Consider the following 55728-nt stretch of genomic DNA (forward strand, 5'->3'; position numbering starts at 1 on the left):
GCGGCGATGCTGCCCCGCGCGGCACAGCGACCGCCGCCCCGGCACCGCAAACCCTCGCCTACGGGCCCGACAGCCTCCAGGGGCTCGACCTGTGGGTGCCTTCCGGGGCGGCAAAGGCGCCGCTCGTCCTGTTCGTCCACGGCGGGGGATGGAAGCGCGGCTCCAAGGATAATGCGGTGAGCCGCGCGCTCCCGGCGCACCTCGTCGCGCAGGGCTACGCCTTCGCTTCGATCGACTATCGGCTGGTGCCGAAGAATACCGTCGAGGAGCAGGCTGCCGATGTCGCTGCCGCGCTCGCCTACGTGTTGAAACGCGCCGACGCACTCGGCATCGACAGGAGCCGCGTGGTGCTGACCGGGCACTCGGCCGGCGCCCACCTCGTCGCGCTGGTCGGGACCGACGAGCGTTACCTCAAGGGGGCGGGCCTCTCCTTCGCGGACCTTCGCGGGGTCATGCCCAACGACGGCGCGGCCTACGACGTGCCGCGGCAGGTCGAGATCGGCGCGCCGCTGATGGGCGAAACCTACGCCCAGGCCTTCGGCACCGATCCGGCGCGGCAGAAGGCGCTTTCGCCTACCCATCACGCCGCCGCGCCCAATGCGCCCGCCTTCCTCCTCCTCCACGTCCAGCGCCCCGATGGCACCGCACAGGCCAAGGCCCTCGCCGAGGCACTGAAGCGCGGCGGGACGCAGGTCGAGATCGCGGGCTTCCCGGGCGAGGGGCTGAGGGGCCATGCCGAGATCAACCGCAAGCTGGGCGAGCCCGATTACCCCGCCACCCCCGTCATGGACGCGTGGCTGCGCAAGGTGTTCGGCACGTCCTGAGCCGCCGGCGACAGCGCCAGACGCGTCCGACGGCCCCAGACCCGTCGCTTGACATGGCCTCCCGGTTTTGCACGATCCCAGCCCACAGAGGCCGTAATTTGCCGCGCGAAAGGATGCCGATGCCGCACGACAAGGACCCCGCCCCGGATGCCGCGATCACCGCGCGCGACCTGATGATCGGCTCGCTGATCGTCGCCATCGGCCTTGCGGCCTTCCGGATCGGGTATTGGGGCGGCAGGGACATCGGCGCAGCGCTGTTCGCCTGAGGCGCCGCGTCGCAGGTCAGAGCGCGACCGGCTCCGCGCCTGTCAGCACATAGCCGCAGCCGAGCGTCCTCGGGTCCTCGTCCGGCGACAACTGCGCGAGCGTGCGCCAGCCCTCGAAGCGCAGCGCAGCGGCCGCCGCGCGGTCGTGGCCCGCGGGCAGGTACACCATCCGCACCGGCTCGGGCTGAGGCGCGGCATCGGCGAGGCGGTCGAGATAGAGGGTGAAGCCGGTCGCGGGCTCCTCGCTCCCGGCGATCCGGTAGGTCCCGCCCCGCCCCGCCGCCCGGCGCAGGCCCTCGGCATAGAGCGTGAAGCCGAACCACGACTGGTATTCGAAGCCATGGCGTTCGGTCGGGTCGAGGGTGATCGTTGCCGCATCGCCGATCTGCGCAGCGATCGCTTCGAGGGCATCGAGCCGCGACTTGAGCGCCCCGCCCGCATCCACCTCCCGAAGCTTGCGCAGAGCCCCCTCGAGCGGCCCGGTGGCATAGAGCAGCGGCAGATAGGCCGCCCCACCCGCCGCCTTGAGGCCGCCCGCGTCCTTGGTGTCGAGCTCGCGCCGGACACCCTCGATCTGTTCGGGGGCAAGAGGGAATGGCCCAAGACCATCGACTCCGGCCAGCGTGTCGACGAGGTCCGGAAGGGTGAAATCGACCGCGATGCCGGTCAGCCCCGCGGCCTTCAGCGCCTCGATCGCGAGCATCACCGCCTCGCTCGCCGCCGCGACCGAATCCGCGCCGATCAGCTCGGCGCCCAGTTGCAGCCGCTCGCGCGCGGGATCGAGCTGGCTTGCCTTGATGACCACCGTATCGCCGCAATAGGCAAGGCGCAGCGGGCGCGGCGCGGCGGCAAGGCTCGTGGAGGCGATACGCCCCACCTGCGGGGTCATGTCGCTGCGCAGCGCGAGGGTGCGCAGGGACGCCGGATCGACGAGCCGGAACATGGTGCTGCTCTCGCCAACCGTCACCCCGGCCATCCGCCCCACCAGCGCGGCCTCGAATTCGAGCAGCGGCGGGCGCACCCGGTCGTAGCCGTGGGCGAAGAGCACGTCGAGCGCGGCGCGCATCGCCGCCGTGATCCGCGCAGCTTCCAGCGGCAGGCGATCCTCGAGGCCTTCGGGGAGGAGATCGTTGGGCTTGGTCATCGGGGCTGCGCTTAGCGGGGTATGGGCGCGGGGTGAAGGGGCTTGCCTTGCGGGGCCCACCCCTCATCGGAGTCACGTGCCTCCGATCACCCCCTCCCGCAAGCGGGAGGGGGGCTTCAGGCGCTGGCTACCCCTCCCGCTTGCGGGAGAGGAGCGAGACTTGCCGAGCCGCCGGCGAGGCTCGTCGCAGCAGGGTGGGCCTGCGCCGATCTCAGAACGCCAGCGCCTTGACCAGCTTCACGCCTTCCAGCTTCTCGGCCTCGGCGATCACCTCGGGGGTCAGCGCCTCGTCGAGGCTCAGCAGCAGCACCGCCTCCCCGCCCGCCGCGCGGCGGCCGAGGTTGAAGGTGCCGATGTTGATGCCATGGCTGCCCAGCAGCGTCCCGATGCGGCCGATGAAGCCCGGTTTGTCGTCGTTGACGATGTAGAGCATGTGGCCCGCAAGGTCCGCTTCGATGCCGATGCCGAAGATCTCGACCAGCCGCGGCGCTTCCGTGCCGAACAGCGTGCCCGCAACCGAGCGCGGCCCCTGTGCGGTCTCGACGGTGACGCGCACGAGGGTGTTGAAGGCGCCCTCGCGCTGGTGGCGGACTTCTGCGACCTCGAGCCCGCGCTCCTTGGCGAGGAAGGGCGCGTTGACCATGTTCACCGTGTCCGAATAGCGGCGCATGAAGCCCGCGAGGACGGCGGCGGTGATCGGCTTGCCGTTGAGGTCTGCCGCGGCGCCCTCGCGTTCGATGCCGATTTGCGTCAGGTTGCCGTGGGCGAGCTGGCCGACGAGGCTGCCGAGCTTTTCGGCGAGCGCCATGTAGGGCTTGAGCTTGGGGGCTTCCTCCGCCGACAGGCTCGGCACGTTGAGGGCGTTGGTCACCCCGCCGTTGACGAGGTAATCGGCCATCTGCTCGGCGACCTGGAACGCGACATTGACCTGCGCTTCATTGGTGCTGGCGCCAAGGTGCGGGGTGCAGATGAAGTTGGGCGCGCCGAACAGCGGGTGATCGGCGGCCGGCGGCTCGGTCTCGAACACGTCCAGGGCCGCGCCCGCGACCTGGCCGCTCTCGAGACAGTCTTTCAAGGCCGCCTCGTCGATCAGTCCGCCGCGGGCGCAGTTGATGATGCGGATGCCCTTCTTGGCGTTCTCGAGCCGCTCGCGGCTCAAGATGTTGCGGGTCTCCTCGGTCAGCGGGGTGTGGAGCGTGACGAAATCGGCGCGGGTCAGCAGGGTGTCGAGATCGACCTTCTCGATGCCCAGTTCGATCGCGCGGTCCTCGGTGAGGAAGGGATCATAAGCGATGACTTTCATCCTGAGGCCGAGCGCGCGGCTCGCCACGATCGAGCCGATGTTGCCCGCGCCGATCAGGCCGAGGGTCTTGGCGGTGAGTTCCACCCCCATGAACCCGCTCTTGGGCCACTGGCCCGCCTGGGTCTGGGCATTGGCTTCCGGGATCTGCCTGGCGAGCGCGAACATCAGAGCGATGGCGTGCTCGGCGGTGGTGATCGAATTGCCGAAGGGGGTGTTCATCACCACCACGCCCTTCGAGGAGGCGTAGGGGATGTCGACATTGTCCACCCCGATGCCGGCGCGGCCGATGACCTTGAGGCGGGGGGCGGCATCGAGGATCGCCTTGGTCACCTTGGTCGAAGACCGGATCGCGAGGCCGTCATATTCATGGATGCGCGCGGCGAGCTGTTCCGGGGTTTCGCCGGTGATGACATCGACATCGCAACCGCGCTCCTCGAAGATCCGGGCGGCGTTGGGGTCCATCTTGTCGCTGATGAGAACTTTGGGACGGGTCATTTCAAATACCTTCCACTCGTCTCCCCGGACTTGATCCGGGGCCCCGCTTCGCTGGCGGGCATGGGAAAAGGAAAGCGTGGCCCCGGCTCTGCGGCCGGGGAGGCGCTGAACTCAGGCGGACGGCCTCAGCCGTTCTTGACCTTCTCGTAGGCCCATTCGATCCACGGCAGCAGGCGCTTCAGATCCTCCTGCTCGACGGTCGAGCCGCACCAGATGCGTAAAGAAGGCGGCGCATCGCGGTAGCCGTTGAAGTCGAAGCCGACGTTGCGTTCTTCCAGAAGCTTGACGATCTTCTTGGGAACGCCCGCCTTGTCCTCGTCCGAGAGGCTCTCGTACCAGTCGCCCTGGAAGACCATGCACACGCCGGTGTTGGTCTGGAGCGCCGGGTCGCTGGCCATGTTGCGCAGCCACGGGGTCGCCTCGATCCAGTCCTTGACGATCTTCGCGTTGGCGTTCGCCCGCTCGATCAGCGCCTTGCGGCCGCCGATCGCCTTGCCCCATTCGAGCGCCGCGATGTAATCCTCGGTGGCGAGCATCGAGGGGGTGTTGATCGTCTCGCCCTCGAAAATCCCGCGGTTGAGCTTGGCGCCCTTCTTCATGCGGAACAGCTTGGGCAGCGGCCATGCCGGATCGTAGCTTTCGATCCGCTCGACCGCCTTGGGGCTCAAAATCAGCATCCCGTGCTGGGCTTCGCTGCCCATCACCTTCTGCCACGAATAGGTCGTGGCATCGAGCTTGGCCCAGTCCATCTCCATCGCGAAGATCGCGCTGGTGGCGTCATTGATGGTCACGCCCTCGCGACCGGCTTCGAGCCAGTCGGTGTTGGGGATCTTCGCGCCGCTCGTCGTGCCGTTCCAGGTGAACACCACGTCGTTGCGCTGCGGGATGGTGGTGAGATCGGGGATCTGGCCGTAGTCCGCGGTCAGCACCTGGAGGTTCGGCAGCTTCAGCTGCTTGACCGCATCCTGGATCCAGACATTGCCGAAGCTTTCCCACGCCGCGACCGTCACCGGCCTCGCGGGATCGAGCATCGACCACATGGCAGCCTCGATCGCGCCGGTGTCCGAGGCGGGCATGATGCCGATCAGGTAGTCGTCGGGAATGCCGAGCAGTTCGCGGGAGAGGTCGAGCGCATACTTCAACCGCGCCTTGCCGAGGCTCGAACGGTGCGAGCGGCCAAGCGATTCGGTTTTCAGCTTATCCAGCGACCAGCCGGGGAATTTTGCCGTGGGGCCCGAGGAAAAGAAGGGGCGCTCAGGCTTCAGCGAAGGCTCGTGCGCGAGCCCGCGAACATAGTCAGTCATGTATTCTCTCCTTGCAGAGAGCACGCGCGGCGTTGGGACCGCGTGGCCCGTCGGCCGCTGTAGTGAGGCTGGATGACAAGTCAATGAAGAAACCCGGCCCTCATCCCTCGGGTCGGGCACAAGGGTCTCGCAAAACTTGCAGGTCTCGCCTAAACGGGCGGCCTCATGGACATCTCTGATCTTCGCATCGCCCTGTTCAGCGGCAATTACAACTACGTCCGCGACGGGGCGAACCAGGCGCTTAACCGGCTGGTCGGATCGCTGCTCGCGCGCGGCGCGACGGTGCGCGTCTATTCGCCGACCATCCCCGAGCCCGCCTTTCCGCCCACCGGCGATCTCGTCAGCCTGCCGAGCTTCGCCTTCCCCATCAAGGGGCGCGGCGAATACCGCATCGCGCGGGGCCTCGGCCCCGAGGTCGAGCGCGACCTTGCCGCCTTCGCCCCCGATATCCTCCACCTCTCCTCGCCCGATCCGGGCGGCCACGCGGCACTCAAATGGGCGCGCGCGCGCGGGCTGCCGGTGCTCGCCAGCGTCCATACCCGCTTCGAGACCTACCCGCGCTACTACGGGGCGGGCTTCCTCGAGCCGCTGATCGTCAAGCTGCTGAAGCGCTACTACAACCGCTGCGACGCGCTGGTCGCGCCGTCGCAATCGACCATTGACGAGCTGCGCGCGACGGGGATGCACACCCGCATCGGGCTGTGGAGCCGGGGCGTGGACCGCACGATCTTCTCCTCCGCCCGGCGCGATGGCGAATGGCGGCGCGAACACGGCATCGCGGACGATGACGTGGCGATCGTGTTCCTCGGGCGGCTGGTGATGGAAAAGGGGCTCGACGTCTTCGCCGGGACCATCGCCGAACTGACCCGGCGCGGCATCGCCCACAAGGTGCTGGTGATCGGCGACGGCCCGGCGCGCGAATGGTTCGAGGGCCAGTTACCGGGTGCGATCTTCGCCGGCTTCCGCACCGGCGAGGCGTTGGGCCAGGCGCTCGCCAGCGGCGACGTGTTCTTCAACCCGTCCGTCACCGAAGCTTTCGGTAACGTCACCCTCGAGGCAATGGCGAGCGGCCTGCCGGTGGTTGCCGCACGCGCGACGGGCAGCGCCAGCATCGTCGCCGACGGGGTGACCGGGCGGCTGGTGCCGGCCACCGGCAAGCCGGGCGATGCGGCCGCCTATGCCGACGCGCTGGCCGCCTATTGCACCGACCCGGCGCTGCGCGCGGCCCACGGCGCGGCAGGCGAGACGCGCGCCTGCGACTATGGCTGGGACGCGATCAATGCGGCGGTCGCGGATATCTACGTCGATCTGGTCGCGGAACGGCGCGGCCTCAAGCCCGCCCCGGCGCGCTGATCTAGCGCAGCACGCCCGTGCCAGCCATGCGCCGGGTGTAGGCGAGCAGGTACAGCGTCACCAGCCAGATCGTCGCCTTAAGCGGCAGCGGGGTGCGCATCGCGCTCGGCACGTCCAGCACGAAGCTTTCGGCGACCGTCACGCCGACCAGCCCGATCAGGGCCGCGACCATCGCCGCAACCGCAATCCGGGAGCGAAACAGCAGCAGCACCGACCCGGCAAAGGCGCCCCACACCCCCAGCGCCCAGAACGCGGTCGCCCAGGCGGGATAGCTTTCCATGAAGGCGATCTGTTCGGCCGTCATGGCGGTCTGATCGAGCATATCGAGCTTGGTCATCAGGTAGCTGGTGATGCCGAGCAGGTTGAACAGCAGCGTCACCGCGCCGACCACCCACAGGTGCCAGGGTGTCTGCGGCTGGCCGAGCCTTGGTCCCGTCATGCGCGTGCCTCCCCGCCCGGACCGCGCCGGACGGGGAGGAACATAGCGAAAGTTGCGCCGCGTGCAATGCGGGCGTTCAGAGCCGCTCGATGCGCTTGGCCATCTCGTCGATCATGTCGACGATCTCATTGATGGTGCGCTCGTCGAGCTTGCCCGCCCGCGCACGGTTCCTGAGCACCGAGCCGAGGTTGCCCATCGCCCGGAACACGTCGTGCGAGCGCACGGTGGTGGTCCGCTCCCCGTGGCGGCCGAGGCGGCGCATCAGGCCCGCGACCTCGCTTTCGCGCTCCTCCAGCTCCTCGCGGCCCTTGTCGGTGACGGCGAAGGGCTTCTTGGCGCCCTCGGCCTCGGCCTCCTCGATCGCGCCCTCGTCTTCGAGCAGCTGGAGCGTGGGATAGACCGCGCCCGGGCTCGGGGCATAGGCGCCGCCGGTCATCTCCTCGATCGCCTTGATGAGCTCGTAGCCGTGCGAGGGGTTCTCCGCGATCAGCGCCAGCAGCGCGAGGCGCAGCTCGCCCTGGCCGAACATCCGCCCGCGGCGCCCGCGCCGCCCGGGCTCGCCGCGCCCTTCCTCGGCGCCTTCACCCTCCTCGCTGTCATAGCGCCAGCGCATCTTCATGCCCGGCCCGGGACCGGGGCCGACGTTGAAGTTTCCGTTCATCGCCATCATCGCCATCGTCTCGGCGAATTTCTCCCAGCCGCTGCCGCGGCCATACCGGTTCCAGGTCATCGTCAGTCTTCCTTGAATATGTCTGCGATACGCCAAAGATATATCGCAGACCTATCGTTTCAAGTGCGACACCGCGCGGCGGTTCCCTTTTCCGCCCGATGTCCTATCTGGACCGATGAATGGCTGACCTGTTCGGACAAGACGCCCCCGAGGCCGCGCGCGCGGTGACGCCCCAGGACGCACCGCTCGCCGACCGGCTGCGGCCGGGGACGCTCGCCGAGGTGGTGGGGCAGGAGCACCTCACCGGACCCGAAGGCGCGATCGGGCGGATGGTGGCGGCCGGGCGCCTCGCCAGCATGATCCTGTGGGGCCCGCCGGGCACCGGCAAGACGAGCATCGCCCGCCTGCTCGCCGATGCCGTGGGGATGCGCTATGCCGCGATCAGCGCGGTCTTTTCGGGCGTGGCGGACTTGAAGCAGGCCTTCGCCGAGGCCGAGAGGATGGCGAAGGCCGGCAAGCGCACGCTCCTGTTCGTGGACGAAATCCACCGCTTCAACCGCGCGCAGCAGGACGGATTCCTGCCCTTCGTCGAGCGCGGGGTGGTGACGCTGGTGGGGGCGACCACCGAGAACCCGAGCTTTGCCTTGAACGCCGCGCTCCTCAGCCGCGCGCAGGTGCTGGTGCTGAACCGGCTGGACGAGGCCGCGCTAGGGGCGCTGCTGGCGAAGGCGGAAGGGCTGGAGGGCCCCCTCCCCCTCACCGCAGAGGCGCGCGCCGCGCTGATCGCGCAGGCCGACGGAGACGGGCGCTTCCTGCTGGGGCAGGCCGAGACATTGTATGCGGCAGAGCTGAAGGAGGCCCTCGACCCTGCGGGTCTCGGGAGCTTCTTGCAGCGCCGGGTCGCGGTCTACGACAAGGACCGCGATGGGCACTACAATCTCATCAGCGCGCTCCACAAATCCGTGCGCGGGAGCGACCCGCAGGCGGCGCTCTACTGGCTGGCGCGGATGCTGGTGGCGGGGGAGGAACCGCTGTTCCTCGCGCGGCGGCTGGTGCGCATGGCGGTGGAGGATATCGGCATGGCCGATCCTCAGGCGCTCCCGCAATGCATGGCGGCGATGGAGGCCTACCGCTTCTTGGGCAGTCCCGAGGGGGATCTGGCGCTGGTGCAGGCCTGCCTCTACCTCGCCACCGCGCCCAAATCGAACGCCGCCTACATGGCACAGAAGGCCGCGTGGAAGGCGGCCAAGGAGACCGGCAGCCTCGCCCCGCCGGCCAACATATTGAACGCGCCGACCAAGCTCATGAAGACCCTCGGCTATGGCGAAGGCTACACCTACGATCATGACGCGGTCGAAGGCTTTTCGGGCGATAACTACTGGCCGGACGGGATGGCACCGGCGCAGTTCTACGTGCCCGTGGAACGCGGCTTCGAGCGCGAGGTGAGGAAGCGGCTCGACTATTGGGACAAATTGAGGAGCGAGCGGGGATGAGCGCAGCGCTGGACAGCTGGGAGGCGGCGCGCGACTTCGCGCTGACCCTTCCGGGCACCGAGCTTTCGACGAGCTACGGCAAGCCCGCCGTGAAGCTGGCGGCGAACGGCCGCGCGATCCTCGGCACGGGCCGCGAGCCGGGCAACTCCTTCGTGCTCCACATCGACATCGCCACCGCCGAAATGCTGATGGCGAGCGCGCCGGAGACCTTCTGGCAGACCCCGCATTACGAAGGGTATCCGGCGGTGCTGGTGCGCTTCGACAGCCCCGATCCCGAACGGGTGCGCGCGATGATCGCCCAGGCGCACGAACAGGCCGCCGCGCTGCCGCCGCCGGGAAAGCGCCGGCGATGACGGGGCGCTTCACGCATTTCCTCGCCGTCGACTGGTCGGGCGCGAGGGGGCCGCGCCAGAAGGGCATCGCGCTTGCGGTGGCGCTTGCCGAAGGGGGGCCGCCGGTGCTGGTCGCCCCGCCCCACCCGGCAGGCTGGGCGCGCGCCGAAGTGCTGGCGCTGCTGTGCGATCTGCCCGGAGCGACGCTGGTCGGGCTCGACCTCGGCATCGGCCTGCCGCACGCCGATGCCGGCGCCTTCTTCCCCGGCTGGGACGCCTCGCCCGCCGACGCGCGCGGGCTGTGGGCGCTGATCGACCGCCTGTGCGCCGCCGATCCGCATGGCGAGGCCGGCGGCTTCGTCACCCACCCCGAGGCCTCGCGCTATTTCCGCCACGGCGCGGGCGCGACCGGCGACCGCTTCCTCCTCCCCGGCGCCGTCACCCGCGAGGGACGCTTCCGCGTCGCCGAAGCCGCCCAGCGCGCGCAGGGCGTGCGGCCGGTGAGCAACTTCAACCTCGTGGGCGCGGCACAGGTCGGCAAGTCGAGCCTGACGGGGATGCGGATGCTCCACCGCCTCGCCGGCCGCGTGCCGGTATGGCCGGTCGACCCGCTGCCGGCCGAAGGCTCGGTCGTGACCGAGATCTACACCGCCATGGCGGCACGGCTCGGCGGCGTGCGCGGCGGGGCGACCAAGCTGCGCAGCTTCGAGGCGCTGAACGATGCCCTCGCCGCGCTCGGCTCGCCCCCCGTCCCCGGCACCGGCCCGATCGACGATCATGCGTCCGATGCGCTGCTCACCGCCGCGTGGCTGCGCCGCGTGCATGGCGAGCGCGACCTGTGGCACCCGCCCACCCTCACCCCAGAGGTGGCGCGCACCGAGGGCTGGACCTTCGGCGCCTTGTAGTCGCCCTACCGCTCCGCCACTTGAGGGCGGGCACGTTTGAGGTTAGGGCGCAAGCCGGATAGCCGGCTTAGCTCAGATGGTAGAGCACCTGATTTGTAATCAGGGGGCCGCGGGTTCGATCCCTGCAGCCGGCACCATCCCCTTCTCCGATGCGCTCCGATCAATGCCGCGATAGAGGCCGCGCGCCGTCGCGCGGGGGGCCATCGCATCGCCGGCGCGGGCCGCCTCAGGGCTCGGCGGCGAGGATCAGGAAGGCCGCGAAGATCACGAGGTGAACGCCGCCCTGGAGCACCGTCGTCCGCCCGGTGGCGAGGGTGATCGAGCTCATGAACAGCGTCAGCACCAGCAGCACCGTGAGCTCCGCGTCGAGGCCGAGCACCAGCTTCTGCCCCAGCGCCAGCGAGACGATGGCGACCGTGGGAATGGTGAGGCACAGGCTTGCAAGCGCCGATCCCAGCGCAAGGTTGAGGCTCGTCTGAAGCCGGTTCGCCCGTGCGGCCCGCAGCGCGGCGATGCCCTCCGGCATCAGCACGACGAGCGCGATGGCGATCCCGACCAGCGCCTCGGGCAGCCCCGCCTGCGCGATGCCGCGCTCGACCGCCGTCGCCAGGGTCTCGGCGAGCAGCACCACGCCGAGCAGCGCGACCGGCAGCGCAAGGCACGCGGCACGCATCGCCGCCGACCCGACCACCTGCGCGTCCGCGGCGGGGATGTCGCCGTGCAGCGGGACGTCGAGAAAATCATCGCTGTGGCGCGCCAGCTGGACGTAGAGGAAAATCCCGTAGAGCATCAACGAAACCGTCGCCACAAAGGTCAGCTGCACCGGGCTGTAGACCGGGCCGGGCACAGCGACGGTGTAGTTGGGCAACACCAGGCACAGCACCGCGAGGGTCCCGAGCACCCCGAGCGCCGCCCCCGCGCTGGCCGGCTGGAAGTTCTGCCGGTGATGGCGCAACCCGCCGACCAGCAGGCTGAGGCCGACGATGCCGTTGAGCACGATCATGATCGCCGCGAACACCGTGTCGCGCGCGACCGCGCTTTCTCCGCCCGGGGAGGCTAGCAGCACCGAGACGATCAGCGACACCTCGATGATCGTCACCGCGAGGGCCAGGATGATGGAGCCGAACGGCTGCCCGATGCGGTGCGCGATGGTCTCGGCATGGTGAACGGTCGCGAAGACCGCGGCGAAAAGCACGGGGATGGCGGCGATCAGCAGGACCGGCGGGACATCGCCATGCCAGGCAAATTCGCCCGCAAGGCCCATGGCGAGGGCCAGCACCGGCGCAATCAGCGTCCACAGCGGTGTCGCGATGGCCACACCTGCCACGGGGCGCCCCTCCGCCGCGTCCGCTTCGCGTTCAGAAACGATGGGTGACACCGATGATCGGGCCGGTCTGGCTTCCCTCGAAGCGGGTGCCGCCGCGCGCATAGTCGAGATGCAGGTGGCGCCACCCGCCCGAAAGGACGAAGCGATCGGAGGCGCGGTAGTTGAGCGTGCCGGTGAGCTGATAGGTGAGGTCCGAGCCCACCCCGAAGCCGCCGAGGTCGGCCTGGAGCAGCGCCGACAGGCGCGGCGCGATCGGTGCGCCCAGACGGGCGGCGATCACCGGGTCGACGAAGGTCCTGCCCGGAGCCACGGCGACGCCCGCGAGCGGCACGGCGATGCGTCCGTCGAGGTTCCACAGCCGCGCGCCGGCGAGGAGGTCCACCGTCAGCGCCTCGCTGTCTTCCGCCCGGACCCCGGCGAGCGCGGTGATCGCGAGCTGCGAGATCTTGCCTTCGGCTGGAATGCCCGGCGGCACCCGGCCCTCGCGCGACAGGGCAGCATAGGAGATGTCGGCCGTGGCCACGAAGCGGTCGCGGCGCACCAGCGCGTTGGCGAAGAAGGCTGCGTCGAGATCGCCCAGCACTTCCCCGAAGGAATCGTCGAAGCCGATCGTCGGCGCGCCCGCGAAGGGCCGGAACGCGCCGGTCGCCCCGGCGAGCCAGCCGTAGACGGTGATCTGCGCGGCGTTGGTCGGCTCGCGCTCTGCCGTGTCCTGTGCGGCGACGGGCGCGGCAGCCCACAGCAGCGCACCGGCCGATGCGATGAGCGGGCGGCTCATGGCTTGCCTCCCTTGACGATCACCCCGTCCTTCACGATCACCGCGAAGTTCCTGGCCGGATCGCCGATCAGGTCGATATTCGCGAGCGGATCGCCCTCGACGAGGATGAGATCGGCCAGCGCCCCTTCCGCAACCACGCCAAGCTTGCCCTGATAGGGCGTGCGCGGGCCCGAAAGGGCCAGAAGCTCGGCGTTCTGCGAGGTCACCAGCCTGAGCAGCTCGGCCGGGGTGAAGAACGGCTTCAGCCTGAGGATGTAGGCGTTCTGCTGGGCGTTCAGGTCGGGCTCGAACAGGAAGTCCGTGCCCCAGGCGAGCTTCACGCCGAGGCGCTTTGCAATCGGCCAGACGATCTTCTGTCCTTCGATCACGGGCTTCCTTTTCTCGCGCCGCTTGGGGTCCATCGCCTCGGTGGATTCGACCAGCATCTGGCCGGACAGCCAGATGCCCTTGTCGGCCATCAGCTTCAGCGTCGGCTCGTCGAGGAGGTTGCCGTGCTCGATCACCTTGACCCCGGCCTCGATCGCGCGACGCACCGACTTGGGGTGATAGGCATGGACCGTGACGTAGGTGTTCCAGTCGCCGGCCGCGTCAACCGCCGCCTTCATCTCGTCGAGCGTGTATTGCGTTACGTCAAGCGGGTCGTATTCGGAGCTCGTGCCCCCGCCTGCGGCGATCTTGATCTGGCTCGCACCCATCCTGAGGTTCTCGCGCACCGCGGTCAGCACCTCGTCGCGCCCGTCGGCGATGACGCTCGCCCAGACTTCCTCGGCCTTGCTCATCTTGCCCGAGAAGCGGCGCGAGGGCTCGGTCGGGCCGCGCAGGTCGGCATGGCCCGAGGTCTGCGAGATCATCGGACCCGAGGGCCAGATCCGCGGCCCCCTGATCTTCCCGCTGTCGATCAAGCGCTTCAATTCGAAGGACGGCCCGCCCACGTCGCGCACCGCCGTGAAGCCGCGCAGCAGCATCGCCTGCGCCTGCCCTGCCGAGAGCTGCATGATCTTTTCGAGCCCCATGTCGGGCGCGGCCATCTGCGCAGGGCTGAGGCTGTTGAACATCATGTGCACGTGGTTGTCGATCATGCCGGGCATCAGCGTGCGCCCGCGCCCCTCGATGATGACGGGGTCCTCGCCCTGCGGCCCGGCCTCCGCTCCGATCGCGGCGATGGTGTTGCCGCGCACCACCACCGTGGTGGCGCCGGAGAGCTTGTCGGAGGTGCCATCGAACACCCGCACGTCGCGGAACACGATCTCGCGCGGGCCCTCCTGCGCGTGCAGCGATGCTCCCGCGGGGTGGAGCACAGCCCCGATCAGCGCGGCGACGGCGCCTGCAAGCGATTTGAGCCCCATGGATTTCCCCTTTTGCTTTCAGAACCCTCCATGCGCCGGAAGGCAGCTTGGGGCAAACACATAGATTAGAATAGGCACGGACGAACGCGCGATCCCGGCGTGATCTGCACGCGCTCGGCGATGTGCCACCTGGTGGATGTGATCGGCCCCGCCACCCGGCATTTGCCCCAAGCCCCCGCGGCGCAGGGGCTTGGGGCGCCAGGTCGATCGTTCAGGACCTGGCCTTGCCGGTGGCCTGCACGGCTGAAGGTGTGCCGGCCCGCCCGCGCAGGCGGCGCTTGAGGTCCATCCTGAGGCCCAGGCCAGCCATGAAACCGATGAGCGCGATCGCGAAGATGCCGACCACCACGTTGAGGCCGATGCGGCCGATGGGGAACAGGAAGTTCCACTTGTGGACGAAGCTGAAGACATAGCGCTCCGGCCGCTCCCAGCCCGCGACCCGGTCCACGAGCACGCCCGCGCCGGTATCGACGAAGAGTGTCGCATCGACCGGGTCGGTGTAGTCCACCCGCCAGACGGGCAGGCGCTTGTTGCGGAAGTCGTAATCGGGGCCGAAGCGGGTGACGAGCTCCACGCGAGCGATTGTGCTGTCCGGGGCGCCGGTGAAGCGACGGGCGATGGCGCGGGCCAGTTCCTTGTCGCTCTCCGGTGCGACCGCGCCGGTGGCGGCGTCGAGGTAGATCGCAGGGCCATCGGGCTTGATCCCGGCAAAGCGCGCCTCGCGGATCTCCGCTGGCGTGGTGGGGGCCTTAGCCTGCGCCGCCATCATCGCAGCATGATCGTGCCCTGCCATGCCGTGGGCGGGCTTGGCCCCGCCGCCTGCGCCATGGTCATGCTCCCCGCCGCCCATCGGACCCTTCGGCGCAAGGGCGATGCGGTAGAGCGGCCTGCCGTCGCCCCCTTCGACCAGCGAGACCGCGGCGATGTCGCGGTCCTTCGCCAGCGCCGCCCAGTCGCGCTCGAGAGGCCACTTGCCGCTCGCAACGTCGATCGGGGCGCCCATCCGCAGCTGGCTCTGCGGGGTGACCAGCGCCGACTGGACAAGGTGGTAGAGCCCCGAGACCGAGAACATGATCAGCGGCAGCGCCAGCACGTAGCCGGCGATGCGGTGCCAGCCGCGCGCGCCGGGGGCCCGTTTCCTGCGGCGCACCGTCACGAGCAGCGCGATGCCGGTCAGCGCCATCGCGAGCAGGCTCCCGACCATGACGGCGATCACCACGACCCGTAGCCAGTCCATGCTTTCGGGCACCCACTCCCAGGTGTGCAGCGTGCGGAACACCGCTTGCAGGCGCTCCTTGCCGGTGGTGTTCACCGCAGCGAGGCTGGCGCTTTCGGTGTGGACATAGGCCGTGAGCCCGTCGTCGCCCGCGAAGGTCAGCTTCCACACCGGGAGCAGGCGATTGACCCACGGATAGTCGTCGTCGAACCCGGTCTGGAGCCGCGCCGAGGTGAGCGCGCGGTCGGTGGCGAGGTAGTGCCGGGCGAGGAACTCGGCCTGGGCCTTGTCCCCATCCCTGACCTCGCTGCCGTCCGCGGGGCGGAAGTAGCGGCGCGGCCCCATCGGCTCGGTCGTCACCTGCCACAGCACCCCGCCACCGGGCGCGGCGACGGTCTTGACCGCCGAGGCCTTGGCGATGCCGTGCTCGGCAAGCGTCTCGGCGATCGGCCGCGCGTCGTCCAGCGCGACCCTCGCAGGCGGCGGCATGAACACCGCCTGCTGCGGGCCGAACAGCACCATCGCGATATGGGTGAGGCCCGAAACGCCCCAGATGAGGAGGCTGATCCCGGCCACCAGCGCGAGCCACGCGTGCTTGGAATTGCTCCAGCGCGCGAGCGTGTTTTTCGTGCTCATCATGGGCTTCCTCAGAATGCCGCCCGCAGGCCGCCGAAGAAGGCGCGGCCCTGACCGGGGGTGTAGAGCGCCTCGTTCGTGAGCCGCTGGTTGGCGTTGGTGGTGACGTTGGAGATGAACCGCTCGTCGAACAGATTCTCGACCGACCCGAACAGCTCGATTCCCTTGGCGAGGCTTACCCCGGCGGTGACCTGAACGGTCGCGTAGCCGGGCGCCCTTTCGGTGTTGGCGTAGTCCGCCCAAGGGCCTTGCGGGATCCAGCGCAACGTGCCCGAGAGGTAGAACCTCTCCAGCTGGTCGAACCGCCCTTCCGCGATCAGCACATGGCGCGGCACCCCGGCAAGGCGGTTATCGCCATAGACCGCGTCCCCATCGAAGCGGAAGTCGTTGAAGGTGTAGGCCGCGCTCAGCCGCAGCGATTGTCCCCGCGCCTCCAGCGCCGCCTTGAAGGGCCTTACATCAAGTCCGAACTCCAGCCCCTGGTGCATGGTGCGGCCCGCGTTGCTCGTCACGGTGACGAGGCCGCGCGCTCCGGGGACGGCAAGGTCGAGAAACTCGTTCTCCAGCTCCGCCCGGTAGAGCGCGATGTCCCACGAGACGATCCCCTTCTGCCCGCGCGTGCCGATCTCGAAAGTGGTCCCGCGCTGGGGCGCCAGAGGCGCGAAGGGGAAGGCCCCGCCGCTGGTCAGGTCGGCAAGGCTCGGCGGCTCGAAGCTGCGGCTGATATTGCCGAACACCTGCACGTCGGGTGCGGCATCCACCAGCAGGCCGATGCGGGGGTTGAACTGGCTGTATACACCCCGCCCCGTGACCGCATTGAGGACCGCGGTCACATCGCGCGTCGCCCGCGCAAATTGCCCGCCGGCGACAAGCGTCACCTCGTCGGTCAGCCCGAGATCGGCTTCGCCGTAGACGGTCAGCGTGTCGGCGTCCTGATCCGAACGGGTGCGCAGCGCACCGCGCTGGCCGAAATTGTTGGCAAAGGTCTTCGCATCGTTGCTCGACGTCGCGTAGATCGCGCCCAGCTGCCAGCGGCTCTGCGCGGCGAGGAAGGGGAGGCTGCCGGACAGCCGCACCGATCCGCCCACCTCGTCCTCGCCCTGCGCGATGATCCCGGCGAGGCGGGTTATCGCATGGTCGAGATTGCGGCGCGCATACCATGCGCCGAGGTCGAGGGTCGCGCCGCCCACATCGATCACCGTGAGGTTCGACACACGGTAAACATCGAGGTTGCGGTCCCAATCGTCGGCCACGGGGCCGGGATCGATGACCACCGGCCCCGCCCTGACCGGGCGTCCGGCCGCACGCGGATTGGCGAGCGCATCGGCAAGGCGCAGGCTGCCTGCCAGCTCGAAGTTGTCCGACAATGCGGTGACATAGAAACGCGTCTCGACCCGGTCGGACACCCGCCAGCCGAGATTGGCATGGCCATAGAGGCTGCGCACGTCGCTGTGCTCGCGGTAGCCGTCGCTGGTGAGGCCGGTGATCCCGCCCCAGTAGTCCACGTCGCCGCTCTTGCCGGAAACGGACGCATTACCACGGAAGGTGGAGAAGCTCCCCCCCTCGGCCCGCAGCGCAATCGGTGCGCGTGCCGTCCGGCCGGTGGGGCTGACGATATTGACCGCGCCGCCCAGCGATGCCGCGCCGTAGCGCAGCCCGTTCGCGCCCTTGAACACCTCCATGTAGCGGATGGTGAGCGGGTCGACTTCCTGGAACTCGGTCGCGCCCGATGCGCGGCTGATCGGCACCCCGTCGCGCAGCACGGTGAGCCCGCGCCGCTCGAAGCTGGAGTTGAGCCCCGAGCCGCGGATCGAAATCCGGCTCTCGCGCTGGGCGCTGGTGTCGGCGAAGACGCCCGGGGTGAGTTCGAGCACATCGCCGATCGACTGGGCGAAGATGTCGGCGAAGCCCTCGTCCTCGACGAGGCCGGTGGCGCCGGGCACCCGCTCGAGCTCCTTGCGCGCGGCTTCGGGTGTGGGGGCAGTCGGGGTTCCCGGCGCTGCGGCGGTGACGATGATCTCGTCCTGCCGCTGGCCGATGCCCTGGGCGTGGAGAGGAGCGTGGAATGCGCCTGCACTGACGGCAAGCATGGTGGCGCTCAGCAGCGAGCGCCGAAGGATGGCAGCGTTCATGTTCAATCCCAAGGAATGATCCACCGGGGCCGCTCCGCGTGTGCGGGCAGCACCGGCGTGCCCGGAAATACCGGGCGGCAATTATGACGAACCCCGCCATGCCCCGAGGGCACAGCGCGGCTCAGGCTGGATCAGGCTGGGATGGAGGGCGGCCCGGTGGACGGCGGTGGCGGTGCGGCAAGGCCGCGGCCGGGGACGATGCTCGGGACAGCGGCGGACCCCAGCACGATCGCCGGAGGGGGCGGCAGCAGCAGGTCCGGCGGGCCCGGAAGCAGGACGGGCGCGCCGAGCGCCGCGAAGTCGCACAGCGCGCTGGCATCGCCCGCGTGTTCGGCGTGCCCGGAATGATCGGCGTCGGGCGCAGGATCGGCGACGGGGCTGGCGGCGGCGTGCGAAGCGGGATGGCGATCATGTGCTGCGCCGGACGCCGCGTCCGGCATCTCGGCCATCGCATGGTGCCCATGATGCCCATGGGCCTCGTGCTGTGTGGAGGCGGGCACCGGGTCGACGGGCCGCTCGGCCTCGGCCCGCCGCATCCCCGCCAGGCCAGGCGAGACGCTCGGGCAAGGCACCAGCAACCCGTCCGAGCCGACCATCCAGCCATGTGGCACGACCCATTGCAGCACCGCCGCCAGGGCAGCGAGCAGCAGGAGCACATTGGGGTGCCGGGCGGAACGGCGGCGTATCACCGCGGCCCCATAGGTGATCCGAGCGACCCACGAAAGAAAAAGTCGATGCCGTCGTGCATCGAAATTCCCGATGGACGCGGTCTGTGGCGGGCAAGGCCGGTGCTGGACACTCAGCAGCCGCCACGAGGTTCGGGAAGGTCGTCAGGCAGCAACCGACCGGGGCGATTTGAAAGCGCACCACAAGATCGTTCACGCCCTCGTGAAGACACTCCGCGCCGGGGAAAGGATCAAGATCGAAGGCGAGACCAACGCCTTCGCCTACGGCGCAGCTGCTCTCGCGAAACTGCGGGGCTCAATGCCCAGCTTCGACCGGAAATGGTGCCAGAAGAGGACTCGAAAAATCCATATTGGACACTTTTGAATCAGGCACTTACGTGATCGAGAATTTCCGAAAGGACCGAAAAAGGCCCAGAGGGACTCACTAAGGTGTTGGTTCGATGCCTTTTTAGGGACTCGGAGCTGTATTCTCAGCCCTCGCGGCAGTGAAACAGCTGTCCCGAAATGAGGTGAGCTTAGCTTAGCTTCATTCCGATGGGACCCGCAATCAGACTGAATGGTTAATCGCGTGTTTCGCGAAGGATTAAACGGTACCCTGTCGATCGAACAGCCACTCGAAGACGGCAGGTCTCGACCCAGATTAGGTCGTTCGCTAGCTTGGAAGCGAATGGCTGCTCCTGCCAAAACCGGTTATCCGCGCGCTGCGAAGCCGTCTGGCGATCACGCTCTGCGATCCGACCGATGCAGCGATATCCATTTTTTCTGAGGGGCGGGCGCATCGCTTGCGTATAGAACACGTGCAACACGGAGATTGCCTGTGTCCGAACTTGATTCATCCCTGCGACAACTCGCAAGCTTGCCCGTTCCTGCGGGCCTCGAGCTCATTGACGATGCAGTTATCGCAGGGTTTGCCGCGCAGCGCCGCGAAGCATCGTTTAGCAAGCGCGCGACATTCTTTGCTGGGGCCTTTGCTTTGTTCCTGGGCCTGACTACCGGTGGGCTTGTGACGGGACCGCCTGCACAGGCACAGGCGCTCTCGCCTTTTGCCTCCGACAATCCCCTCGCACCCTCAAATCTTCTGGATGTTCATCCGTGACGAGACCTGCGTGGTTGGCATTGCTCATCGTGGTCGCCTTCACTGCCGCGTTTGCGGGAACCTTTTTGGGTCAGAAGTTGATCAACAATGGCAGGCAAAGCGAGACTGAGCTACATGCATTGCTGCACGGCGACCTCGACCTGGACGCAGCGCAGGCGGCGAAGATCGATGCAATCGAGCAGCGTTTTGCAACACGCCGCAAGGCGCTGGAGCTCGATATGAGGGCGGCCAATGCGCATCTGGCCGAAGCCATGGAGGCTGAGCACGGCTACGGCCCCGAAGTCACAGCAGCCGTCGATCACACGCACCACGTCATGGGCGAGATGCAGAAGGAAACGCTCGAACACCTCTTCGAAATGCGCTCCGTTTTGAGGCCCGATCAGGCCGCGGCATTTGACCGGGCTGTGACCAAGGCTCTCGCCCCTGATACGAAGTGAGCCTCCCGCTTGCCGAGGGTAGCGATGCCGAGGTGGTGGCACTGGCGCTCATCGGACGGCAGGATGCCTACCGGGAGCTGCTCGCCCGCTACCGCGAGCCGATCTACCGCTTCATCCGTGCTTCGACCGGTGACGCGCAAGAGGCGCTCGATCTTACACAGGACACCTTTATTGCCGCATTTTCGGCACTTGATCGTTACGATCGTTCACGGCCGATTCTGACCTGGCTCAGGCGGATTGCGCTCAACAAATGCCGCGATTGGGGGCGCAGACGCCGGCTGCGCACGATGCTGTGGCGCACAGCTCAGATCGATGCGGCCCATGACATGCCCGACGATACTATCGCGCCAGACGTGCAGGCGGCCGACCGCGCCGAGCTCGCGCGGGTCAATGCAGCAATAGTGCGGCTGCCGGCACGATTGCGCGAAACCTTGATCCTGCGAACCGTCGAGGACCTTGGTCAGGCTGAGACAGCCGACGTGCTTGGTATCAGCGAAAAAGCGGTCGAAACGCGGCTCTATCGAGCGCGCAGCAAGCTCAGTGAGCTTCTGGCAAACGAGGGTGGGCGAAAGAAATTTTGAGGGGTGTGCCGCGCTCATGCGTAATGCTGTTTATGGACCATTTGACACTTTCACGCCGTCACCTGCTTTCAGGGCTGGGAACCGTCTCCGCTCTCGCCGCCATGCCTGCCTGGGCGCAAGGGCATTCGATCCACCGCATGCGCGGCGGCTCGCCGATCCGTGTGGGCTTCGACGAGGTTTCTGGCGCAGCGATCGATCTCACTGTCGGCCACGGCCCTCGGACGGTGCAGGGGCGCAAGGGGCACGGGATCGCAGTCAACGGCTCGGTGCCTGGGCCGCTGATCCGCCTGCGCGAGGGGCAGAATGTCCGCCTCAACGTCACCAATACGCTCGATACCGATACTTCGATCCACTGGCACGGGCTGCTCCTGCCGTTCCACATGGACGGTGTGCCTGGCATCAGCTTTCCAGGCATCAAGCCGGGGCAGACCTTCACCTATGAATTCCCGATCCGGCAGTCGGGCACATACTGGTATCACAGCCATTCGGGGCTTCAGGAACAGCAGGGGCATTACGGCCCGCTGATCATCGACCCGGCGGGCGACGAGCCTGCCGCCTATGACCGCGATTACATCCTTCTCTTGAGCGAATTCACCCCGCTCGATCCGCATTTCATCATGGATCGGCTTCGCAAGGGCGAGGGCTATTTCAACTATCAGCAGACCAGCTGGGCCGACGATTACCCGCTGACCGCCGCCGACCGCCGGATGTGGGCCGAGATGCGCATGCCGGCGACTGACATCGCCGATGTGACAGGATCCACATATACCTACCTCGCCAATGGACGCGGGCCAAAGGAGGGGATGGAATACCTGTTCAAGCCCGGCGAGCGGGTGCGGCTTCGCGTCATCAACGGCGCGGCGCAGAGCTTTTTCAATCTGCGCATCCCCGGCCTTGCCATGACGGTGATCGCGGCGGATGGCCAGAACGTGAAGCCGGTCGAAGTCGATGAGCTCCAGATCGGCACGGCCGAAATCTATGACGTGATCGTCACCCCGCGCGAGGCGGAGGCCTATACCATTATCGCCGAAAGTATGGACCGTTCCGGCATGGCGCTCGCAACGCTGGCGAGCCGCCCCGGCGCGCGCGCGGCTATCCCCCCGCCGCGCAAGCCCCCGCTGCTCGACATGGGCGATATGGGGATGAACCATGGTGATGGCGGGCACGGCGGCGGCGGCCATTCTATGGACGGCATGACAATGCGCGACACGCTGCTGTTGCCGCCCGACGTAAAGGTTGGGCCAGGGATCGACATGGTCTCCATGGCTCCGGTGGACAAGATGGGCGATCCCGGTCTGGGTCTGCGCGATGTCGAACACCGCGTGCTCAATTACCGCATGTTGTCGGCCTTGGAGCCCAATGCCGACACGCGTGAGCCCTCACGCCTGCTGGAACTTCATCTCACCGGCAATATGGAACGCTACATGTGGTCATTCGACGGCGAGATGTATTCCGCCGTTAGCGATATCCCGATCCGTTTTGCCTGGAACGAGCGGGTTCGGGTCAAGCTCGTCAACAACACCATGATGGCGCACCCCATCCACCTGCACGGGATGTTCTTCGAACTCGTCAATGGCGAGGACGCTGCCCACCAGCCACGCAAGAACGTTCTCATCGTCCAGCCCGGGGCGAGCGCGCAGTTTGATCTCACCGCCAATGAACCGGGTGACTGGGCCTTCCACTGCCACCTGCTCTATCACATGCATGGCGGGATGATGCAGACCGTAACGGTTATGGGTCCGGAGAGTGGACAATGAAAGCCGCTCTTTGTTTTGCCCTGCTGCTGAGCGCCGCGCCGGCGCTCGCACAGCACCAGGGTCATGATCTGCCCAAGCCGGCCGGGGCAGAGGTGAAGGCTGATCCCCACGCAGGTCATGATATGGGCGATCCCGCGGACAACAAGGCCGAGCCGATGGACGGCATGGACCACAGCACCATGGACCATGGCGGGGACACCGGGGAGCAAACCGCCTCGCCCGGCCCGGACATGGAAACTCCGCCGCCGCCGGAGGCTGGGAGCGGGTCGCCGCGCGCCGCCGATGCGATCTGGGGCGCCGAGGCGATGGCTGCCTCGCGCAACGACCTGCGTAGGACGCATGGTGACTTTCCGGTGTTCTGGTTCCAGGGCGACCGACTGGAAACCCTGGTGCGCGGCGGCGAGGACGCCTACTTGTGGGATATACAGGGTTACTACGGCGGCCCGACCGAACGCCTCTGGTTCAAAAGCGAGGGCGAAGGCGAATGGGGCTCCGCGCCAGAAGATGCCGAGGTGCAAGCACTGTTCTCGAAGGCCTTCAAGCCGTTCTGGGACCTCCAGGCGGGCATCCGGCAGGACATAGGTGGGCCAGACACCATCCATGCCGTGATCGGTGTGCAGGGCTTGGCACCCTACATGTTCGAGGTCGATGCTGCGATGTTCCTGTCGCACCGCGGCGATCTAACCGCGCGGATCGAGGCCGAGGTCGATCAGCGCATCACCCAGCGCCTGATCCTTCAGCCGCGGATCGAGGCCAATCTGTCGGCGCAGAACATTCCCCTGCTCGGCATTGGCGCAGGGCTCGACCAGATCGAGATCGGCGCGCGGCTGCGCTATGAGATACGGCGCGAATTCGCGCCCTATATCGGCATCGAGCAGTCCTGGCGGACCGGCCAAAGTGCCGGCTTCGCGCGAGCACGCGGTGAAGACCCCTCCGCTACCAGCTTCATCGCCGGCATCCGTTTCTGGTTCTGATCAACAAGAAGGATAAACTCACATGAATTTCGCACCACTATTTGCCGCCCTTGCGATTGCGGCATTCCCGCTCGCTTTGCCCGCTGCCGCGCTGGCGCATACCAAGGTGGTCGCCTCGACCCCGGCTGAGGGCACGACTGTCGCGAACGCTCGCACCATCTCGTTGACCTTCAGCGAAGCCCTGTTGCCGCCCACTGCTGCAGCCAGCATCGTCATGACTGCGATGCCGGGCATGGCAAATCACGGCGAGATGGCGATCCGGAACTTCACGACCGCATGGTCGAACGAAAACAAGACCATGACTCTCAATCTGGCAAAGCCATTGCCCAAGGGGACCTACGAGGTTCGCTGGCAGGCAGCCGGGGCTGATGGTCACCGCATGAAGGGCACCGTTACCTTCATCATCGGCTGAGCCGGTGATAGAGGGTTTGTTCGAACCGGTCTTGCGGGTTGCGCAATATGCGCTGCTGCTGGGCCTGTTCGGGTGGTCGGCTTTCTGGTTGCTTGGCCTGCGAAGCGTCGACGGGCTGAAGACTGACCGCGCGCCAGCCTTTGCCGTTCTGGCGGCTCTCGTCGCGCCGGTTGTATCAGCGGCGCTCATGCTCATGTCGATCGCTGCGATGATGGGCGTGCCGGTCGCCGAGCTCGACCGGCCGATGATTGAAGCGATGATCTTCGGCACTGACATTGGGTTTGCCTTCATTGTCCGCTCTGGGCTGCTCTTTGCAGGGCTGGCCGCTATTCTCGCGCTCCGAAACCGCCGGGTAGCGCTAGTATTTGCGGCGGGCTGCTACGGTAGCGCCCTTGCGACGCTAGGTTGGAGTGGCCATGCCGCTGCAACCGAAGGCGGATTGGGGCTATTCCATCGCCTCAACAACGGCATCCATTTGGTCAGCGCGGGCCTGTGGCTTGGAGCAATCGGTTGGTTCCTAGTTCTGACAATCCGATGCTGCAAGGATCCTGACGAAATCCAGACGCATGCGGTGCTCAAGGCCATGCACGCCTTTGCGCCTATGGGGATCTCACTGATTGCGCTTGTCGCGGTTACCGGGACAATCAACTCTCACCTGATATTCGGTTTACCGAACGTTGCGGCGACTTTTGCAACGCCATACGGCATCCTGCTGGCGATCAAGCTGGCCTTAGTGGCAGCTATGGTAGCCCTTGGCGCGCATCATGCGCGCGTTAGCAAGGGTGCTGCAGCGGATGTGAGGGATGGCAATGTCTATCCCGCTCAAGGCTTGGGTGCATTGCAGCGCACCCTTATTGCCGAACTCCTGCTCGGGCTTTTGGTCATTGGCTTAGTCGCGGTCTTTGGATCGATGTCACCGACGATGATGTAAGCGGCCTTCGATCAGGACGGGAGCGTTCGTCAGGGATCCGAAGCTTAGGTAGCGCCGGTCGGATTGAAGGCAGCGATGATGGGGCACGGCCCGGCGTCTTCGGCTGCGCAGGCTTCCGCCAGACGGATGAGGGCGCCGCGCATGGTCAGCAAGGTCGCGATCTTTTCATCAAGCGCAGCGATGCGGCTGTTTGCAAGCGCCTGCGCCGAAGAGCGGTCTGCCGTGTCCAGCGCCAGCAAGGTCGCGATCTCTTCGAGCGTGAAGCCTGCCGTCTGGGCGGCGCGAATTGACCGCAAACGATCAAGGTCATCCATCCCGTAACGCCGCGGCCCTTGTCCGCGCGGAGGCTCGATAAGGAGCCCGCGACGCTGGTAATAACGGATTGTCTCAACGTTCACGCCGCCCGCGCGAGCGAATTCGCCGATTTTCATAAAGGCACTTGATCCCGTATCATGGTACGGAGTTTATAGCGGCCGCATTGCACGCGAATCAAAGGAAATCGCCAATGCCCCAATCTGCCAAAACAGCCGTGCTCCATCGCATGGTCATGCCCGGTCATACCTGCCCATACGGTCTGAAATCGAGACACCTCCTGACGTCGCGCGGTTACCGGGTGGAGGACCACCATCTGACGACGCGGGAAGAGACCGATGCTTTCAAAGCCGAACATGGCGTCACTACCACGCCGCAGACCTTCATTGATGGGCAGCGGATCGGCGGCCACGATGACCTCCGTCGCTTCTTCGGCCTCAAGGTCGCCGATCCTAATGCAACCACCTATCGCCCGGTCATGGCGTTGTTTGCTATGACTGCATTGATGGCAGTTGCGGTTGGCATTGCCGCCGACGGTAACGCCTTCAGTGTGCGCGTGGCCGAATGGTTCATCGCTTTTTCGATGTGTGTCCTTGCGCTGCTCAAGCTGCAGGATGTCGAGAAATTTGCGACCATGTTTCTCAATTATGACCTGCTGGCGCAGCGCTGGGTTCCCTATACGCGCATCTACCCCTTCGCTGAGGGTCTCGCCGGCGTCCTAATGGTAGCAGGTGTCTTGCACTGGGTCTCGATCCCGGTAGCACTGTTCATCGGCACGATAGGCGCAGTTTCCGTATTCAAGGCGGTCTACATCGACCGTCGCGAGCTCAAGTGCGCATGCGTCGGGGGATCGAGCAACGTACCGCTCGGTTTCGTCTCGCTGACCGAAAACCTCATGATGATCGCGATGGCGCTTTGGATGGCAGCGAAGATGGTTGTCTGACGATCGCTGAGGAGAACGATCACGGTAAGGAGCAAGGCATGACACAGCACACCGCCGACCAGCGGACAATGTACGCTGTCGCTGCAGCAATTGCAGCAGAATATCGTATGGTAGAAGAGGCAGCGCGGCAGGGTGATGTCCCGCTGGCATGGCACCATCTTGGGCGTGCGCACATCCTCGCCCAAACGCGGCTTGGCCCGCACGTCGTATCGCACTGGAGGATGCTCGCCTTTGCTGTCCAGCTCCGCAACTGGCGGGAAGGGGCGGGGCAGCTGTTGCGACTAGTGCTTGCACCGCTCGGCAACCTGACGGGGCGCCTGCCGATCGGCAACACCGGGCGCAGCACGGTGAGCGCCTTTGCACCGATGGATATTCCGTCTGACCTGCGCGCGATCCTCGATCGCACCAACGACTAATCTTTTCCAGCGCAGCCCTGCGCCGCAAATCGACCGAAAGACCTGATGTGATCCACCGCTTCCACGCCGCGCTGCTGCTTGGCACCGCGTGCGTCCTTGCCGCGCCTCTGCCTGCCTTTGCGCAGACCACTCTTGCAGAACCAGAGCACCCTGCCGATGATGCTGACCACGATCACGAGGCTGAGGAAGAAGAAGCCGCGATCATCGTTCAGGGCACGCGGCTTGGCCGCCGCTTGCAAGACGAGCCACTGAGGGTCGAGGTGATCGCGGGCGAGGAGGTCGAGGAGAAGGCGCTGATGCGCCCCGGCAGTATCGCGATGCTGGTGAACGAGATCGGTGGCGTGCGCGTGCAGGTGACATCGCCCGCGCTCGGCGCTGCCAATGTCAGGATACAGGGATTGGAGGGCCGCTATACCCAGCTGCTCGCCGACAACCTTACGCTTTATGGAGGGCAGGCGGCGTCGCTCGGCCTCTTGCAGGTGCCGCCGACCGATCTGGCGCAGGTCGAGGTCATCAAGGGCTCGGTCTCCGCGCTCTATGGCGGCTCGGCGCTGGGCGGTGTGATCAACCTCATCTCCAAGCGCCCTGGCAGCGCATTCGAAGCTGACATTCTCGCCAACGTGACCACGCGTAACGGACAAGATCTGACCGCTTATGTGGCGGGGCCGATCAGCGGGAGCGCGGGCCTCTCGCTCACTGCCGGAGCGCACCGGCAGAGTGGGCAAGATCTCGATGACGATGGCTGGCTCGACATGGCGGCCTATGACCGGTTCACCGCACGGCCGCGCTTCCAGTGGGACGGTGACGATGGCTCCTCACTCTACCTTACCGTAGGAGCCATGACCGAGGAGCGCACCGGCGGCACGTTACCCGGTCGCACCGTCCCCGATGGCACGGCTTTCGTCCAAGCACAGGATACTGACCGGTTCGACGCCGGGCTGGTCGCCCGAACACCGCTTGAGGGCCTCGGCAAACTCGTCTTGCGCGCCTCGGCCATGCGGCAGGACCATCTGCATCGCTTCGGCGCGGTGGTGGAGGATGACCGCCACACCAGCCTGTTTACCGAGGCATCGCTCGCAGGCGAAAGCGGCAGCACCGCATGGGTGGCAGGCGCGGCGTTCCAGTCGGACGGGTTCCGTTCGGATACCTTCCCGGCCTTCAACTACACCTATGATGTCCCCGGCCTGTTCGCGCAGATCGAGCAGCAGGCGTCGCCCGACCTTGCGCTTGCGGCGAGCGGACGGGTCGATTTTCACGACACTTTCGGCACGCAGTTCAGCCCGCGCGTATCAGCGCTCTACCGCCCCGGTCGCTGGACGATCCGTGCCTCCTTTGGCCAAGGGTTCTTCGCCCCCACGCCGTTCGTGGACGAGATTGATGCGGCAGGGCTATCGCGGCTCGAACCGCTCGGCGACCTCAAAGCCGAAATCGCCCGCACCGCCTCTCTCGACATAGGCTATGCCAGAGGCCCGTGGGAGGCGAACGTCACGCTGTTCGGCTCCGATATCGACAACGCCACACGGCTCGATGCCATTGCCTCCGACCGGGTGCAGCTCGTCAATATCGATGGCACCACCCGCCTACGCGGTAGCGAGGTGCTGCTGCGCTGGCGGCAAGATGGCTTCACGGTGACAGGCAGCTATGTGTTTGTGGACAGCTCCGAACCCGATCCGTCTGGCATAGGCCTCAGGCAACAGCCGCTTACCCCACGGCACACCGCTGGCCTCATCGGCATGTGGGAGGAACACGGCAGGGGTCGGATCGGGATCGAAGCCTATTACACCGGCCGCCAGCTGCTCGAAGACAACCCTTTCCGCACCCGCTCGCGTCCTTATCTTCATCTCGGCGTGCTGGGCGAGATCGCGCTTGGTCGATTCAGCCTGTTCGCCAACGCCGAAAACCTGCTGAACGTGCGCCAGTCGCGGTATGACCCGCTACTGCGGCCCACGCGCGCAGCTAGCGGGCAATGGACGGTCGATGCGTGGGCGCCGCTTGAAGGATTTGTCCTCAATGCAGGGGTGCGAGTGCGGCTCGGGCAGGATTGAAGAGCGTCTGATCGATCAGCGACACGGCCGGGATAAGTTTGGTTTTCGAAATTCCGGCTCTAGCGGCCGGCAAGTGACGCCATCTGCCGAGTTCGGCAATGCAGCGAGCCGCCACTCATAACCGGAAGCCGGTAGGAATCTGATGCCCTACTTAGTGAGCATGCCCTTTGGCGTCATCGTTCTCTTGGTTTGCACCTTGGTTGCTTGGACTTTCCGCGGCCATGTCTTTGCAGCAACAGCAACCGTTGCCCTTCGCCATCATTTCGCAGCATGCCATCTTCTTTTCGGCTGCAGGGGCAGGCGAGCTTTTTGATACCGGTGCGGGTGCCGATTGGGTAGCAACGCTCACTGCGATAATGGTAGATAAAATCATTATCTGTCTCCTAGCCTTTTACGGACATCGCACGCGCGAACTTCTTCGGCAATAGGTCCTTTCCTGATTGGCGTGGTTCAGGAAGCAAACCAATAGCCGCCAACTTCAGTGCCGAGCAGGCGCATGTCCCCTTCCGGCAATACCGGCCATTCGGCATGCCGTTAAGCAACGACGGCTTTGTCCCAGATTCTGCCTTTGAGACCGACCCTCCAGCATAGCTGCTTTCAGGCGATCGCTTTGCGATCCGTTTGATTCGTTTCCTCGGACAATTTTTCTTCTTGTCCGAGGTTTGATATCGCATCAGCGGTGAGGCCGGCACACCGCTCGCGGCGATGATGCACTTGGGTTCGCAAAATGATCTGGTTTGAGAATCCCGAGAAACACTAAGTCTGACTTTGCAAAAACGGCCATTCGTAAACCAGCTATGGCTCTGCGCTTGAGCCATCACCTGTCAGTCGATGCGATCAACGCACCTATCGGTTTTCCCGCGCGAACGATACCCCATAGGGTATAATTTCATATTATACCCGACAAGGTATATTGCGTCTTTATACCTTCTGAAGTATGCGGCCTTCGAGGAGGCGTCCATGCAACAGATCGTCAGATTGCCAAGCCAACTAGGCGCGATCATCCAGAGTGAGCGGTTGAGACAGGGTATGACCCAGTCAGAACTGGCAAGCCGCACTGGTACGCAGCAGAAGACCATATCTGCGATCGAGAATGGCAGCGAAGGGACCAAGCTCGACACGCTGCTCAGCGTGATCGCCAGCCTTGGTCTCGATATGCAAATCGTGCCACGCGAGAAGGGCAAAAAATCGATTGAGGATGTCTTCTAGCTGTGCCGCGCAAGAAGACCCATCAGCCCCTCGAGGTGCTGATCAATGGCCGCCTGGTGGGCCGCCTCGAGAAGGCATCGACCGGGGCGATCAGCTTTCAGTATGACGATACGTGGCTCGCATGGGAGCACCGGTTTGCCGTCTCGCTCTCTCTGCCGCTGACCCCGGTCGCTTACCGCGGCGCCGAGGTTGCTGCCGTGTTCGACAACCTCTTGCCAGACCGGGACACGGCGCGTCGCCGTGTCGCTGAGCGCATGGGCGCGCAAGGAACAGACTTCTACAGCCTGCTCGAGGCCATCGGCCGCGACTGTGTCGGCGCGATGCAGTTCCTGCCCGAGGGCGGGGCCAGCCAGGCCAAGGGCAACATTGAAGGTGAGCCCTTCAACGAGGCCGAGATCGAGGCAATGCTCGCCGATCTGGCCCAAGTCCCCTTGGGTCTGGACCGCGAACAGGAGTTCCGGATTTCGGTTGGTGGTGCGCAGGAAAAGACGGCCTTGCTGCGCGTTGACGGACAATGGCTGCGCCCGCTCGGATCGACGCCGACGACCCATATTCTGAAACCGCAATTGGGCCAGATTCCTACCGCCGACGGCATGATCGACATGTCGGACAGTGTGGACAATGAACACTACTGCCTGACGCTTATGCAGGCTTTCGGTCTTCGGGTCGCGCAAACCGAGATAGCAACATTCGGATCGCGGCGCGTGCTGGTGGTCGAGCGTTTTGACCGGCGCTGGCGCAATGCCAGTCACATCCTCCGCCTGCCTCAGGAGGATTGTTGCCAGACCCTTGGTATCCCGCCGACCCGCAAATACCAGAGCGACGGTGGCCCCGGGATGCGCGACATTATCGGGCTCCTGAATGGCGCCAACGATCCCCGTGCCGACCAGGCCGCCTTTTTCAAGAGCCAGATCCTGTTCTGGCTGATCGGCGCGACCGACGGTCACGCCAAGAACTTCAGCATCTTTCTGGAGCCGGGCGGACGTTTCAGCCTCACACCCTTCTATGATGTGCTGTCAGCCCAGCCCGCCGTCGACAGAGGTCAGATCGCTCCGCCCAAGTTCCGTCTTGCGATGTCGGCAGGGACCAACCGCCACTACCGGCTGTCCGAAGTCATGGGCCGTCATTTTGTCCAGACTGGCAAGGCAGCAGGCCTCGGCGCTGACCTCATGCGCCGCGCTATATCGGAGATACTCGACCAGGCGTCGAACGCTGTCAGTCAAGCCCGCGCAGCGATGCCGGCAGACTTCGCAGAGGAAGTCCACGCGAGCATCGCCGCTGCCATTGACCGGCGCTTGCCGCACCTCGCCAGCGCAATGGAAGAGCTATAGCAGCCAGGTTACTGGCATTTACCGTTGATCTTCTGCTTCCTGCGCGCTCGAAGCAGGGATCGCTCCGATAGGCTGCGCCGCCACGGCCTCGACCGGTGGCTGGGCTATCGAAGCGCCCTTGGGCAGCGAAACAGGCAGATTGCTTTCGAGAGTGGCGATGAGTTCACGACCTTGCGGGATCTCTCCGCTCTTCCCGGTGATGAAACCTGCGAAAACGCCAGCGGCGATGACACCACCAACTGTAGCCAGCGTGGCTCCGCTTCCCTCCTGTCGGTAGGTCCCATCGATGTTCACACGGCGATTGCCAAGCTGAAGGTACTCAAGCTCGATATCCATCTTGCCCGACTTGCCGAACGCGCCGCGGCTCGTGAGCCACGTGATCCGGCCAACGGCCTTCGTGCCCTGGGGGATGACGATGTAGTCACCCAGGCGGATATCTGCAGCGACCACCAGATTGAACTGATCGCCCTCCTTCCAGCTGTCACCCTTGGTGGTAATCGTCTGGGTCATCTTGAGCGGGATTTCGGTTCCCGCAGGCAAGAAGACTTGCGGCTCGGCAGCGGCCTGCACGGCCTGAACTGGAACATCGTTTTCGGTTGATTGTGCTTGAGCGGCCCCTGCCGCCAGCGCCGCGAGAATTGAGAATGCTGCTTTGGTCATTTGTGCCCCCTTGGCGCCTTGAGCGCGAATAGAATCGATGTGCGACCTATCGCAGGGGCTGACGTCAAAACCTGTCATGCCGGATTCGGGTCGGACGATTTCTGGCGGTTTGCGCCAAGAAAATCTGATGCATAGCGTATCGCCCTCAGCTATCGCGATCGTGCCAGTGGGCGCTTGAGGAGGGGTTCCGGTGTCGTTTGCTAAGGCTCAGGATCTGTTGAAGCTGGCCATGATGGCGACCCGGCGCAGCGGCGTTGCGCTCGAGGACATCGTCGAGGAGTTCTCATGCTCCTATCGGACCGCCCAGCGAATGATCGAGGCGCTTGAGGCTGCTTTTCCTCAGACAACATCGGTCGAAGGAGAGGACCGCAAAAAGCGCTGGCACGTCCCGGCGCGGCAGGTCGCAGCGTTCTTGACCCCGACGCCGGAGGAGCTGGCAGCGCTCTCGACCGGGATAACCCAGCTCGAGCAAGCCGGTTTGCTGCAAGAAGCGGGTCTCACGCGAGACCTCGCTCAAAAGGTCAGAGCGCTGGTGCCTCCAGAGCAGGGGACACGCCTGTCAGTCGACGAGGAAGCGCTGCTCGAAGCCCTTGGCCACGCGGCTCGCCCAGGGCCCCGGCCGGCGACCAACGAGAAGGTCGACAGGGCGATCTACGAGGCCTTGAAGGGGCCTTGTCTTCTCCGTTTCCCGTATCGCAAACGCGGCCAATCCGAACCCGTAAGCCGGGTTGTCGCGCCACACGGCCTGCTCCTTGGGGTGCGCCGCTATCTCGTGGCCCGCGACATAGAGAAGCCAGCTTCTCATCCGCTCCAGCATTTCCGGGTCGAGGAGATCGCCGAGGCGGAGGTCTTGTCTGAGAGCTTCGAGTTCGATCCCGGCTTCGACATCCGGCGCCATGCAGAACGAGGCTTTGGATCCTACGAGAATGCTGGAGAGTATGGTGACGTCGTTTGGCGCTTTTCTCCAGAGGCTGCTCCCCATGCGCGCCGATTTGTGTTCCACCCGACGCAAACTGTGGAGGAAGAGCCGGACGGGTCGCTGCTTGTGCGCTTCCGGGCATCGGGTCTGCTTGAAATGAGCTGGCATCTTTATTCTTGGGGGACCTCTGTAGAGGTACTAGAGCCCGCCGCGCTTCGGGACATGGTGCACGATTACCGCCGCACCTTCGACGCGCTGCCATAGACGCATGTAAGGCAGACGTGGTCCGCCGAAGCTGGAACAACAGCTGACGGATCCTTTGATGGCCCACACATTTTCTCGCCGCGAGTTCTACGAGCTCGTCTGGTCCAAACCGATGACGCATCTCGCCAAGGAGCTTGGGGTCTCGGATGTGGCGCTGCACAAGGTCTGCCGCAAACACGCGATCCCTAATCCGCCTGCCGGATGGTGGGCGAAAAAGGCCGCAGGCAAGAAGGTCCAACAGATCATGCTTCCTGAGAAGGCGGGCGATGATCGCGCTGGTGTGATCACGATCCGGCCAGTCACTGTCGCCGAGTGGCAAGCTCTCGCAGCCGCATCAGCGGAGAAAATCACCACGAATACCAAAGGTGGCGTCGAACCCGATCAGCCAAAGCTGAGCGCTAAGGTTCGAGCCACATTGGCCGCGCTGCGTCAGGCGAAGCCAAACTTTCAGGGGCTGGTTGAGATCAAGGAGCCAGGGCTGATCCAGTGCAGCGTTGCGAAAAACTCCATACCCCGCCTGGCCACTATCCTCCCTCAGCTCGAAGCAATGGCGAAGATCCAGGGGTTCGGCCTCAGTGATGACGACAAGCCCTGCCGCTTTACGAATGGCGAACAGTCTGTGACCTTCTCGATCAACGAGACCTTTCGCCGTGAAAAGCACGAGCCGACCCAGAAGGAAAAGGCGGCGCTTGCTGCGTGGGAGAGGCGGAGAAAGGCGAACAATTGGGGCCGTCTCGACAATGACCCTTATCCGCGGCCGCCCGACTGGGACTACTCGCCGACCGGGGAGCTATCGATCGAGCTGGAGCCGGTATGGTCGTACCATCACTCCATGCCACGCCGGTCATTCAAAGATGGCAAACGACAGCGCCTCGAAGACATGGCTGCAAAAGTCGCGATCGGGATTGTGATCGTTGCGGAAGCCAAAGCAGCGCGGCAGCGCCGTGAAGAAGAGCACGCACGCGCCCAGGAAAGGCATCGGCGTCTGCGCGAGCGCGAAGAGCGAAGGAAGCGCCTTGATGAGCAACGCAATGCCGAGCTCAATGCACTGATAGCGCTTCGAGAACGTGTCGGTCATTTGGAGGGCCTCTCGGCAACCATTGAAAGTTCGGCGCAAAGCGAAAATGAGAGCCGTCTCAGCGTATTCAGACAATGGCTCACGCAGCAGTTAGAACACGCCCGCGCGCAGCTCAGTCCGGGTGGCCTTGAAGCGCGTTTTGCCGAGCGGAGTGTGTTCGGCGCCGCTGACTACAGCTTCGAAGACGACGAGGACTACCAACGCGAATAGGTTGGCCGGAATGACCCGCCAGGTAGATCTAACCTGAGGCCATCCTGCGATGTTCGGCGCGGTGGCAGTTAGCGCAGAGGCAGAGAAGGTCTTTGACTTCGGTTTCGTGTCCCTCGTCCATGTCCTTGAGCGGGATCGTGTGGTGGACGTCAAATATCGCCTCAGCGATTGCCGCCGGATAGATTGCGTACCAGTCCGTAGCACAATGCTCACAAGCGAGCCTGCCGTCGTTTGCTGCGCGAATTGCGGCGCGCTTGGCGGCTGCGGCTTTCGCGCTGCGACGTCGCTCGGTGCGCAGGTGTTTGGCCATGCGTTTGTCGCCTTCGATCCAGCTGCGTTCCTCTGGGTCGACACCAATCGTTGCGGCTGCCTTGTCGACTTCCGCGGCATTCACTTGGGCGCGGCGGCGGCGCCGATTAGCCTCAGCAGTCGCCTCGGTTTTGCTGATGATCGTGTAGCCGGCGGCTTGGAGGATCTCGAAGCTCGGCTGCGACCACCCTGCACTGAAGTGTCCGGGAAAGGCCTCGGTCACGACACCGGCTTCCTCAAGCGCCCGGCCAAACACTTTCTTTGGCGCGAGGCGGTCGCCTTCCTGCGTGAGCAGGTCGTAATCGCGAGACTCAGCAAAATTTGGAGCGTCGGTGCCCGAAAGCAGGCTGGCGACGGCAGCATCGACGTGTGCAGTGGTAACGCGACGTTGCTGTTCGGACGGGAGGCGCTTGATCATGACATACTGATTGATATTGCTGGCAGATCGAAGTCAACGGCGCGCATCAACAAAGCTGCTCAGGTGCATCCAGGCCGGGAACTTGGGACAGCCTATTTGCGATCCAGCGATCGACCTCGCTTTCCGACCAGGCCACGGTTGAACCGCCAAGCTGAACCGGCTTCGGAAACTTCCCCTCAGCCATCCAGCGGTAGATTGTTGAACGGCCGAGCCCGACGCGGTGCTGGACTTCCTTGAGCCGGATCAGACGGGTGACGCGCCGATCCTCAATCTCCTCGGGCGAAGCGGCACTAGCCATGGCAACCGCCAATGCCCGCGCCGAAGACATCACCCAAGAGGGCGTCCTTGCGTTCGAGCTCATCGATGTGGTCCGATAGCAGGCGCGCCACCCTGTGCGCCGTCCCCTTGGCCCATCGCGGCTTCACATCGTGGACCTGGTTGCCAAGCACACGCTCGAGCGCACATGGCAATTCGCTGGTGAAGTCCTCGAAAAAGTCGGCAAGGTCGGATTGCAGCCAGCGTACCGCATGATCGCTGCCCACCAGGAACAAGAGCAGGTGCGCGTGCGGTGGCACGCCGCTCGCTGCCAAAATCCGGAGCGTTTCGGCGATACTGGCCGAGCGTTCCCCTGCCAGAACCCGGCGCAAGGCGTCCTTGTGGATCTGCGCTTTGCGGGCGATCTCGCAGCGCGGCTGCCCGCTCGTTTCGACAGCTGCGAGCAGCAGCCGGGCTAGGTCTGTGCGAACCTGATGTTCGGCAAAAAGCGCCATGTCGGTCATCCACTTGTCCTTTCGCGTAGTGCTCGACTCGCTGACTACCGGCACAGGAAGGGTGTAGGAAAACACAAAGAACAAAAATAGAACATAGAGGAAGTGACGAATCAGAAACGGTGAAGCGCTGGCGCAGGATACGGTCGGCCCTGCGCATTGTCCGGTCGCCACCGCGCGCATTCCGCCACCTTGAGCGCAGTAAGCCAGACAGCCGGCGCGATGACCGGCCTGCGAGCTACCAAATGTCACTTTTCGCTTGGTCCAGGCCTGCGCTTCTCACTCTTCGATTTCCTACAGCCCGGCTCCGGGGAGAGGAAAGAACATACAGCGAACACATCGTTGGCTGTTGTTCAACCCTCGGAGTATCTCCCCATGACCATCAAGACTGCCGTTCCGGCCCCAGCGGCGCGCCGCATCCAGCGCCGCGACTACATCCTTCCGGCGCTCGTTGCGCTTGCCGGTGCCAGCGCGGCAATCGCCGGGGCTGACACCACCTTCGATCCGGCGCTCACCCAGTTCACCAATTTTCTCGAAGGCTCGGGCGGCAAGATCATCACCGTCCTCAGCCTTGCGGGCGGACTGATCGGCCTCGCCTCGGGACGCTTCTCGCTCGGCCAGGTCGCGGTGCCGGTCGGCGTCGGGATCGGTGTCGGTACCGGCGTGCCGATCGTCACCTCGGTCGTGACCGCGGTCATCTGACCGGCGGCTGCGGTTCACGACAGGAGGGCGGCATCATGGCTGACAAGTACCTCGTGCCACGGCGGCTCGACGACCCGGAGCTCATCGGCTTCTGGACCATCGACGAGTTTGCGGGGATCCTGATCCCCTTCGCCTGGGGCATTCTCGCGCAGCATATCTTCATCGGTATCGGCCTGGCCGCCGGAGCCTGGTTTGCCTTGCGGAAGGCGAAGGCACGCGGCGCTGGATCGGCGCTGGTGCATGCTGCCTATTGGTACCTCCCCGGGGCGTTTCTCGGGCTGAAGGCCACGCCGCCCTCCCACTGCCGCCTGCTGGCGGGCTGAGGGAGGACCAGCGATGCGCGCCGAATTCGCACATGAACAGGCACAGGCGTACCTGCGCCAACGAAACCGCTTCGCCATGCTGGCGGGCGTGCTTGGCCTCACCAGCGTGGTGAGCCTCGGCGCTGCGGTGACCCGCGACGAGCAGGTCGTGCTGGTCCCGATCACCGCCGAACGGCTCAACCTCTCGAGCGCCGGGGTCGATGCGCCCTATCTCGAGTTGGTGACCCGCGACACGGCGCTGATGCTGCTCAACCGCGCCCCTGAAAGCCTCGACTACTGGATGGCGAGCATCCTCAAGCTTGCTGATCCCGCCGCGCATGGCCGGCTCAAGGCCGAGCTGGTGCAGATCGTCGAGGAGCAGCGCGGCTCGGATATCAGCCAAGCCTTCGTGATCGCCCGGATCGAGGTCGATCCGCGCGGGCTCAACTCAACCGTCACCGGAACGCTCAAGACCTTTGTCGGCGCGCAGGTGATCGCGAGCCAGCGCCGCGCCTTCCGCTTCCGCTGGTCGCAGCGCGGCCTGAGCCTTCAGCTGACCGGCTTCGAACAACTTCCCTCCGACGAGAAGGACAAGGGCCAATGACCCACTTCCCATTCCCCTATCCAAGCCTCTCCCTGCTTGGCCTGGCCCTCGCCGCGGTCCCGGCGCACGCCGACCAGTTCGTCGAGGCGGCCGATAATGCAACGATCGCCTGCGAACTCGCGCGCGGCGAGCTCACCCGGATCGCGCTCGTGGGCGATGGCTTTGCCAGTGTCTCGAAGATCGCGAGCGGCTTTCCCTACAATGATTTCCAGGTGACCCACGAGCCGGTGCGCGGGGACATCTATATCTCGGTGCCGCAGCAATATGCTGCTGCCAGGGTCAGCTTCTTTGCCACAAGCAAGGCGGGCTATGTCTACAAGTTCGCTTGCCGGCTTGGCCCTGACGAAGCGACCCAGGTGTTCATCACCAACCCGGCGCTCGCCAAAGTTGAAGCAGCCGAGTGGGAGAGCGCTGCGAGCCCCGAGGATGCCGCCGTTCGTCTGATCGAAGCGATGGCGAGCGATGCGGTGCTCCCCGGCTACCGGGCGCACGCTGAACTGTCCGCGCCGCGCCGCACCGAAGGGATCGAGGTCCAGCTGGTCGCCGAATACGAAGGCGATGCGCTAACCGGACAGCACTTCCTAATCCGCAACCTCGGCAAGGACAGCCTTGTGCTAGCCGCGGAGCGCGAAGCGCCCGCCGGCGCGCTCGCCTTTGCCTACGGCCGCGACAGCCTCAATCCCGGTGAGGCGACCAGCGCCTTCCTGGTCTTTGCCAAGGGAGGGCTCGAGTAATGGCCGAGGCACAAACAACAGAGACCAAGCCGCTGCCGGGGTCACCCGAGGCCCGCGAAACTGGGCGGCGCCAGCTCAACGCGCAGATTGCACAGCGCCAGAAGATGCTGCTCGCCGGGATTGGCGCGGTCGCACTGCTTGGCGGCGCCGCCTTCATCTTCAGCGGCGACAGCGAGGGCGCAGGCAGCGATCCCAACGGCGCCGCGACGATCGACACCGGCGGGCTGGTCAATCGCAACCTCTCGCAGCGCGAATTCGTGGCGAGCTACGGCAACCGGCTCGATGCGCAGGGCCGGGCGATCAAGGATCTGCAGCAATCGCAGCTGCCGCGTCCCGCAATTGAGCAGGAGCTCGAGGCGCTGCGCACCGAGAACGCGAAGATGCGCAGCGACGGGCAAGCCGCGATCGATGCAATCTCGGCCGAGAATTCCGCGCTGCGCGGCCAGCTCGAACAGGTCACGAAGGCACCGCCGCCCCCGCTTCCGCCGCCGCCGGCCTACGGCCCTGGCGCGCGACCTGTGGGCGCTGCGACTGACCCGCTTGGCGGCCCCTTGCCGGAAGAGCGCAAGCTCAGCCTCTTGAGCTTTGCGGGCGAGACCGAGAAGGACCGCAAGCCTGTCAGCGCGGCTGTGCCCGCACTGCAGCTCGAGGCAAGCCGCGATTACCTGCCGCCCAATTCCTATGCGCCGGCCAAGGTGATCGTCGGGGTCGATGCCTCGACCGGGGTCGCCAGCCAAACCGATCCTTTGCCCGTGGTGCTGCGGATTACCGGCCCGGCGCGATCGGTGATGCGCGGCGGCAAGCTTCTCACCACCGACATCACCGGCTGCCTCGTCAATGGCGCGGCGCGCGGCGATCTCTCGGCCGAGAAGGTCTACGTCAAACTGGTGCGCATGACCTGCGCGCAGCCCGGTGGGCGCTTCGCGGTGAGCGAGATCAAGGGCTTTATCGCCTTTGCCGGCAAGTCGGGCGTGCGTGGCCGCGTCGTCAGCCGGGAAGGCAGTCTGGTCGCGCAGGCGCTGCTCGCCGGGATCGTCGGCGGCTTCGGCCGCGGCTTTTCGGCCAATGCCAATGGCATCTTCGCCGGCCAGATCGCGGCAGGCCAGCAGCGCGAGCCGCTCTCGCCGACCGATATCCTCGCCGGCGGCCTCGGCCAGGGCGCTGGCGAGGCGGCCGACACGGTCAGCAAATACCTCATCGAACGCGCCGAACAATACCAACCCGTCGTCGAGATGCCGACCGGCATCGAGGTCGAGATCGTGTTTCTCGACGGCGTCCACGTCAGGAGCCCCTCCAAATGAACTACCATGACCGCCGCCGGCCGAGCCACAAGGCTCGTGCCGCCCACCTTGCCCTTGCCGCTTCGAGCGCCGCTGCCGTGCTGACCCTCGGGGTCTCGCTGGTGACTGCCAACCCGGCCAATGCGGCAGGAGCCACTTCCGATGTCGCGGCCGCCCTCAAGCTGCGCCTCCCCAAGACGCCCATCGATGCGATCAATTGCGACGTCTTGGGACCGTGGTGCGAAGTCGTCTCGGGCGACACGCTGTTCTATGTCGATGAGGCAGCGCGCTATCTGTTCGTCGGGCGCCTTTACGACATGGAAGAGCGCCGCGACGTCACCGCGGCGCGTCTGCTCGAGCTCAATCCCGATCTACTGGCGACAGGTGCGGCCAGAGCCGGTGAGAGTGCTGGGAGCAACACCGCCAACACACCGCGCCAGGCGGTGGCCGAGCGGGTCGATCTCGCGAAGCTGCCGGCCGAGGGCGCTGTGCATTGGGGAAATCCCAAGGGCGCAAAGCTGATCGTCTTCTCCGATTTCCAGTGCGGCTATTGCCAGCGGCTCGCCGCCGAGCTCGCCAAGGCCGGCCTCCATGTCGAGGAACGGCCGATCTCGATCTTCGGGAAAGAGAGTCGCGCGATCTCTGAAGCGGTCATCTGCGCCGCCGATCCCGCCAAGGCGCTGCATGCGGCCTATGCCGGGCAGGCACCTGCAGCGGCCAAGCCTTGCAAAGCGGCCAAAGCGCTCGATGCCAACGAGGCCTTCGCCAAGGCCAATGGTTTTGCCGGGACCCCGGTCATCGTGCGCGCCAGCGATGGCGCCGTGCTCCACGGCTACCGCGATGCGGCCACCCTGCGGCGCTTTGCCGCTGGCGAAGCGGGAGGCAAGCAATGAGCTACTCCCCGCTCCTGCGCAGAGCGGCGCTGCTCGCGCCGCTCACCCTCACTGCTGCTTGCGCGAGCCTTGGCGGAAATGTCGAAAGCAATTTTGCCTGCCGCGCGCCCGAAGGAACCTGCGCGCCAACCTCGCTAATCGATGCTGCGGCCACTGGCCCGCAAGCCCTCGAGGTCCAAGCGGCGCCCCGGCCTATCGCGGCCCCCAGCGACGGCGTGCGCCGCCTGCGGGTGGTGCTGGCACCTTACCGCGATGCGGCCGGGCGCGATCACGAGGCGCGGATTGTGCATCTGACCTTGCCTGAACCGGCAGGGGCAGGCTGGCGGGCACCGCAAGGGCGGCGCGCCGTCCTCGGTGCCTTGGCGGGCGCTATCGCAGCGGCGCGGACAAGCGCCGTGCCCGCGCCCGCCGCGCCCGATCAGACCTCGCCAACACCATTGCCGGAGCTGCTGATGGTCCCCCCGCAGCCCAATCCGGCAATCCCCGGCGCTGATGCGCCGGACCCCGGGGGACCTGGTGCGTTCCCGCCTCCCCGCGTGCCGGTCCCCCACCCTGATCACCATGAAGGAGAACGCCCGTGACCCTGTCATTCACTGCTGCGCGCGAGGCGCTGTCGCGCGGCCTCTTCGCTGACACCGCGACACCGGAGAAGCCGCGCGGGCACTTCGGGCTCGACATGCTCTCCGACTGGCTCCCCTACCGCGTCTATGACGAGGGCGCGAAGCTCTACCGCAACGCCCGCTCGAAGGGCTTCATCCTCGAAGTCACGCCGCTGATCGGAGCAGACGAGCGCACCGGCGAGATCCTCGGCCAGTTCTTCTCCGAAGGCCTGCCGCCCGGTGCCTGCCTGCAGCTCCTCAATTTCGGCTCGCCGCGGATTGGTTCGATCATCGGCCCGTGGTTTGCGCCGCGCTATGAGCAGGGCGGGATCTACGAGGCCATCGCCCGGGCGCGCACGCAGCGGCTCTATGACCTGGTCTGGACCTCGGGGGCGGCGCATGCGCCGTTCCATGCTCGCAACGTCAGGGTGATCGTCTCGCTTGGCGTGCCGGTGCCCGGCCCAGTGACGGACGCTGAACTCAGCGAATGCCGCGAGGGCCTCATCGGCATGCTGCGCTCGCTCGGGCTCGAAGCTCACGATTTGCGGCCTGCGGGGCTGCTCGCGCTGATCGACGAGCTGACCTCGCCGACCACGGCGCACGAGGCCGACGCACATGATTGGAATCCGCATGATACGCTCGATGTCCAGGCGATCCGCCGCGACATCGAGGTCGAAGTCGAGGATGACCGCCTGATCTTGCGGACCGAACGGTTCCGCGAGACCGGCCGCGATGCGCTGGGTCATCCCGAGATCGGCGCCTGCTATCCCGATCATTTCGACATCCGTCACTTCGCAGTGCGGAGCACGCCCCAGCGCTGGGCACCCTGGGAATGCGCGCGGCTGATCGGCGACATGTTCACTGACAAGCTGCGCTTCCCCTGCCCGGTCGCGACCATGCTCTGCCTCGTCTATCCGGACCAGGAAGCAGCGGCCGCGCGTGCGGGCTTCAAATTCATGCGCACCACCAGCCTCGAGGCGACCAAGAGCGCGCGCTTCCTGCCGCGCCTCTCAGAACAATCGGCTGAATGGCGGCATGTCCAGACCGAGCTTCAGTCGGGCAAGAAGCTCGTGAAGCTGTTCTACGGGCTCACCAGCATTTCGCCGCTCGGGCAGGGCGACACGCATGAGCGGGTGATCAAGGCGATCTACAAGGCTGCCGGATGGGATCTAGCCGACGAGCGCTTCCTTCAGCTCCAGGGTTTGGTCGCCGCCTTCCCGCTGAGCCTTGCTGACGGGCTTGGCGAGGACATGGCGCGGCTCAAGCGCTTCAGGACCATGCTCTCGACCACGGCGGCCAATATCGCACCGCTCCAGGGCGAATATCTCGGCGGCCCGGTCCCGCACCTGCTGCTGGTCGGCCGGCGCGGACAACCCTTCTGGTGGTCGCCGTTCGAGAACACGGCCGGCAATCACAACATCGCGATCTGCGGCAAGTCGGGTTCGGGCAAATCGGTGCTGCTTCAGGAGCTCTGTGCCGCGCTGCGCGGTGCAGGTGCCAAGGTGGTGGTGATCGATGACGGGCGCAGCTTCGAGCATTCGGTCAAGCTCCAGGGCGGGACCTTTGTCGAGTTCACGCTCGCCTCGGGTTTCTCGCTCAATCCCTTCTCGATGGTTGATGATGCCCGCGCGCATCAGGACGAGGATTACCGGCTCGACTGCTTTGCCATGATCAAGGCGATCATCGGCCAGATGGCGCGGCCGGGCACCGCGCCGAGCGATACCGAGCGCGGCCTCATCGACCGCGCGGTCAACGCGACCTGGGAAGCACTCGGCAGCGGAGCGGCGATTGACGATGTCGCCAACGCGCTCGCGCATTGCGAAAGCGAAGCGGGCCGTGACCTTGCCACCGCGATCGGACCCTTCTGCCGCGGCGGCAGCTATGGCGGGTTTTTTGCGGGCAAGGCGAGCTTCGCGCTCGATGATGACTTCACGGTCTTCGAGATGAGCGACCTTGCAAGCCGCGAAGAGCTGCGCAGCGTGGTGCTCTCGGCGATCATGTTCATGACCAGCCAGGCAATGACCCGGACATCGCGCAGCACCCGCAAGCTGCTGCTGATCGACGAGGCCTGGGCGATGCTCAAGGGCGGCTCGATGGGCGAGTTCGTCGAGACCTATGCCCGCACGGCGCGCAAATATGGCGGGGCGCTCGCCACCGCCACCCAGTCGCTTAATGACTACTACAAGTCGGATGGCGCGCGCGCGGCGCTCGAAAACAGCGACTGGATGCTGGTGCTCCAGCAGAAGGCTGAGACCATCGCCGACTTCAGGGCCAATGCCCGGCTCGACATGGATGATCGCACCGAGACCTTGATCCGGTCACTGAAGCGCTCGGGCACCGAGTACAGCGAGGTGTTCATCAAGGGACCCGAGACCGAGGCAATCGGCCGGTTGGTGCTCGATCCCTTCTCGGCGACGGTCTATTCCTCCGACCCCGACACTTACGCGGCGATCCAGGAATACGAACGGCGCGGGCATAGCCTGGCCGATGCGATCCGCATGGTTGCGGGGAGTGCCAAGGCATGACTGCGCGCCTCATCAACCAAGGCGGCCGCGCCGACCGCCAGCAACTGCTACGCCGCCTGCGGGGGTTCTGCTTCGTTCTGATCGAGGCAGCGGGCTTTGCCGTCACCTCGATCCTGATCGTGCTCGGATTGCCGCTGGCGTTGTTCCTGTTCGTGGCAGGCTGGGACCTTGGCGGGCTGTTCGCCCAGCTGGATAATCTCGCCGAACGCTACCTGGCGGCTGATGCTGTGCGGCGCAGCCTGTTCAGTCAGGACCTCATGACCTCCTTCGCCATCGTGCTTGGCGCGGTGACGCTGCTGCGCATGCCGCGCTTCCTTAAGCGCCTCATGAGCGAGATCGATCACCAGCAAGCTGGGGAGAGCCAGAATGGCTGAGGCAAGACGCATCCCCACCATCGACCCGCGCTTGGCGCTCAAGCTCATCGCCGTGCTCGCGCTTGTCGCCGCGCTCCTTTGGGCAGCCTGGGTCAGCCGGGAGCTCAGCGCGCCGCGCCAGCAGATGGTCACGGTTCGCCTGGCGGAGACCATCGCCGCCTTTGTCGATGCCGAAGCGCGCAGCGGGGGTGACCCTGAAGCCAGCCAGGCGCGCGTACTTGCCTTCCTCAAGGCCTCGGAGCGCGCGGTCGCCGAAATGGGCACCGGCGGGCGCGTGGTGCTGGTGAGCGAAGCGGTGCTGGCAGGCGATGCGCCCGATGCCACCGAAGAGCTCAAGGTCCGGATCATGCGCCAGCTGGCGAAGGGAGAGCCGCAATGATGACGATCGCCAAGCGCGTCCTCCGCAGCCTGCGCCGCCCGCTCGTCCTGACCGGCCTTGTCTTGCTCCCGCTGGGCTGGGCGGCGGCCGATGCCTTCGGCAAGGATCACGCTTTCCTCATCAACGCGAGCCCGAGCTTGCCGAACTGGGCATTCTGGCTTGATCGGAAGGCGCCCGTCGCGCGCGGCAGCCTGATCTTCTTTGCGCCGCCGCCGAGCCCATTGATCGAGGCCCACTTCGGGCAGGGTGCGCAGCTCTTTGGCAAACGCGTGCTCGGTGTCCCCGGGGACGTGGTCAACCACCAAGGCGCGGCGGTCTTCATCAATGGCCGCAAAGTGGCCGAGCGTCTCGACCAGACGCGGCTCGGCATTTTGCTGCACCAAGGCCCTTCAGGCCGGATCCCGGAGGGCTGCTATTACACAGGCACCGCGCACCCGCGCGGGCTCGACAGCCGCTACGCCGAGATCGGTTGGGTCTGCCGGCCCCAGATCATTGGCAGCGGGAGGGCGATCCTGTGAGAGCGCTGCTGCCTTCAAGCCTCATACTGATGCTCTGCCTGTGGCCTGAGCCTGCCGCGGCGCGGGACTATGGCCAGCGCGGGACGGTCTTCCCGGTGATCGAAGCCGATCTTCTCGAGCAGATCCGGCTGCGCCTTACGAGCATGGAGCAGTCGGGCGAGACCGCGCGGCGCAATGCAGAGCTAAAGCGCCGCACAATTGCCCGGGTCAATCGGCCCGATCCGGTGGCCGGCATCGCACGGGCGAGCACTGCAAGGGTCTGGAGTTTCGATCCGACCATCACGTTGGGCGCAGACATCAGAGGCGCGAATGGCGCGTTGATCCATGCAGCCGGCACCATGGTCAATCCGCTCGACTCTGTGCGCCTGCGCGGTGATCTCCTGTTTCTCGACGGCGATGATCCCGACCAGCTCGCCTGGGCGCTCAGACAGGGCAAGGCCGCTAAGCTCATCCTGGTGAAGGGCGCGCCGCTCGAGCTGATGAAAGCGCGCCAGCGCCGCTTCTACTTCGACCAGGGCGGGCAGCTCATCGCCAAATTCGGGATTAAGGCTGTGCCGGCACGGGTGCGCCAGCAGGGCCGCTTGCTCGAGGTCAGCGAGATCGCACTGCCCCCCTCAAAGGGGCTGGTTCCATGAGCCGTGCGCGCAAACTGGCGATGAGCCTGCTGGCCGCCCTCGGGCTTGCCACCGCTAGCCCGGCGCTGGCTGATGCCGGCCCCGGCAAATGCACCGGAAGCTTCGTCAATCCGATCACGGATATCTGCTGGTCGTGCCTCTTTCCGATCTCGATCGGCGGGCTCGATATCTGGCCCTCGAACCGGCCCGATCCCGACAACCCGGACCTGCCGCTGTGCCTGTGCGGCATCCGGCCGGGGATCGCGATGGGGTTCTGGGAGCCGGTGCGGCTTGCCGATGTCAGCATGAAACCGTGGTGCTTCGTCAACCTTGGCGGGCTGAAGCTCGATCCCGGGTTCGATATCGGCTTTCGCTCGATCTCGGGACCCTCGGCCGTGGGCGGCGCGAGCCAATACTACTCAAGTTGGCATGTCCATTGGTATGCCTATCCGCTGATCTACTGGATGGAGATCGTCGCCGATTTTCTCTGCCTTGAGGCAGGTTCTATCGACATCCTCTATATCTCCGAGATCGATCCGCTGTGGCAGGACAGCGAGCTCACCGCGATTATCAATCCCGAGGCGGTGCTGTTCGCCAACCCCTTGGCGCTCGCGGCGTGTGCCGCTGACTGCATCGCATCGACCGCCAAGCTGCCGCTCGATGAGATGTTCTGGTGCGCTGGCTGCCAGGGCGCGATGTACCCGATGAACGGTAATGTCTCGGCCTCGATCGGGCATGTCCAGGCCTCGCGGTTGGTGCTGTCGCGCTTTGCCTACAAGCTCCACCGCCAGCTGGTCGCCTGGGGGACGATGGGCTCCGAGGGGCTTTGCGGCAAATACCTCATGCCGGTGATGAGGAAGCAACAATACCGCTTCCAGGCCACCAATCCGAGCCCCGCCACCAGCGGCCGATATGCCTGCCCGCCGATTGGCGCCTCCACCACCTTTCAACCGGCCGGACAGGTCATCCCCGCGATTGGCGAGGACATGGGATACCTCGTTTGGCGCAAGCGGAACTGCTGCGCGCTATGAACAAGCATCTCCTCCTGATCCCGCTCGGCTTCGCCGTCTCGCTTGCTGGCCTGGCGCTCGCGCAGACTGCGCCCGATGGTCTCGATCTCGAGACGATCCGCAAGCGCGCAAGCGAGCACGCCAGCGACGCCGAAGCGCTCGCCGCCAATGTCCACCAGCGGGCGGAAGCGCAGATTGAGGATGCGCGCGCAGTTCAGATGCAGACCCAGGATCGCCGTGCCGCTTATGCTCAGAGCATCACGCCCACTCCCAGCGAGGCCCCGCTCGATTTCGACGCGATGATTGCGGGGCAAGCCGAAGCTGAAAAGGCAGCTCTTGGGAGAGGCCCGCGGTTCATCGCCTTTGCCAGCCTCTCAATGCCGCCGGCCGCTCTCAAGGCCCTGGTGCGCGACATGTCGCGCGCCGGCGGGGTCACCGTGCTGCGCGGCTTTCCGCAAGGCGATAGCGCGGCGTTCAAGAAGCGCCTCGCTACGATCTGGAGCAACCGCGAAGAGGCCGGATCGCTCGGGATCGATCCGAGGCTGTTCCGTGCGTTCGATATCAAGGCGGCGCCCAGCTTCGTGATGCTGAGCACTGATTTCAGCCCATGCGACGGGTTCGACTGCACGAGCGCGGTTCCGCCGCATGACCGCATCGCCGGCAATATCAGCGTCGGCGAAGTCCTCGAGACCTTTGCGGGCGGACAAGGCCCGGGCGCCGAACTTGCCCGCCTCCATCTGCGCCAGCTTGAACAGGAGAACCGCCCATGATCCGCACGATGATCACGACATTGCTTGGGCTCCTCACAGCCTCAACACTGGCGCTTCCTGTCGCGGCCCAGACCCGCGAGGAGGCCAAGGCAGATGGCAAGGCTTTCGCGACCGAGGCGCGCGGCACCGCGCGCGAGGCAGCGACCACAAACCCTGACGGCGCGCGCATTCCCAACTTCGATCGCACAGCCACCCGCGACCTCGAACAGCTTGCGCGCGACCCTGACCAGATCGAAGCGCGTGGGCGCAGCGCCGCGCCGACCAGCCCGGCGCTGCGCGCAATCCGCGACAGCATGGCGTCGCGCGCGCAGTTCGATCCAAACGAAATCGACGCGCTGCTGTCCCGAAGCCAGGCCATCAACGCTGCGCCGCTCGATTACACGAGCGGGATGTCGATCGGCGGCAGCCAAAGCACCTGCGTGCCGCTGCCGCCGGGCGCGGGAAGCGCCGGGACTTACATGGCGACATGCAATTCCGGGACCCGGCTCGAGCAGTCGCAAGGTCAATGCACTGTCCCGCTGACCGCGCGGGTTACCGAGAAAGGCGAGTGGCATTACCTCTGCAGTCCGCTGAGGGGCGGCAATGTCGATGACCTGCCCAGCTGCCGGGTCTTTGCTGATGCAAGCTGCGAGGTGACGGGGCACCGCGAGACCTGCCTGCAATGGTTCGACAATGGCGTTTCGCGCTTCTGTGCAGAGCCTGGCGTCCGGATCAACGAGCTGACCTGCGATGCTGAAGTCCCCGGCCAGACTGCTTTTTTCACCGCGACGCGGACTGCGGTTGAGACGGCACCCGACGAAAGCCAGTGCCTGGCCTTCAGCAACAATGCCGATTGCACATTGGATGCCGAGATTTGCACCGACAGCAATCTGCAGACCCGCGTCATTGGCGGGGTCTCCGTCACGCGCCCCTGCTGGGCCTGGGAGCGCAGCTACAGCTGCGCATCCAAGTCGCCTGCGAGCGACTGCAGCGACCTCGAAAGCCAGAGCGCGTGCCGCTTTGTCCGCGAAGAGTGCCTGACTGAAGAGGAGCCCTGCGAAACCTGGGAGCGGGTCTACGAGTGCGCGCTCCCGGCGAGCGGCACGCAGGCGCAATATGTTTGCGACGGCGATGTCTATTGCATCGACGGCTCGTGCGAGACGATCGAGCGCACCGCTAACAACGAATTCCGTGATGCGGTCACCGCGCTCCACGCGATGGACGAGGCGCGCAAGGATTTCGATCCTGACAGCCTGACGCTGTTCAAGGGCACCCGCAACACCTGCTCTTCGAAGGTCTTTGGCGTGCTCAATTGCTGCAAGGGCAAGGGCTTCCCCCTGATCCCGGGCATCAGCCTGTTGGTGTCGCTCGGCTGCTCGCGCGAGGAAACCTTGCTGCATGAGCGCGATGCCAAAGGCCTGTGCGCCTATGTCGGGACCTATTGCTCGGACAAGGTGCTCGGCATCTGCGTGACCAAGCGCAAAGCCTATTGCTGCTTTGAATCGAAGCTCGCCCGGATCCTTCAGGAACAGGGGCGCCGCCAACTCCCCAAGCCCTGGAACACGCCCAAGCGCGAACAATGCGCTGGGTTCACGCTCGATGAGTTTGCCCGGCTCGATCTCAGCCAAATGGATTTCAGCGAGGTCTATGCCGAGTTCACAGAGGCCGCGCGGCTCCCCGATGAGCTCGAGACCAGCGCGCTGATCCAGCAAAAGATCGAGGACTACTATGCGCGGGGTGGCCAATGATGGTCCGCGCGCCTTTTCTCAGCATCCTCGCCGCCGGCGCCATGCTGGCCCTGCAGGCAACTTCGCCGCTCGCGGCCCAGACTCAGACCGAAACCACTGAGGCGACGGCGCAGGACGATGATCTCTACTGCGCGAAGCGCAAGCTCGGTTACTGGTTCTACTGCGTGAAGCCGGTCCCAGCGCCCAAGCCGAAGCCCGCACAACCCGAGCAGGCTGCGTCCGCCGCGCAGGAACTCGACGCGATCACCGGGACCTTGCGCGAGCTGAAGGCGCGCGCGGTGCTCTATCCCACACCGGAGAACGTCACCGCCTATATCCGCTTCCAGCGCGAACAGCTCGACCGCGCCTCGCTCTTCTCAGACGTGTGGCAGCGTGCCATCTGGCAGGACCCTGCGCTCGACTACACACTTGAGCGTCCGGTCGGCGCGCTTGCCAAGAAGCAGTGGCAAGATGCGCGTGCAGCTGACCGTGACGCTGTCATGGCCAGGCTCTCACAGCGCTATGGTCTGTTCTATTTCTATTCCCAGACCTGCGGCGCCTGCGAAGTGATGAGCCCGATCGTGCGATCGATCGCCGATCGCTGGCGGATCACCGTGCGCGCGATCTCGACCGATGGCGGTCCGTCGCGCCATTTCCCTGACTACAAGGTCGAGAGTGGCCAGCGTGCGCGCATGGGCCTCGAGCCCGGAATCACCCCTACCTTGGTCCTGTGGGACAGCGTGCTGAAGCGCCCGATCCCGATCGGATACGGCGTGCTGTCGGCCGACGAGCTTCAGGACCGCATCTACCTCCTGACCGCGAAGGAAGCCGGCCATGACTACTAGGATCATCCGCAATGCCGCGCTTGCGCTGGCGGCCGCCAGCATGGTGGCGTCTCCGCTCGCCGCGCCGCTTTCGGCCAATGTTGGCGATAGCATGGACCGCTTCATGGATGACATGGGCGCGGCCGCGAATGTGACGGGGCCAAGCGCCTTCGAAGGGCAATCGGCCGGCTATTACAGCCTGGGCAATGTCTGGACCCGCTTCCCCCAGAAGACCACCAACATCGCCAACCTCCAGCTGCCGCGTGCGCGCGCCGGCTGCGGCGGCATCGATATCTTTGCAGGCTCCTTCTCTTTCATCAACGCAGGAGAAATCGTCGCGCTGATGAAGGCGGTGGCGAACAATGCGGTGGGCTTCGCCTTCAGCCTGGCGATCGATACGGTCTGCCCCGAGTGCAACAAGATCATGCAGGAGTTCAGCCAAAAGGCGCAGTTGATGAACAACCTCTCGATCAACTCCTGCGAGATGGCGCAGGGGCTGGTCGGCGGAATCTGGCCTAAGGGTGACCTTGCCGACAAGGCGATCTGCGAGGCGATCGGCAATTCGGAAGGTATCTTCACCGACTATGCCGCAGCCAAGCATGGCTGCGGCACGCGGGGCCAGCGCAGTGCGACCAATCAGGGCGGCGGGGCGGACTATGCCGACGTCAATCCTGGCGTTGCGCGCAACTACACCTGGCACGTGCTGAAGAAGAGCGCCTTCTTCAATCCCGGCGGCAGCTTCGACCGCGAGCTGGCCGAGTATGCGATGACCCTGATCGGCACGGTCATCTACGTTCCGCCCAAGGACGACGAGCAGGGCAAGTTCGTCCCCTTTGCCGGCGATGCCTCTTCGACACTTGTGACCGCGCTTCTCGACGGAACACAAGGTCAGTCGGTGCGCGTGTTCCAGTGCGACGAGCCTGATCAGTGCCTCAACCCCACATTCCAGCAGATGAGCCTTGCGAGCGCCAAGGCAATCCGGCCGCGGGTCGCGCGCCTGATCGGCAGCATGGTCGAGGCGATCCGCAGCGATAGCGCGATCGGCAATGAGGAGAAGGAACTCCTCCAGGTTGCCTCGGTGCCGCTCTACAAGATCCTGACCGTCCAGGCTGCTTACGGCCGGGGCATGGCGACCGATGATCGCAACACGCTCGCCGAGATTGCCAGCATCGATCTTCTCTATGCCGTGCTCGAGCGGATCACCTCTGAGGCGGGCCGCTCGATGGCAAGCTTCATTGCGGCCGATGAAGCCAAGCTCGCGATCTGGCGCGGCCAGGTCGCCGAGGTTCGCGCGAGCCTCGCACAGCGCCAGGCAACAGGCCAAGCGCGGGTCTCGGCGATCATGCAGATCATCGAGAAGACCGCGATGATCGAGAACATGCTTGCTGCCTCGATGTCGCCGTCGATGGCGGCCGCGCTCGATTGGTCGCGCGGCATGCAGTCCCGCTCGATCATTCCTTAGGAGGCGGAGAGATGGTCGAGATCTTCACGATCGGCGGCGGCGAGTACATCGTCAATGTCCTCAACGCGGTGGCCGCCTGGACCGGCGCTGGCGGCTACAAGAGCCTGATCCAGGTGGCGCTGGTGATGGGCATGATCCTCGCGGTCATCACGGTCGCCTTCAACCAGGATTGGCGTGCCTGGCTCAACTGGTTCCTCGGCGCGACGCTGATCTACATGTGCCTGATGGTGCCGCGCATGGACGTGAAGGTCACCGACCGGGTCAACCCCAGCCTTGCTCCGGCAACGGTTGCCGATGTGCCGCTCGGCCTTGCGCTGATGGCGAGCTTCACCAGCCAGACAGGCGATTACCTGACCCGCTCGGCCGAACTGGTCTTCGGGTTGCCCGATGATCTCAACTACTCGAAGAACGGCATGATCTATGGCGCGCGGCTTCTCGAAGCGACCCGTTCGCTGCGGATCGCGGACCCTGAGTTTGCCGCTAATTTCGATGAGCACGTGCGCCAATGCGTGTTCTACGATCTGCTGCTCGGCCGTTACTCGATGAAGGAGCTCTCCGAGAGCGATGACATCTGGGCCACGATCGCACCGGGGAGCGCGGCGCGCGCTCAGAAGTTCCTGACCCGTCAAGCGGACGATACCGTCACCGCATCGATCATCACGTGCCGCGAGGCCTACACCGCGCTCTCGGGCCAATGGGCGGGCCTCATCGACGAGATGGCGCTGATCACGGGGCGCCAGCTCTACCCGCGCCAGACCGAGGCGCTGGCCAAGGCCAAGCTGCTCTCGGATCTGCCGACGGCCTATCAATACCTCTCGGGCGTCTCGAAGAGTGCGAGCGATATCTTCCGCCAGGTGCTGACGATCAATGCGATGAACCAGGCGATGCATGGCTTTGCGGGCGCAAGTGGCCGGGGCAGCATCGATGTTTTTGCTCAGACCCGCGCGGACATTCAGACCGAGCGGACCTATTCCTCGATCGCGCAGAACGCGATGAAATGGGTCCCCATCCTCAACGTCGTGCTGACCGTGGTCTTCTACGCGCTCTTCCCTGTACTCTTCCCGCTTTTCCTGATGCCCAAGACGGGGCCGATTGCGCTGAGGGGTTATGTCACCGGGTTCTTCTACCTCGCGGCCTGGGGACCGCTGTTCGTCATCCTCCACATGATCCTGATGTTCAAAGGGGCGGCCGATGTTGCTGCCGCGGGCGGCGGCGCGGGCCTTAGCCTTGCGACCTTCTCAGGCATGAGCGACGTCAACAGCGATATCGGCATCCTTGCTGGCTACCTTGTAGCCTCGATCCCGTTCCTCGCAGGCGGGGTCGCGCGCGGTGCGCTGGCGATCTCTGGCCAAGCGACGAGCTACCTCAATCCGAGCCAGAATGCGGCGGAAGAAGCGGCAAGAGAGGCCAGCACTGGCAATGTCTCGCTCGGCAATTCAAACATCGACAACTCGACGGTGTTCTCGAGGCAGTTTGCTCAAGGCAGCCTTGCTCCCAGCATTGCCTATGGTGCCGGGCAGATGCGCAGCGTCAGTGACAACGGCACGCAGACCACGGGCTTTCCCAATGGCGAGTTCGCTGCGGTCCCCAACTCGAGCTATCCCTTCACCCCGTCGCTGGGACAGGATTTCACAGCACGGCTCGGCTCGATGGCGAGCCAGAGCCGGACGCAGAGCGAGACCTTCGCCAATCTCGCACAGCAATCGACCAGCTCAGCGCTCACCCGGTTTAGCGAGATCCGCAACGCCTACAGCCAAGGGCGCAGCTCGGATACCGTTAGCGGCACGAGCAGCAGCGACAGCATCGGTACAGCCTTCAGCGAGGTCGACAATGCCTCCAAGACCCTCCAGCAGCAGTTCGGACTGTCCCGGCGCGCGTCTGATGAAATCTCAACGACCTGGTTCCTTAACGGAGATGCGTCGCTGGGTTTGAAGGGTGAGCTTGGCCCTGGATCGGCGCAGATTGGAGTGAAAGGCGGGCGCAACCAATCATGGACTGACACTGACGTCGGGATTGCATCGGAGGATCGCAGCAAGATCATCGGCACTCTGAGCCAGCTCTCCGATAGCCGGAACTGGTCGAGCACCCGCGAAGGCTTCTTGCGGGAGACGAGCTCGACTTCTGTTTCGCAGGTCTCAACCAGCGCCTCTGGGCTCAGCCGATCTCTGACCGAGGCCGAGAGCTACACGCTCGAAGCACGCCGGGCAGAGGAGATGGCAAATCGCCTTGAGGGCCAAGCCAGTTGGTATGAGGGTAACAGCGCGGCCGGGACCCTCAACCTCAGTCAAGCCTACCGCGAATGGGGTATGGGTGAAATTGAAGCCAACCGCGACTACTATGGGCCCGCTCGCTTCGACGACATCACCTTTCAGCTCAGCCCTCGCGGCCAGCAGCTGCAGGCGCGGTTTGTCGAGAGCTACGCAGAACGTCTGCAGGACACCATCGAGAGCGAAATCTCTTTGCCTCCCTTTGCGTCTGTCAGCCGCCCGGAGCTTGGGAGCAGAGATCAAGTGCGAGCCAGAGGAACGGTGGGGGCCTCGCGCGGAGCAAATGTATCAGAAGGGCCTGATCCCTCAGATATTGCTAGTCAAGTCGAACAAGCCCGTCAGCAGGGACGTCAGCGGATTGGAACCGTGAGAGATCAACTTGAGCGCAAGACCAACGAGGCCAAGGGAGCAAGTGAAGAAGCGGCTGACGAAGTGAAGGAATGGCCGCGTCCCTAGAGGATCACATCATTCACAACTACGAATGCGGCGAAGGACGCGAGCGCAATCATAATGGTCACAAGCTTCAATCTTCCCCAAGGGTCAGCCCAAGCTTTCTTCCATGAGTAAGCAGTGAGGCGATTCTCGGAAATGGCGCGATCGAGCTCTCTCAGTCCCTGCCAATCCGGCTGACTGCTTGGATCGTCTTGCTTTGCCATCATAAAGCTCCTGCATCGCTCTCGGTATCGCGCGCATGCATCTTATCACGATTTCTGGTGCTCATGCTTCAGAATTGATGTTTGAAGATCCGGAATGGCTCCATCGGGCCAGTCGGTTCATTCCTTGCCGGGTGGAAAACGCAGCTGGTGGGGGTCTGAGTTGTTGCCGCAGTAGCTGAGTTTCAGGCCATGGCCAGAACTCATTGTTTTGTTTCGATAGACTTGCCCAATTGATTGATGCAGAACTGTCCGGTGACTGCTCTGGTTGAACCTCTTTCTGTCGACGTTGAGCGGCTCGAGCGCGCGTTCCAAGAGCTTCGGGTGCTGACCAGGGGCATGACCCCACAGCCTGCCAAGCAGTCTTTCGATTTGGGGAAGATTGAGCGCGCATTCCAAGATCTTCGGCAGGGCCTGTCTCATGCCAAAGAAACGGGCGGCATCATCAACCCTTGGTCGATCGTCGGCCTTAAGCGTGACGAAGTTCGAAATGCTGGTGCGCTCGCAGGCCTGTGGCTCCCGGAATTTGGTGGAAGTGTCTCGAAGCGATTTCTTGCCGCGACTCTCGAGGCGGCCTTGCCGGATATCGACTGGAGCCGGGAGCTCGAAGCGGGTTATCGCGTCGAAACAGAGTGTAGCCCGATGGGCGATATCTCTGATCGGGTTGACCTCGTCATTGAGACGACCGGTTACGTCATTGGCATCGAGGTAAAGATTGATGCTCAGCTCGGCCCGCAACAAATCGAGCGATATTTGGCTTCGCTGAGCCGCCGTGCGGCACTGCTGCGGCGCCAATCTCGCGTTCTTCTTCTCGCGCCAGACAATATCAAACATCCGGGTGTTCCATCAATCACCTGGCAGGATGTCGCGCTCGCTGCACGATCAGCATCTCGTCAACATCGCGCTCCTCGCCTGTTTGTAGAGCAGCTGATCGCGCATTTCGGTGATCACGTCAGCGCATTCTAAGGAGCTTGTTCATGTCGCAAACGTCAGCCGGCGCTATCATCGTGCGCCACATCGAAGAGCTCGAAGCAGCTGTTCGGTATGCGCGTGGGCCGATGAGCAAGGCACTTGGAAACGCCGTAGCCGAATTACTGACTGATGAGACTCGCAGATTGGGTTGGAATGGCGACATACCTCGTGACCTGAACGAGCAGATTTGGTTTGCGCCAAACGAATGGCGGACTGCCAACGATTCTGAGGATTATTACGATCTCTTCATCGAGCTCGAGGACACCGATTGCATTGACGGGGGGGATACTAGAACCTGGATAGGGACCTTTTGTGGCTTCGCAGGTGCCGGCATCCGCCTTGGCTTGGACACCAACGCTTTGGGGCCGAAGAGTTGGAAATCGTTGTTACGCAAAGAGAGTGATCTGATCGATCAGCTACTGGACGCAGGATTCCTGTGCGATGCAAAGAAGGGTGAGCTGGCAGTGCTTATGACCTTCGACCGCGACGCTTTGGCGCAGGCCTTTGCGGACGACGATTTCGACGAAGCCTTGCTTCCCTTGGCTCAGGCAATCGAACGGATCGTCAAGGCTCGCCCATTACTCGATGAGCTCGTGGGCCTGATCCGCCAGCGCGCCTAAGCCAGGTTGCGCACGAGCGTGATGAGAGGGGTGTAAAGTTGGGGGCAGAGTTTCGGGTGGGTGACGGGGACCCGTTGTGGACCAAGACCGGCAGCTGGACGATGGGGCTCGATCCCCTCGGTCTTCAGGCGACCAGCATCCGGATCTACCAATCGCTAGTCCCAAACATCACGAACATTACCAACCGCCTGCGCTACTATTC

58 protein-coding genes and 1 tRNA gene (1 of these 59 only partly in view) are annotated in these 55728 nt (G+C 65.0%); 42 read left to right on the forward strand and 17 right to left on the reverse strand.

The window, feature by feature from the left end:
- Both OPU67_RS09975 and OPU67_RS09980 read left to right on the forward strand, forming a co-directional pair.
- Positions 1-824 (forward strand): alpha/beta hydrolase (locus OPU67_RS09975; protein ID WP_267619388.1); only part of this gene is annotated, 824 nt, incomplete at its 5' end.
- 119 nt (positions 825-943) lie between these two features.
- The gene (locus OPU67_RS09980) at positions 944-1090 is read left to right on the forward strand and encodes a hypothetical protein (RefSeq protein WP_267619389.1); all 147 of its coding nucleotides are present in this window, start codon (positions 944-946) and stop codon (positions 1088-1090) included.
- A 16-nt stretch (positions 1091-1106) separates the two neighbouring features.
- Here OPU67_RS09980 and OPU67_RS09985 read toward each other — a convergent pair whose 3' ends face one another.
- The 3 genes from OPU67_RS09985 to OPU67_RS09995 all read right to left on the reverse strand — a co-directional run bounded on the left by OPU67_RS09985 (position 1107) and on the right by OPU67_RS09995 (position 5336).
- The gene (locus OPU67_RS09985) at positions 1107-2234 is read right to left on the reverse strand and encodes an ATP phosphoribosyltransferase regulatory subunit (RefSeq protein WP_267619390.1); all 1128 of its coding nucleotides are present in this window, start codon (positions 2232-2234) and stop codon (positions 1107-1109) included.
- 211 nt (positions 2235-2445) lie between these two features.
- Complete coding sequence (gene serA, locus OPU67_RS09990) at positions 2446-4032, reverse strand: phosphoglycerate dehydrogenase (RefSeq protein WP_267619391.1); 1587 nt, start codon at positions 4030-4032, stop codon at positions 2446-2448.
- A gap of 125 nt (positions 4033-4157) precedes the next feature.
- On the reverse strand, positions 4158-5336 hold the full coding sequence (locus OPU67_RS09995) for a phosphoserine transaminase (protein WP_267619392.1): 1179 nt from the start codon (positions 5334-5336) through the stop codon (positions 4158-4160).
- A gap of 165 nt (positions 5337-5501) precedes the next feature.
- Between OPU67_RS09995 and OPU67_RS10000 the strand changes: the two genes are divergently transcribed.
- Positions 5502-6689, forward strand: coding sequence for a glycosyltransferase family 4 protein (locus tag OPU67_RS10000; protein WP_267619393.1), 1188 nt, complete (start codon positions 5502-5504; stop codon positions 6687-6689).
- A gap of 1 nt (position 6690) precedes the next feature.
- On the opposite strand, the gene OPU67_RS10005 is transcribed toward OPU67_RS10000, so the two are convergent.
- Together OPU67_RS10005 and OPU67_RS10010 are read right to left on the reverse strand one after the other, a co-directional pair.
- Positions 6691-7128 carry a hypothetical protein gene (locus tag OPU67_RS10005; protein ID WP_267619394.1) on the reverse strand — a complete coding sequence of 146 codons (438 nt, stop codon included), beginning with the start codon at positions 7126-7128 and terminating at the stop codon, positions 6691-6693.
- Between the two features lie 76 nt (positions 7129-7204).
- Positions 7205-7858: a PadR family transcriptional regulator gene (locus tag OPU67_RS10010; protein ID WP_267619395.1), complete on the reverse strand. Its 654-nt coding sequence runs from the start codon at positions 7856-7858 to the stop codon at positions 7205-7207.
- A 119-nt stretch (positions 7859-7977) separates the two neighbouring features.
- Here OPU67_RS10010 and OPU67_RS10015 point away from each other — a divergent pair, with 119 nt between their 5' ends.
- The 4 genes from OPU67_RS10015 to OPU67_RS10030 all read left to right on the forward strand — a co-directional run bounded on the left by OPU67_RS10015 (position 7978) and on the right by OPU67_RS10030 (position 10665).
- Positions 7978-9291, forward strand: a complete 1314-nt coding sequence (locus tag OPU67_RS10015) for a replication-associated recombination protein A (protein WP_267619396.1) — start codon at positions 7978-7980, stop codon at positions 9289-9291.
- Positions 9288-9644, forward strand: coding sequence for a hypothetical protein (locus OPU67_RS10020; protein ID WP_267619397.1), 357 nt, complete (start codon positions 9288-9290; stop codon positions 9642-9644). The genes OPU67_RS10015 and OPU67_RS10020 overlap by 4 nt, the downstream gene beginning before the upstream one ends.
- Positions 9641-10528 (forward strand): hypothetical protein, encoded by an 888-nt coding sequence (locus tag OPU67_RS10025; protein WP_267619398.1) that lies wholly within the window; start codon positions 9641-9643, stop codon positions 10526-10528. Before OPU67_RS10020 ends, OPU67_RS10025 begins: the two co-directional genes overlap by 4 nt.
- A gap of 61 nt (positions 10529-10589) precedes the next feature.
- Positions 10590-10665 (forward strand) — tRNA-Thr (locus tag OPU67_RS10030).
- Between the two features lie 89 nt (positions 10666-10754).
- Here OPU67_RS10030 and OPU67_RS10035 read toward each other — a convergent pair.
- The 6 genes from OPU67_RS10035 to OPU67_RS10060 form a co-directional block, all read right to left on the reverse strand.
- Positions 10755-11855, reverse strand: a complete 1101-nt coding sequence (locus OPU67_RS10035; RefSeq protein ID WP_267619399.1) for a calcium:proton antiporter — start codon at positions 11853-11855, stop codon at positions 10755-10757.
- A 31-nt stretch (positions 11856-11886) separates the two neighbouring features.
- Positions 11887-12633 (reverse strand): hypothetical protein, encoded by a 747-nt coding sequence (locus OPU67_RS10040; protein ID WP_267619400.1) that lies wholly within the window; start codon positions 12631-12633, stop codon positions 11887-11889.
- Positions 12630-13979 carry a metal-dependent hydrolase family protein gene (locus tag OPU67_RS10045; protein ID WP_267619401.1) on the reverse strand — a complete coding sequence of 450 codons (1350 nt, stop codon included), beginning with the start codon at positions 13977-13979 and terminating at the stop codon, positions 12630-12632. Before OPU67_RS10045 ends, OPU67_RS10040 begins: the two co-directional genes overlap by 4 nt.
- Positions 13980-14190: 211 nt before the next feature.
- Positions 14191-15831 (reverse strand): PepSY-associated TM helix domain-containing protein, encoded by a 1641-nt coding sequence (locus OPU67_RS10050; protein ID WP_267619402.1) that lies wholly within the window; start codon positions 15829-15831, stop codon positions 14191-14193.
- Between the two features lie 11 nt (positions 15832-15842).
- Positions 15843-17963, reverse strand: coding sequence for a TonB-dependent receptor family protein (locus tag OPU67_RS10055; RefSeq protein ID WP_267619403.1), 2121 nt, complete (start codon positions 17961-17963; stop codon positions 15843-15845).
- Between the two features lie 131 nt (positions 17964-18094).
- Positions 18095-18652 carry a hypothetical protein gene (locus tag OPU67_RS10060; RefSeq protein ID WP_267619404.1) on the reverse strand — a complete coding sequence of 186 codons (558 nt, stop codon included), beginning with the start codon at positions 18650-18652 and terminating at the stop codon, positions 18095-18097.
- A gap of 814 nt (positions 18653-19466) precedes the next feature.
- Here OPU67_RS10060 and OPU67_RS10065 point away from each other — a divergent pair.
- Genes OPU67_RS10065 through OPU67_RS10095 form a run of 7 tightly spaced genes read left to right on the forward strand, consistent with a single transcriptional unit; the run spans position 19467 to position 24837 of the window.
- Positions 19467-19745: a hypothetical protein gene (locus OPU67_RS10065; protein WP_267619405.1), complete on the forward strand. Its 279-nt coding sequence runs from the start codon at positions 19467-19469 to the stop codon at positions 19743-19745.
- A 14-nt stretch (positions 19746-19759) separates the two neighbouring features.
- Complete coding sequence (locus tag OPU67_RS10070; RefSeq protein ID WP_267619406.1) at positions 19760-20182, forward strand: Spy/CpxP family protein refolding chaperone; 423 nt, start codon at positions 19760-19762, stop codon at positions 20180-20182.
- Positions 20179-20763: an RNA polymerase sigma factor gene (locus OPU67_RS10075; RefSeq protein WP_267619407.1), complete on the forward strand. Its 585-nt coding sequence runs from the start codon at positions 20179-20181 to the stop codon at positions 20761-20763. Before OPU67_RS10070 ends, OPU67_RS10075 begins: the two co-directional genes overlap by 4 nt.
- A 32-nt stretch (positions 20764-20795) precedes the next feature.
- A complete protein-coding gene (locus tag OPU67_RS10080) occupies positions 20796-22520 on the forward strand; it encodes a copper resistance system multicopper oxidase (RefSeq protein ID WP_420708996.1) in 1725 nt (574 codons plus the stop codon).
- Positions 22517-23494: a copper resistance protein B gene (locus tag OPU67_RS10085; protein ID WP_267619408.1), complete on the forward strand. Its 978-nt coding sequence runs from the start codon at positions 22517-22519 to the stop codon at positions 23492-23494. The genes OPU67_RS10080 and OPU67_RS10085 overlap by 4 nt, the downstream gene beginning before the upstream one ends.
- Positions 23495-23516: 22 nt before the next feature.
- On the forward strand, positions 23517-23906 hold the full coding sequence (gene copC, locus OPU67_RS10090; RefSeq protein ID WP_267619409.1) for a copper homeostasis periplasmic binding protein CopC: 390 nt from the start codon (positions 23517-23519) through the stop codon (positions 23904-23906).
- 16 nt (positions 23907-23922) lie between these two features.
- Positions 23923-24837, forward strand: coding sequence for a CopD family protein (locus tag OPU67_RS10095; protein ID WP_267619410.1), 915 nt, complete (start codon positions 23923-23925; stop codon positions 24835-24837).
- A 44-nt stretch (positions 24838-24881) separates the two neighbouring features.
- Here the strand turns inward: OPU67_RS10095 and OPU67_RS10100 are convergent, their stop codons facing one another.
- On the reverse strand, positions 24882-25268 hold the full coding sequence (locus OPU67_RS10100; RefSeq protein WP_267619411.1) for a MerR family transcriptional regulator: 387 nt from the start codon (positions 25266-25268) through the stop codon (positions 24882-24884).
- Positions 25269-25342: 74 nt separating this feature from the next.
- Between OPU67_RS10100 and OPU67_RS10105 the strand changes: the two genes are divergently transcribed.
- From OPU67_RS10105 to OPU67_RS10130, 6 genes are all read left to right on the forward strand, one after another.
- Positions 25343-26092: a glutaredoxin family protein gene (locus tag OPU67_RS10105; protein ID WP_267619412.1), complete on the forward strand. Its 750-nt coding sequence runs from the start codon at positions 25343-25345 to the stop codon at positions 26090-26092.
- Positions 26093-26130: 38 nt separating this feature from the next.
- Positions 26131-26508 (forward strand): DUF3703 domain-containing protein, encoded by a 378-nt coding sequence (locus OPU67_RS10110; protein WP_267619413.1) that lies wholly within the window; start codon positions 26131-26133, stop codon positions 26506-26508.
- 47 nt (positions 26509-26555) lie between these two features.
- On the forward strand, positions 26556-28553 hold the full coding sequence (locus tag OPU67_RS10115) for a TonB-dependent receptor plug domain-containing protein (protein ID WP_267619414.1): 1998 nt from the start codon (positions 26556-26558) through the stop codon (positions 28551-28553).
- 221 nt (positions 28554-28774) lie between these two features.
- A complete protein-coding gene (locus tag OPU67_RS10120; protein WP_267619415.1) occupies positions 28775-28981 on the forward strand; it encodes a hypothetical protein in 207 nt (68 codons plus the stop codon).
- 532 nt (positions 28982-29513) lie between these two features.
- The gene (locus OPU67_RS10125) at positions 29514-29762 is read left to right on the forward strand and encodes a helix-turn-helix domain-containing protein (RefSeq protein ID WP_267619416.1); all 249 of its coding nucleotides are present in this window, start codon (positions 29514-29516) and stop codon (positions 29760-29762) included.
- Positions 29763-29764: 2 nt separating this feature from the next.
- On the forward strand, positions 29765-31093 hold the full coding sequence (locus OPU67_RS10130; RefSeq protein WP_267619417.1) for a type II toxin-antitoxin system HipA family toxin: 1329 nt from the start codon (positions 29765-29767) through the stop codon (positions 31091-31093).
- A gap of 18 nt (positions 31094-31111) precedes the next feature.
- Here OPU67_RS10130 and OPU67_RS10135 read toward each other — a convergent pair whose 3' ends face one another.
- On the reverse strand, positions 31112-31753 hold the full coding sequence (locus OPU67_RS10135; RefSeq protein ID WP_267619418.1) for a hypothetical protein: 642 nt from the start codon (positions 31751-31753) through the stop codon (positions 31112-31114).
- A 190-nt stretch (positions 31754-31943) separates the two neighbouring features.
- Between OPU67_RS10135 and OPU67_RS10140 the strand changes: the two genes are divergently transcribed.
- Complete coding sequence (locus OPU67_RS10140; protein ID WP_267619419.1) at positions 31944-32936, forward strand: helix-turn-helix transcriptional regulator; 993 nt, start codon at positions 31944-31946, stop codon at positions 32934-32936.
- 58 nt (positions 32937-32994) lie between these two features.
- The gene (locus OPU67_RS10145) at positions 32995-34224 is read left to right on the forward strand and encodes a hypothetical protein (RefSeq protein WP_267619420.1); all 1230 of its coding nucleotides are present in this window, start codon (positions 32995-32997) and stop codon (positions 34222-34224) included.
- 28 nt (positions 34225-34252) lie between these two features.
- Here OPU67_RS10145 and OPU67_RS10150 read toward each other — a convergent pair whose 3' ends face one another.
- The 3 genes from OPU67_RS10150 to OPU67_RS10160 are packed head-to-tail and all read right to left on the reverse strand — an operon-like array spanning position 34253 to position 35730.
- Positions 34253-34951, reverse strand: coding sequence for an HNH endonuclease (locus OPU67_RS10150; protein WP_267619421.1), 699 nt, complete (start codon positions 34949-34951; stop codon positions 34253-34255).
- A 46-nt stretch (positions 34952-34997) separates the two neighbouring features.
- Positions 34998-35249, reverse strand: a complete 252-nt coding sequence (locus tag OPU67_RS10155; RefSeq protein ID WP_267619422.1) for a helix-turn-helix transcriptional regulator — start codon at positions 35247-35249, stop codon at positions 34998-35000.
- Positions 35242-35730: a hypothetical protein gene (locus OPU67_RS10160; protein WP_267619423.1), complete on the reverse strand. Its 489-nt coding sequence runs from the start codon at positions 35728-35730 to the stop codon at positions 35242-35244. Before OPU67_RS10160 ends, OPU67_RS10155 begins: the two co-directional genes overlap by 8 nt.
- Positions 35731-36093: 363 nt before the next feature.
- Here OPU67_RS10160 and OPU67_RS10165 point away from each other — a divergent pair, with 363 nt between their 5' ends.
- From OPU67_RS10165 to OPU67_RS10245, 17 genes are all read left to right on the forward strand, one after another.
- A complete protein-coding gene (locus OPU67_RS10165) occupies positions 36094-36420 on the forward strand; it encodes a hypothetical protein (protein ID WP_067402639.1) in 327 nt (108 codons plus the stop codon).
- A 35-nt stretch (positions 36421-36455) separates the two neighbouring features.
- Entirely contained in the window at positions 36456-36743 is a 288-nt protein-coding gene (traL, locus tag OPU67_RS10170) for a type IV conjugative transfer system protein TraL (protein ID WP_067402642.1), read from the forward strand.
- Positions 36744-36756: 13 nt separating this feature from the next.
- Positions 36757-37326, forward strand: a complete 570-nt coding sequence (locus tag OPU67_RS10175) for a type IV conjugative transfer system protein TraE (protein ID WP_267619424.1) — start codon at positions 36757-36759, stop codon at positions 37324-37326.
- Entirely contained in the window at positions 37323-38060 is a 738-nt protein-coding gene (locus OPU67_RS10180) for a type-F conjugative transfer system secretin TraK (RefSeq protein ID WP_267619425.1), read from the forward strand. The genes OPU67_RS10175 and OPU67_RS10180 overlap by 4 nt, the downstream gene beginning before the upstream one ends.
- Positions 38060-39361 carry a TraB/VirB10 family protein gene (locus OPU67_RS10185; RefSeq protein WP_267619426.1) on the forward strand — a complete coding sequence of 434 codons (1302 nt, stop codon included), beginning with the start codon at positions 38060-38062 and terminating at the stop codon, positions 39359-39361. The genes OPU67_RS10180 and OPU67_RS10185 overlap by 1 nt, the downstream gene beginning before the upstream one ends.
- Entirely contained in the window at positions 39358-40233 is an 876-nt protein-coding gene (locus tag OPU67_RS10190) for a DsbC family protein (protein ID WP_267619427.1), read from the forward strand. The genes OPU67_RS10185 and OPU67_RS10190 overlap by 4 nt, the downstream gene beginning before the upstream one ends.
- A gap of 577 nt (positions 40234-40810) precedes the next feature.
- Positions 40811-43357 (forward strand): type IV secretion system protein TraC, encoded by a 2547-nt coding sequence (traC, locus tag OPU67_RS10195; RefSeq protein WP_267619428.1) that lies wholly within the window; start codon positions 40811-40813, stop codon positions 43355-43357.
- Positions 43354-43731: a hypothetical protein gene (locus OPU67_RS10200; protein ID WP_267619429.1), complete on the forward strand. Its 378-nt coding sequence runs from the start codon at positions 43354-43356 to the stop codon at positions 43729-43731. Before traC ends, OPU67_RS10200 begins: the two co-directional genes overlap by 4 nt.
- On the forward strand, positions 43724-44110 hold the full coding sequence (locus OPU67_RS10205; RefSeq protein ID WP_267619430.1) for a TrbI F-type domain-containing protein: 387 nt from the start codon (positions 43724-43726) through the stop codon (positions 44108-44110). The genes OPU67_RS10200 and OPU67_RS10205 overlap by 8 nt, the downstream gene beginning before the upstream one ends.
- A complete protein-coding gene (locus OPU67_RS10210) occupies positions 44107-44628 on the forward strand; it encodes a S26 family signal peptidase (RefSeq protein ID WP_267619431.1) in 522 nt (173 codons plus the stop codon). The genes OPU67_RS10205 and OPU67_RS10210 overlap by 4 nt, the downstream gene beginning before the upstream one ends.
- 29 nt (positions 44629-44657) lie before the next feature.
- Positions 44658-45263, forward strand: a complete 606-nt coding sequence (gene traW, locus OPU67_RS10215) for a type-F conjugative transfer system protein TraW (protein ID WP_267619452.1) — start codon at positions 44658-44660, stop codon at positions 45261-45263.
- Positions 45260-46273, forward strand: a complete 1014-nt coding sequence (traU, locus tag OPU67_RS10220) for a conjugal transfer pilus assembly protein TraU (RefSeq protein ID WP_267619432.1) — start codon at positions 45260-45262, stop codon at positions 46271-46273. The genes traW and traU overlap by 4 nt, the downstream gene beginning before the upstream one ends.
- Complete coding sequence (gene trbC / locus OPU67_RS10225) at positions 46270-47022, forward strand: type-F conjugative transfer system pilin assembly protein TrbC (protein WP_267619433.1); 753 nt, start codon at positions 46270-46272, stop codon at positions 47020-47022. The genes traU and trbC overlap by 4 nt, the downstream gene beginning before the upstream one ends.
- Positions 47019-48749, forward strand: coding sequence for a conjugal transfer protein TraN (locus tag OPU67_RS10230; protein ID WP_267619434.1), 1731 nt, complete (start codon positions 47019-47021; stop codon positions 48747-48749). The genes trbC and OPU67_RS10230 overlap by 4 nt, the downstream gene beginning before the upstream one ends.
- Positions 48749-49573, forward strand: a complete 825-nt coding sequence (locus tag OPU67_RS10235) for a conjugal transfer protein TraF (RefSeq protein ID WP_420708997.1) — start codon at positions 48749-48751, stop codon at positions 49571-49573. The genes OPU67_RS10230 and OPU67_RS10235 overlap by 1 nt, the downstream gene beginning before the upstream one ends.
- Positions 49563-51014, forward strand: a complete 1452-nt coding sequence (locus tag OPU67_RS10240; RefSeq protein WP_267619435.1) for a conjugal transfer protein TraH — start codon at positions 49563-49565, stop codon at positions 51012-51014. Before OPU67_RS10235 ends, OPU67_RS10240 begins: the two co-directional genes overlap by 11 nt.
- 11 nt (positions 51015-51025) lie before the next feature.
- A complete protein-coding gene (locus OPU67_RS10245) occupies positions 51026-53737 on the forward strand; it encodes a conjugal transfer protein TraG N-terminal domain-containing protein (protein WP_267619436.1) in 2712 nt (903 codons plus the stop codon).
- On the opposite strand, the gene OPU67_RS10250 is transcribed toward OPU67_RS10245, so the two are convergent.
- The gene (locus OPU67_RS10250; RefSeq protein ID WP_267619437.1) at positions 53734-53940 is read right to left on the reverse strand and encodes a hypothetical protein; all 207 of its coding nucleotides are present in this window, start codon (positions 53938-53940) and stop codon (positions 53734-53736) included. The genes OPU67_RS10245 and OPU67_RS10250 overlap by 4 nt on opposite strands.
- A 234-nt stretch (positions 53941-54174) precedes the next feature.
- Here OPU67_RS10250 and OPU67_RS10255 point away from each other — a divergent pair, with 234 nt between their 5' ends.
- The 3 genes from OPU67_RS10255 to OPU67_RS10265 form a co-directional block, all read left to right on the forward strand.
- Complete coding sequence (locus OPU67_RS10255; protein ID WP_267619438.1) at positions 54175-54900, forward strand: PD-(D/E)XK nuclease family protein; 726 nt, start codon at positions 54175-54177, stop codon at positions 54898-54900.
- Positions 54901-54911: 11 nt separating this feature from the next.
- Entirely contained in the window at positions 54912-55526 is a 615-nt protein-coding gene (locus OPU67_RS10260; protein ID WP_267619439.1) for a hypothetical protein, read from the forward strand.
- 74 nt (positions 55527-55600) lie between these two features.
- Positions 55601-55728: the 5' portion of a hypothetical protein gene (locus tag OPU67_RS10265; protein WP_267619440.1), read on the forward strand. Its footprint extends 1390 nt past the window's final position; 128 of the gene's 1518 nt are visible here — the first part of the coding sequence; its start codon is at positions 55601-55603; its stop codon lies beyond the right edge, outside the window.

The sequence above is a fragment of the Erythrobacter sp. WG genome (assembly GCF_026586795.1).
Lineage (GTDB): Bacteria > Pseudomonadota > Alphaproteobacteria > Sphingomonadales > Sphingomonadaceae > Erythrobacter.

Bases quoted from the DNA above. Each gene is read 5' to 3' on its own strand.
- OPU67_RS10260 (WP_267619439.1), top strand. From the start codon at position 54,912: ATGTCGCAAACGTCAGCCGGCGCTATCATCGTGCGCCACATCGAAGAG.
- OPU67_RS09985 (WP_267619390.1), bottom strand. From the start codon at position 2,234: ATGACCAAGCCCAACGATCTCCTCCCCGAAGGCCTCGAGGATCGCCTG.
- OPU67_RS10010 (WP_267619395.1), bottom strand. From the start codon at position 7,858: ATGACCTGGAACCGGTATGGCCGCGGCAGCGGCTGGGAGAAATTCGCC.
- OPU67_RS10135 (WP_267619418.1), bottom strand. From the start codon at position 31,753: ATGACCAAAGCAGCATTCTCAATTCTCGCGGCGCTGGCGGCAGGGGCC.
- OPU67_RS10120 (WP_267619415.1), top strand. From the start codon at position 28,775: ATGTCTTTGCAGCAACAGCAACCGTTGCCCTTCGCCATCATTTCGCAG.
- OPU67_RS10005 (WP_267619394.1), bottom strand. From the start codon at position 7,128: ATGACGGGACCAAGGCTCGGCCAGCCGCAGACACCCTGGCACCTGTGG.
- OPU67_RS10200 (WP_267619429.1), top strand. From the start codon at position 43,354: ATGACTGCGCGCCTCATCAACCAAGGCGGCCGCGCCGACCGCCAGCAA.
- OPU67_RS10125 (WP_267619416.1), top strand. From the start codon at position 29,514: ATGCAACAGATCGTCAGATTGCCAAGCCAACTAGGCGCGATCATCCAG.
- OPU67_RS10210 (WP_267619431.1), top strand. From the start codon at position 44,107: ATGATGACGATCGCCAAGCGCGTCCTCCGCAGCCTGCGCCGCCCGCTC.
- OPU67_RS10085 (WP_267619408.1), top strand. From the start codon at position 22,517: ATGAAAGCCGCTCTTTGTTTTGCCCTGCTGCTGAGCGCCGCGCCGGCG.
- OPU67_RS10190 (WP_267619427.1), top strand. From the start codon at position 39,358: ATGAACTACCATGACCGCCGCCGGCCGAGCCACAAGGCTCGTGCCGCC.
- OPU67_RS10045 (WP_267619401.1), bottom strand. From the start codon at position 13,979: ATGGGGCTCAAATCGCTTGCAGGCGCCGTCGCCGCGCTGATCGGGGCT.
- trbC (WP_267619433.1), top strand. From the start codon at position 46,270: ATGAACAAGCATCTCCTCCTGATCCCGCTCGGCTTCGCCGTCTCGCTT.
- OPU67_RS10165 (WP_067402639.1), top strand. From the start codon at position 36,094: ATGACCATCAAGACTGCCGTTCCGGCCCCAGCGGCGCGCCGCATCCAG.
- OPU67_RS10050 (WP_267619402.1), bottom strand. From the start codon at position 15,831: ATGAGCACGAAAAACACGCTCGCGCGCTGGAGCAATTCCAAGCACGCG.
- OPU67_RS10250 (WP_267619437.1), bottom strand. From the start codon at position 53,940: ATGATGGCAAAGCAAGACGATCCAAGCAGTCAGCCGGATTGGCAGGGA.
- traW (WP_267619452.1), top strand. From the start codon at position 44,658: ATGCTCTGCCTGTGGCCTGAGCCTGCCGCGGCGCGGGACTATGGCCAG.
- OPU67_RS10110 (WP_267619413.1), top strand. From the start codon at position 26,131: ATGACACAGCACACCGCCGACCAGCGGACAATGTACGCTGTCGCTGCA.
- OPU67_RS10100 (WP_267619411.1), bottom strand. From the start codon at position 25,268: ATGAAAATCGGCGAATTCGCTCGCGCGGGCGGCGTGAACGTTGAGACA.
- OPU67_RS10105 (WP_267619412.1), top strand. From the start codon at position 25,343: ATGCCCCAATCTGCCAAAACAGCCGTGCTCCATCGCATGGTCATGCCC.
- OPU67_RS10155 (WP_267619422.1), bottom strand. From the start codon at position 35,249: ATGGCTAGTGCCGCTTCGCCCGAGGAGATTGAGGATCGGCGCGTCACC.
- OPU67_RS10020 (WP_267619397.1), top strand. From the start codon at position 9,288: ATGAGCGCAGCGCTGGACAGCTGGGAGGCGGCGCGCGACTTCGCGCTG.
- OPU67_RS10040 (WP_267619400.1), bottom strand. From the start codon at position 12,633: ATGAGCCGCCCGCTCATCGCATCGGCCGGTGCGCTGCTGTGGGCTGCC.
- traU (WP_267619432.1), top strand. From the start codon at position 45,260: ATGAGCCGTGCGCGCAAACTGGCGATGAGCCTGCTGGCCGCCCTCGGG.
- OPU67_RS09980 (WP_267619389.1), top strand. From the start codon at position 944: ATGCCGCACGACAAGGACCCCGCCCCGGATGCCGCGATCACCGCGCGC.
- OPU67_RS10255 (WP_267619438.1), top strand. From the start codon at position 54,175: ATGCAGAACTGTCCGGTGACTGCTCTGGTTGAACCTCTTTCTGTCGAC.
- OPU67_RS10015 (WP_267619396.1), top strand. From the start codon at position 7,978: ATGGCTGACCTGTTCGGACAAGACGCCCCCGAGGCCGCGCGCGCGGTG.
- OPU67_RS10150 (WP_267619421.1), bottom strand. From the start codon at position 34,951: ATGATCAAGCGCCTCCCGTCCGAACAGCAACGTCGCGTTACCACTGCA.
- OPU67_RS10230 (WP_267619434.1), top strand. From the start codon at position 47,019: ATGATCCGCACGATGATCACGACATTGCTTGGGCTCCTCACAGCCTCA.
- OPU67_RS10235 (WP_420708997.1), top strand. From the start codon at position 48,749: ATGGTCCGCGCGCCTTTTCTCAGCATCCTCGCCGCCGGCGCCATGCTG.
- copC (WP_267619409.1), top strand. From the start codon at position 23,517: ATGAATTTCGCACCACTATTTGCCGCCCTTGCGATTGCGGCATTCCCG.
- OPU67_RS10175 (WP_267619424.1), top strand. From the start codon at position 36,757: ATGCGCGCCGAATTCGCACATGAACAGGCACAGGCGTACCTGCGCCAA.
- OPU67_RS10080 (WP_420708996.1), top strand. From the start codon at position 20,796: ATGGACCATTTGACACTTTCACGCCGTCACCTGCTTTCAGGGCTGGGA.
- OPU67_RS10160 (WP_267619423.1), bottom strand. From the start codon at position 35,730: ATGACCGACATGGCGCTTTTTGCCGAACATCAGGTTCGCACAGACCTA.
- OPU67_RS10025 (WP_267619398.1), top strand. From the start codon at position 9,641: ATGACGGGGCGCTTCACGCATTTCCTCGCCGTCGACTGGTCGGGCGCG.
- serA (WP_267619391.1), bottom strand. From the start codon at position 4,032: ATGACCCGTCCCAAAGTTCTCATCAGCGACAAGATGGACCCCAACGCC.
- OPU67_RS10205 (WP_267619430.1), top strand. From the start codon at position 43,724: ATGGCTGAGGCAAGACGCATCCCCACCATCGACCCGCGCTTGGCGCTC.
- OPU67_RS10245 (WP_267619436.1), top strand. From the start codon at position 51,026: ATGGTCGAGATCTTCACGATCGGCGGCGGCGAGTACATCGTCAATGTC.
- OPU67_RS10240 (WP_267619435.1), top strand. From the start codon at position 49,563: ATGACTACTAGGATCATCCGCAATGCCGCGCTTGCGCTGGCGGCCGCC.
- OPU67_RS10180 (WP_267619425.1), top strand. From the start codon at position 37,323: ATGACCCACTTCCCATTCCCCTATCCAAGCCTCTCCCTGCTTGGCCTG.
- OPU67_RS10145 (WP_267619420.1), top strand. From the start codon at position 32,995: ATGGCCCACACATTTTCTCGCCGCGAGTTCTACGAGCTCGTCTGGTCC.
- traL (WP_067402642.1), top strand. From the start codon at position 36,456: ATGGCTGACAAGTACCTCGTGCCACGGCGGCTCGACGACCCGGAGCTC.
- OPU67_RS10000 (WP_267619393.1), top strand. From the start codon at position 5,502: ATGGACATCTCTGATCTTCGCATCGCCCTGTTCAGCGGCAATTACAAC.
- OPU67_RS10055 (WP_267619403.1), bottom strand. From the start codon at position 17,963: ATGAACGCTGCCATCCTTCGGCGCTCGCTGCTGAGCGCCACCATGCTT.
- OPU67_RS09995 (WP_267619392.1), bottom strand. From the start codon at position 5,336: ATGACTGACTATGTTCGCGGGCTCGCGCACGAGCCTTCGCTGAAGCCT.
- OPU67_RS10185 (WP_267619426.1), top strand. From the start codon at position 38,060: ATGGCCGAGGCACAAACAACAGAGACCAAGCCGCTGCCGGGGTCACCC.